The 47,064-nt window shown below is 65.2% G+C and carries 41 protein-coding genes and 3 tRNA genes; 15 read left to right on the forward strand and 29 right to left on the reverse strand.

Annotated elements, in window-relative coordinates; all coding sequences use genetic code 11:
* A partial coding sequence (gene rnr / locus VK98_RS21235) for a ribonuclease R (protein ID WP_156188010.1) occupies window positions 1-2,395 on the reverse strand: 2,395 nt, incomplete at its 3' end.
* 73 nt (window positions 2,396-2,468) lie between these two features.
* Between rnr and VK98_RS21240 the strand changes: the two genes are divergently transcribed.
* The 3 genes from VK98_RS21240 to VK98_RS21250 all read left to right on the forward strand — a co-directional run bounded on the left by VK98_RS21240 (window position 2,469) and on the right by VK98_RS21250 (window position 2,848).
* Window positions 2,469-2,555, forward strand: a tRNA-Leu gene (locus tag VK98_RS21240).
* A gap of 55 nt (window positions 2,556-2,610) precedes the next feature.
* Window positions 2,611-2,697: transfer RNA gene (locus VK98_RS21245), tRNA-Leu, on the forward strand.
* 64 nt (window positions 2,698-2,761) lie between these two features.
* A tRNA-Leu gene (locus VK98_RS21250) sits at window positions 2,762-2,848 on the forward strand.
* Between the two features lie 56 nt (window positions 2,849-2,904).
* Here VK98_RS21250 and VK98_RS21255 read toward each other — a convergent pair.
* The 17 genes from VK98_RS21255 to ndk all read right to left on the reverse strand — a co-directional run bounded on the left by VK98_RS21255 (window position 2,905) and on the right by ndk (window position 20,980).
* Window positions 2,905-4,296 carry an MFS transporter gene (locus VK98_RS21255; RefSeq protein ID WP_048415945.1) on the reverse strand — a complete coding sequence of 464 codons (1,392 nt, stop codon included), beginning with the start codon at window positions 4,294-4,296 and terminating at the stop codon, window positions 2,905-2,907.
* A gap of 118 nt (window positions 4,297-4,414) precedes the next feature.
* Window positions 4,415-5,464: an oxidoreductase gene (locus tag VK98_RS21260; protein ID WP_048415946.1), complete on the reverse strand. Its 1,050-nt coding sequence runs from the start codon at window positions 5,462-5,464 to the stop codon at window positions 4,415-4,417.
* 101 nt (window positions 5,465-5,565) lie between these two features.
* On the reverse strand, window positions 5,566-6,861 hold the full coding sequence (locus VK98_RS21265) for an adenylosuccinate synthase (protein WP_048415947.1): 1,296 nt from the start codon (window positions 6,859-6,861) through the stop codon (window positions 5,566-5,568).
* Between the two features lie 34 nt (window positions 6,862-6,895).
* Window positions 6,896-8,047: an ATP phosphoribosyltransferase regulatory subunit gene (locus tag VK98_RS21270; RefSeq protein WP_048415948.1), complete on the reverse strand. Its 1,152-nt coding sequence runs from the start codon at window positions 8,045-8,047 to the stop codon at window positions 6,896-6,898.
* Window positions 8,048-8,173: 126 nt separating this feature from the next.
* Window positions 8,174-9,055 carry a protease modulator HflC gene (gene hflC, locus VK98_RS21275; RefSeq protein WP_048415949.1) on the reverse strand — a complete coding sequence of 294 codons (882 nt, stop codon included), beginning with the start codon at window positions 9,053-9,055 and terminating at the stop codon, window positions 8,174-8,176.
* Between the two features lie 3 nt (window positions 9,056-9,058).
* Window positions 9,059-10,273, reverse strand: coding sequence for an FtsH protease activity modulator HflK (hflK, locus tag VK98_RS21280; protein ID WP_048415950.1), 1,215 nt, complete (start codon window positions 10,271-10,273; stop codon window positions 9,059-9,061).
* On the reverse strand, window positions 10,260-11,390 hold the full coding sequence (gene hflX / locus VK98_RS21285; RefSeq protein WP_048415951.1) for a ribosome rescue GTPase HflX: 1,131 nt from the start codon (window positions 11,388-11,390) through the stop codon (window positions 10,260-10,262). Before hflX ends, hflK begins: the two co-directional genes overlap by 14 nt.
* 97 nt (window positions 11,391-11,487) lie before the next feature.
* Window positions 11,488-11,745, reverse strand: a complete 258-nt coding sequence (gene hfq, locus VK98_RS21290) for an RNA chaperone Hfq (RefSeq protein ID WP_039756760.1) — start codon at window positions 11,743-11,745, stop codon at window positions 11,488-11,490.
* Window positions 11,746-11,834: 89 nt separating this feature from the next.
* Complete coding sequence (gene der, locus VK98_RS21295) at window positions 11,835-13,262, reverse strand: ribosome biogenesis GTPase Der (RefSeq protein ID WP_048415952.1); 1,428 nt, start codon at window positions 13,260-13,262, stop codon at window positions 11,835-11,837.
* Between the two features lie 13 nt (window positions 13,263-13,275).
* Window positions 13,276-14,415 carry an outer membrane protein assembly factor BamB gene (bamB, locus tag VK98_RS21300; RefSeq protein ID WP_048415953.1) on the reverse strand — a complete coding sequence of 380 codons (1,140 nt, stop codon included), beginning with the start codon at window positions 14,413-14,415 and terminating at the stop codon, window positions 13,276-13,278.
* A 4-nt stretch (window positions 14,416-14,419) separates the two neighbouring features.
* A complete protein-coding gene (locus tag VK98_RS21305) occupies window positions 14,420-15,049 on the reverse strand; it encodes a tetratricopeptide repeat protein (protein ID WP_048415954.1) in 630 nt (209 codons plus the stop codon).
* A 14-nt stretch (window positions 15,050-15,063) separates the two neighbouring features.
* The gene (gene hisS / locus VK98_RS21310; protein WP_048415955.1) at window positions 15,064-16,335 is read right to left on the reverse strand and encodes a histidine--tRNA ligase; all 1,272 of its coding nucleotides are present in this window, start codon (window positions 16,333-16,335) and stop codon (window positions 15,064-15,066) included.
* A gap of 56 nt (window positions 16,336-16,391) precedes the next feature.
* Window positions 16,392-17,675 carry a flavodoxin-dependent (E)-4-hydroxy-3-methylbut-2-enyl-diphosphate synthase gene (ispG, locus tag VK98_RS21315; protein WP_048415956.1) on the reverse strand — a complete coding sequence of 428 codons (1,284 nt, stop codon included), beginning with the start codon at window positions 17,673-17,675 and terminating at the stop codon, window positions 16,392-16,394.
* 13 nt (window positions 17,676-17,688) lie between these two features.
* Window positions 17,689-18,618 carry a RodZ domain-containing protein gene (locus tag VK98_RS21320; RefSeq protein WP_048415957.1) on the reverse strand — a complete coding sequence of 310 codons (930 nt, stop codon included), beginning with the start codon at window positions 18,616-18,618 and terminating at the stop codon, window positions 17,689-17,691.
* A gap of 2 nt (window positions 18,619-18,620) precedes the next feature.
* Window positions 18,621-19,325: a type IV pilus biogenesis/stability protein PilW gene (gene pilW, locus VK98_RS21325; protein WP_048415958.1), complete on the reverse strand. Its 705-nt coding sequence runs from the start codon at window positions 19,323-19,325 to the stop codon at window positions 18,621-18,623.
* Between the two features lie 35 nt (window positions 19,326-19,360).
* The gene (rlmN, locus tag VK98_RS21330) at window positions 19,361-20,455 is read right to left on the reverse strand and encodes a 23S rRNA (adenine(2503)-C(2))-methyltransferase RlmN (protein ID WP_019104100.1); all 1,095 of its coding nucleotides are present in this window, start codon (window positions 20,453-20,455) and stop codon (window positions 19,361-19,363) included.
* A 99-nt stretch (window positions 20,456-20,554) separates the two neighbouring features.
* Entirely contained in the window at window positions 20,555-20,980 is a 426-nt protein-coding gene (ndk, locus tag VK98_RS21335) for a nucleoside-diphosphate kinase (protein WP_048409044.1), read from the reverse strand.
* A 137-nt stretch (window positions 20,981-21,117) separates the two neighbouring features.
* On the opposite strand from ndk, the gene VK98_RS21340 reads away from it, so the two are divergent.
* On the forward strand, window positions 21,118-21,912 hold the full coding sequence (locus tag VK98_RS21340; RefSeq protein ID WP_048415959.1) for an SPOR domain-containing protein: 795 nt from the start codon (window positions 21,118-21,120) through the stop codon (window positions 21,910-21,912).
* 409 nt (window positions 21,913-22,321) lie between these two features.
* On the opposite strand, the gene tdh is transcribed toward VK98_RS21340, so the two are convergent.
* The 3 genes from tdh to VK98_RS21355 form a co-directional block, all read right to left on the reverse strand.
* Window positions 22,322-23,347 (reverse strand): L-threonine 3-dehydrogenase, encoded by a 1,026-nt coding sequence (tdh, locus tag VK98_RS21345; protein ID WP_197083130.1) that lies wholly within the window; start codon window positions 23,345-23,347, stop codon window positions 22,322-22,324.
* Between the two features lie 50 nt (window positions 23,348-23,397).
* Window positions 23,398-24,597, reverse strand: a complete 1,200-nt coding sequence (locus tag VK98_RS21350) for a glycine C-acetyltransferase (protein WP_048415961.1) — start codon at window positions 24,595-24,597, stop codon at window positions 23,398-23,400.
* Window positions 24,598-24,795: 198 nt separating this feature from the next.
* Window positions 24,796-25,518 (reverse strand): ABC transporter substrate-binding protein, encoded by a 723-nt coding sequence (locus VK98_RS21355; protein ID WP_082159169.1) that lies wholly within the window; start codon window positions 25,516-25,518, stop codon window positions 24,796-24,798.
* 120 nt (window positions 25,519-25,638) lie between these two features.
* On the opposite strand from VK98_RS21355, the gene VK98_RS21360 reads away from it, so the two are divergent.
* From VK98_RS21360 to VK98_RS21375, 4 genes are all read left to right on the forward strand, one after another.
* On the forward strand, window positions 25,639-26,346 hold the full coding sequence (locus tag VK98_RS21360; protein ID WP_048415963.1) for a peptidoglycan DD-metalloendopeptidase family protein: 708 nt from the start codon (window positions 25,639-25,641) through the stop codon (window positions 26,344-26,346).
* Window positions 26,347-26,481: 135 nt separating this feature from the next.
* On the forward strand, window positions 26,482-27,216 hold the full coding sequence (locus VK98_RS21365) for an ABC transporter substrate-binding protein (RefSeq protein ID WP_048415964.1): 735 nt from the start codon (window positions 26,482-26,484) through the stop codon (window positions 27,214-27,216).
* A gap of 67 nt (window positions 27,217-27,283) precedes the next feature.
* Entirely contained in the window at window positions 27,284-28,495 is a 1,212-nt protein-coding gene (locus VK98_RS21370; RefSeq protein ID WP_048415965.1) for a DUF1615 domain-containing protein, read from the forward strand.
* A gap of 125 nt (window positions 28,496-28,620) precedes the next feature.
* Window positions 28,621-29,655, forward strand: coding sequence for a DUF475 domain-containing protein (locus tag VK98_RS21375; RefSeq protein WP_048415966.1), 1,035 nt, complete (start codon window positions 28,621-28,623; stop codon window positions 29,653-29,655).
* Window positions 29,656-29,721: 66 nt separating this feature from the next.
* Here VK98_RS21375 and coq7 read toward each other — a convergent pair whose 3' ends face one another.
* On the reverse strand, window positions 29,722-30,342 hold the full coding sequence (coq7, locus tag VK98_RS21380) for a 2-polyprenyl-3-methyl-6-methoxy-1,4-benzoquinone monooxygenase (protein WP_048415967.1): 621 nt from the start codon (window positions 30,340-30,342) through the stop codon (window positions 29,722-29,724).
* A 132-nt stretch (window positions 30,343-30,474) separates the two neighbouring features.
* Here coq7 and ppa point away from each other — a divergent pair, with 132 nt between their 5' ends.
* Together ppa and VK98_RS21390 are read left to right on the forward strand one after the other, a co-directional pair.
* Window positions 30,475-31,002 carry an inorganic diphosphatase gene (gene ppa, locus VK98_RS21385; RefSeq protein ID WP_048415968.1) on the forward strand — a complete coding sequence of 176 codons (528 nt, stop codon included), beginning with the start codon at window positions 30,475-30,477 and terminating at the stop codon, window positions 31,000-31,002.
* A gap of 334 nt (window positions 31,003-31,336) precedes the next feature.
* Entirely contained in the window at window positions 31,337-32,065 is a 729-nt protein-coding gene (locus tag VK98_RS21390; protein ID WP_156188011.1) for a hypothetical protein, read from the forward strand.
* Window positions 32,066-32,110: 45 nt separating this feature from the next.
* Here the strand turns inward: VK98_RS21390 and VK98_RS21395 are convergent, their stop codons facing one another.
* Window positions 32,111-32,677 carry a phasin family protein gene (locus VK98_RS21395; RefSeq protein ID WP_048415970.1) on the reverse strand — a complete coding sequence of 189 codons (567 nt, stop codon included), beginning with the start codon at window positions 32,675-32,677 and terminating at the stop codon, window positions 32,111-32,113.
* A 381-nt stretch (window positions 32,678-33,058) separates the two neighbouring features.
* On the opposite strand from VK98_RS21395, the gene minC reads away from it, so the two are divergent.
* The 5 genes from minC (at window position 33,059) to VK98_RS21420 (ending at window position 36,265) form a co-directional block, all read left to right on the forward strand.
* Window positions 33,059-33,775 carry a septum site-determining protein MinC gene (gene minC, locus VK98_RS21400; protein WP_048415971.1) on the forward strand — a complete coding sequence of 239 codons (717 nt, stop codon included), beginning with the start codon at window positions 33,059-33,061 and terminating at the stop codon, window positions 33,773-33,775.
* A 26-nt stretch (window positions 33,776-33,801) separates the two neighbouring features.
* Window positions 33,802-34,614, forward strand: coding sequence for a septum site-determining protein MinD (gene minD, locus VK98_RS21405; RefSeq protein WP_019104115.1), 813 nt, complete (start codon window positions 33,802-33,804; stop codon window positions 34,612-34,614).
* A gap of 3 nt (window positions 34,615-34,617) precedes the next feature.
* Entirely contained in the window at window positions 34,618-34,875 is a 258-nt protein-coding gene (minE, locus tag VK98_RS21410; RefSeq protein WP_019104116.1) for a cell division topological specificity factor MinE, read from the forward strand.
* A gap of 3 nt (window positions 34,876-34,878) precedes the next feature.
* Window positions 34,879-35,817 (forward strand): LysR substrate-binding domain-containing protein, encoded by a 939-nt coding sequence (locus VK98_RS21415; protein ID WP_048415972.1) that lies wholly within the window; start codon window positions 34,879-34,881, stop codon window positions 35,815-35,817.
* An 82-nt stretch (window positions 35,818-35,899) separates the two neighbouring features.
* Window positions 35,900-36,265: a VOC family protein gene (locus VK98_RS21420; RefSeq protein ID WP_048415973.1), complete on the forward strand. Its 366-nt coding sequence runs from the start codon at window positions 35,900-35,902 to the stop codon at window positions 36,263-36,265.
* A 161-nt stretch (window positions 36,266-36,426) separates the two neighbouring features.
* On the opposite strand, the gene VK98_RS23520 is transcribed toward VK98_RS21420, so the two are convergent.
* Genes VK98_RS23520 through VK98_RS21450 form a run of 6 tightly spaced genes read right to left on the reverse strand, consistent with a single transcriptional unit; the run spans window position 36,427 to window position 46,947 of the window.
* Window positions 36,427-37,191, reverse strand: coding sequence for a thioesterase II family protein (locus VK98_RS23520; protein WP_197083131.1), 765 nt, complete (start codon window positions 37,189-37,191; stop codon window positions 36,427-36,429).
* The gene (locus VK98_RS21430; RefSeq protein WP_048415974.1) at window positions 37,188-38,102 is read right to left on the reverse strand and encodes an alpha/beta hydrolase; all 915 of its coding nucleotides are present in this window, start codon (window positions 38,100-38,102) and stop codon (window positions 37,188-37,190) included. The genes VK98_RS23520 and VK98_RS21430 overlap by 4 nt, the downstream gene beginning before the upstream one ends.
* Before the next feature lie 46 nt (window positions 38,103-38,148).
* Complete coding sequence (locus VK98_RS21435) at window positions 38,149-39,054, reverse strand: NAD(P)/FAD-dependent oxidoreductase (protein WP_048415975.1); 906 nt, start codon at window positions 39,052-39,054, stop codon at window positions 38,149-38,151.
* Between the two features lie 50 nt (window positions 39,055-39,104).
* Window positions 39,105-40,070 carry a phosphotransferase family protein gene (locus tag VK98_RS21440; protein WP_048415976.1) on the reverse strand — a complete coding sequence of 322 codons (966 nt, stop codon included), beginning with the start codon at window positions 40,068-40,070 and terminating at the stop codon, window positions 39,105-39,107.
* Window positions 40,067-41,239, reverse strand: a complete 1,173-nt coding sequence (locus VK98_RS21445; RefSeq protein WP_048415977.1) for an acyl-CoA dehydrogenase family protein — start codon at window positions 41,237-41,239, stop codon at window positions 40,067-40,069. The genes VK98_RS21440 and VK98_RS21445 overlap by 4 nt, the downstream gene beginning before the upstream one ends.
* On the reverse strand, window positions 41,236-46,947 hold the full coding sequence (locus VK98_RS21450; RefSeq protein WP_197083132.1) for an amino acid adenylation domain-containing protein: 5,712 nt from the start codon (window positions 46,945-46,947) through the stop codon (window positions 41,236-41,238). The genes VK98_RS21445 and VK98_RS21450 overlap by 4 nt, the downstream gene beginning before the upstream one ends.
* Between the last annotated feature and the right edge of the window lie 117 nt (window positions 46,948-47,064).

Raw genomic sequence — 47,064 nt, forward strand, 5'->3', positions numbered from 1 at the left:
TGCTTGCTGTCGGCTTGCTTGCTGCCGGCTGGGTAGCCACAGGCTTGTTGGCCGCGGGCTTCGGTGCCGGCGCTTGAGCCGCCCCTCTGCTGCGCCCCCTGGGCGCCGTCGGCAATGCGGCAGGTTTCACCTCTGCAGGCTTGGACTCGGCAGGTCGCCTCGAACCACCCTGTCTCGGGCCGGCGCTGCGCGCGGGCACCGGCCGGGCGATAGGCAGGTCGCCCTCTTTAACCAGGGCGAAGTCGACTTGGGCGCTCTCCAGATTTGCGCTCATCACCTTCACCGTCAGCGTACCGCCCAAGCGGTATTGCATGCCGCTCTTCTCGCCGACAATCGCCTGAACGTCCTTCTTGAAGTGGAAGTAGTCCTTGCCCAGCTCGGAGATGTGCACCAGACCCTCGACGTACACGTCGTCCAACAACACGAAGACGCCGAAGCTGGTCACCGCGCAAATCTTGCCCTTGAAGATCTCGCCGACCTTGTCCCTCATATAGTAGGTTTTCAGCCAGGACTCGACGTCGCGACTGGCATCGTCCGCGCGACGCTCGGTCATCGAGCAATGCACGCCCAGTTGCGCCCACTTGCCGGGTTTGTATTTGCCGCCTTTGAGCACCGCCTTGATCGAGCGATGCACCAGCAGGTCCGGGTAACGGCGGATCGGCGAGGTGAAGTGCGCATAAGCCTCGTAAGCCAGACCGAAGTGGCCGTTGTTGTCCGGCGTGTAAACCGCCTGCTGCATCGAACGCAATAGCATGGTCTGCAACACCGGCGCGTCCGGCCGGCCATGTATCTGTTCGGCCAGCTTGGCGTAGTCCTTGGCGGTGGGCTTTTCGCCGCCGCCCAGACTCAGGCCGACCAGGCGCAGGTAGTTGCGCAGATTTTCCAGTTTCTCTTCAGTCGGCCCTTCATGCACCCGATACAAGGCCTTGTGTCCGTTCTGCTCCAGGAAATCTGCCGCGCAGACGTTGGCCGCCAGCATGCACTCCTCAATCAGGCGGTGCGCGTCGTTGCGCACGACCGGCACGATGCGCTCGATCTTGCCCGCGTCGTTGAAGATCATCTGGGTTTCCACCGAGTCAAACTCGATCGCCCCGCGCTGACTGCGCGCGGCCAGCAGCACTTTGAACAAGGAGTACAGCGTCTGTATCTGCGGCAGCAGCGGGCTGTCGCTTCCCTTCTGGATCCAGTCCCAAACCTGGGTGTAGGTCAGCCTCGCCTTGGACAGCATCACCGCGGGATAGAACTGGTAGCGCTTGACCGCGCCCTTGGCGTTGATCTGCATATCGCAGACCATGCACATCCGCTCCACATCCGGATTCAGCGAGCAAATGCCGTTGGACAAGGCTTCCGGCAGCATGGGAATGACCCGGCGCGGGAAATAAACCGAAGTGCCGCGATTGAGCGCCTCCTGATCCAAGGCGTCGCCAGGCTCCACATAGAAGCTGACGTCGGCGATAGCCACCACCAGACGGAAACCCTTGCCCTGCTTCTCGGCGTACACGGCGTCGTCGAAGTCGCGCGCGGTTTCGCCGTCTATTGTCACCAAGGGCAGGTCGCGCAGATCGACGCGGTCCTTGGTCCAGTCTTTCTTGCGCACCTTCTTCGGCGTCGCCTTGGCCTGGGCCAGCACCGCCTCCGGGAATTGATGAGGCAGGTCATGCTTGCGCAGCGCGATCTCGATCTCCATGCCGGGATCGGCGTAATTGCCCAGCACTTCCACCACCTGGCCGACAGGCTGGCGGTAGGCGTCCGGGTGCTGCAAGATTTCCACCATCACCACCTGGCCGTCCTTGGCGCCCGCCTCGCCGCCCGGCTCAATCAGAATGTCGTGGTTGATGCGGCGGTCTTCCGCCGTCACCACCCACACACCCCGGACCCGGTTGATGCGGCCAACCAGCCGCGTTACCACATGGTCCAGCACCTCAACGATCTTGCCTTCCTGGCGGCCTCGACGATCGACGCCGGACGGACGGACCATTACTCGATCGCCATGCATCGCTTTCTTCATTTCCCGCTCGGGCAGGAAAATATCGCCGCCCTGGCCTTCGCCTTCGTCCGGAATGGCGAAACCGTAGCCGTCGCGATGACCGGACACTTTGCACTTGATCAGGTCCAGCTTTTGAGCGACGCAGACCGCGCCTTTGCGATTGATGATGATTTCGCCGTCACGTTCCATCGCCCGCAAGCGACGTTCGAAATAAATAGATTCGGCCCGCGCAATCGATAACATGCGCGCCAATTCGTCAGGAAACAGCGGCACCCCCTGCTCGGCCAAAATTTTTAAAACGAACTCTCGGCTCGGCAAGGGATTGGAATATTTAAGTTTTTCCCGTTCCAGGAAGGGGTCCTGTTCGCGGAGGGACAGGGTCTTTTGTTTTTTTTGTGTTCTAGCCATTGACACCCTCAAGAATATGTCTATAATTCGCATCTCGTTGCAGAGATGCAGCGAAATAATACAGCAAAGCGAAGCCCAGGTGGCGGAATTGGTAGACGCACTAGGTTCAGGTCCTAGCGCCCGCAAGGGTGTGGAAGTTCGAGTCTTCTCTTGGGCACCACTGATTTACTCTATTGTAATCGTGATGTTCGCTCTGTATAGTAACAATCTGGTTGGCCCAGGTGGCGGAATTGGTAGACGCACTAGGTTCAGGTCCTAGCGCCCGCAAGGGTGTGGAAGTTCGAGTCTTCTCTTGGGCACCAACAGTTTTAACGGCTTCGATGGTGTTTATATCGTAGTCTAGCGGTAAGACAATTTAAGTTTTATGCCCAGGTGGCGGAATTGGTAGACGCACTAGGTTCAGGTCCTAGCGCCCGCAAGGGTGTGGAAGTTCGAGTCTTCTCTTGGGCACCAATAAAACCCCGTTGATTTATGATCAACGGGGTTTTTGCATTCCTCCCCCGCCCGCATTAGCGCGAGGCCAACTCATCGCCGGCGCGAGGGTCCAAACTGGCGAACATCAGGCCGGACAGCATGGTCAAGACGCCCATGATGGCGAAAGCCCAGGCAAAGTCGACCACGGTCAAATGCGTGTGTCCGTGCAACAGGCTCACCCCCTGCACGACGAAAGCCCCCACCGTCACCCCGAACCCCGCAGCCAGCTGCTGCGCCACGCCGGAAAGGCTGGTGGCGTGGCTCATGCCGGCCGGCTCGACCTCGGCAAAAGAGATCGCGTTCAGACTGGTGAACTGCAAGGAGCGGAGACAGCCGCCCAACACAAAGACCAGCAACATCCAGACATAGCTCGGTGCTTCGTAGAACAAGGCGTACGCGGCGATGGAAATCCCTGCAAGCACGCTATTAGCCATCAATACCCGGCGGAAACCATAGCGTCGCAGTATGCGCATCACCAGCGTCTTCATGAAAATGGCGCCCACCGCGGTAGAACACGTCAGCAAGCCCGAGACAAAAGGATTGAGACCCAATCCCAGCTGCAGCATCAGCGGCAGCAAAAAAGGCGTGGAGCCGATGCCGACGCGGAACATGAAGCCCCCCACCACGCCGGCATGAAAGGTGGGCAAGCGCAGCAAGGACAAGTCCAGCAAGGGATGCGCCGCGCGGCGGTAATGCAGCAGGTAAAGCCACAACAAGCCGGCACCCACCGCGGCCAGCAGGACGGACCATTGCGCCGAGATCAAATGTTTGCCCTCGGAAGCCAGGCCCAGCATCAACAAGGACAGGCCGACGCCGCTCAGGGCAAAGCCCAGCCAGTCCAGCGGCGGCAGCTTCTCGTGCTTCAAGTCTTCGATGTGGCGCCTGGCCAGCACCCAACCCAACACGCCGATCGGGATATTGATCAAGAATATCCAGCGCCAATGCAGATAGGTGCTGATGAAACCGCCCAAGGGCGGTCCAATGACCGGCCCCAGCAAGGCGGGAACCGTCAGATAGCTGAGCGCCCGCACCAGGTCCGCTTTCGCGGTGGTGCGCAAAATCACCAAACGCCCCACCGGCACCATCATCGCGCCGCCAATGCCCTGCACAAAACGCGCCAGCACGAAACCGCCCAGCGTATTGCTGAGCGCGCACAACACGGACCCCAATACGAAGACGGCGATGGCGGCGCGGAAAATGCGCCGCGAACCGAAACGGTCCGCCATCCAGCCGCTGATGGGGATAAACACGGCCAAGCTAACCAAATAGGACGTCAACGCCAATTTCAAGCCGATCGGATCCACCAACAGGTCGCGCGCGATGGCCGGCAAGGAGGTGGATATCACGGTGGCGTCCATGTTCTCCATGAACAAGGCGGTGGCCACGATCAACGGGGTCACCATGCCGGCGGCGAGCTTGAGCTGCATGACGATCAAACTTCAGGGGACGGAAACGCCAGTGTAGCACCCGACCCCGCAAGAACGATGGCACCGGCGTCGCAAATGATGTCGAAACGTAAAGCGAGACGCGCGCCCTCGATCGCACTCAAGCAAGCGGGAGACAGAACAGACGCCGGCCTTCCCGGGCGCTCCTCTCCCCCAGCTCCAGCAAGGCCATCACCCGCCACGCCTCCCGCGCCGTCACTGGATTGGCTCCCAAGCCTCGCGCTGCGCGCGCCGCCGCGCGATAGTATTCGCGATAGTCGCCCAAGGGCGCCGGCCGGGATTCGCGGAGCTCCTCGTCGTCCCGCTGACGGTACAAAACGCCCGGCGCAAGGTCCACGCCCCATCCCTCTTCGCCGGGGCGGCCGCCACGCTTCAAATAGTCTTCCTGACCATCCAGGCCGAACTTGACGTAACTGGCGAGCGAGCCGTGCAGACTAAAGCGCGGAGCGCCGCCGCTGACCAGGCAGGAGGCGTGCAACACCGCCTGATGCCCCGCATAAGCCAACTGCACGTGAAAGTAATCCGCAGCCTGCGCGCCGACCCTCTGCTTGGACAAACTCGCATAAACCGTCTGCGGCCAACCCAACAACTGCAAGGCCTGATCGATCAGATGCGGCCCCAGGTCGTACCACAACCCGGCACCCGGCTGATCCAGCTCGCGCCAACGCGCGCGCACTTGCGGCCGATAGCGATCGAAATGAGACTCGAAGTGGCTGAGCGCCCCCAGCTCGCCGCTGCCCAGCAAGTCTTTAAGCGCCAGAAAGTCCGCATCCCAGCGCCGGTTATGGAACACAGACAGCAGCGGACTGCCCGGCCGCTCCGCCATCCGGCACAGCTCCCGCGCCTCCGCCTGCGTCACCGTGAACGGCTTGTCCACCACCACGTGCTTGCCGGCGAGCAAGCTCGCGCGCGCCTGCGGATAATGCAGCGAGTTGGGGCTGGCGATGACGACCATATCGATCGCCGGATCGGCCAAAGCCTGCTCCAGACCGGCCAGCACCGATGCTTGCGGCCAATCGGCCCGCACTGCGTCCGGACGGCTGCTGACGACGGCGGCCAGCCTCAACTCGGGCGTCGCGGCGATCAAGGGCGCATGAAAAGTCTTGCCGGCATAGCCGTAACCCACCAAGGCGACATTCAATGGCTGCATTTGTTTCGCTTTCGAAAACCAGACCCAGGCAGTCTACGCCGGCCGCGGACATGAAAAAACCCGCCTGGTAGGCGGGTTTCCGACTAAGGGTCGAATCGGACTTACAGACCGTAGGGATGACGCATCACGATGGTTTCTTCGCGATCCGGACCCGTGGAGATGATGTCCACCGGCGCGCCGCAAACTTCGGCGATGCGGGTCAGGTAGGCCTGGGCATTGGCCGGCAGGTCTTCCCAGCGCTTGGCGCCGAAGGTGCTTTCGCTCCAGCCGGGCATGGTTTCGTAAACCGGCACGCACTTGCTGACCGCGTCGGAACCAAACGGCAGAATGTCCACTTTCTCGCCGTCCAGGGTGTAACCCACGCACAGCTTGATCTCTTCCAGGCCGTCCATCACGTCCAGCTTGGTCACGCACAGGCCTGACACGCCGTTGATCTGGATGGAACGCTTGAGTGCGGCGGCGTCGAACCAGCCACAACGACGCGGACGACCGGTCACCGAGCCGAACTCGTTGCCGCGCTTGGCCAGGAACATGCCGATATCGTTTTCCTGTTCGGTCGGGAACGGACCGGAACCCACGCGGGTGGTGTAGCCCTTGACGATGCCCAGCACGTAGTTGAGCATCTGCGGAGCCACGCCGGCGCCCGGCGCGGCAGCGCCGGCCACGCAGTTGGACGAGGTCACGTACGGATAGGTGCCGTGGTCGATATCCAGCAGGGTGCCTTGCGCGCCTTCGAACAGCAGCGGAATGTCCGCCTGGTTCATGTCGTACAGGGTGCGGGACACGTCGGCCACCATCGGCTTGATGCGCTCGGCCAGCTTCAGGGTGTCGGCCAGGATGACGTCGAAACTCACCGGCTCTGCCTGGAACAGCTTGGTCAGCATGAAGTTGTAGTATTCGACGTTCTCTTTCAGCTTCTCGGCAAAACGGGCGGTATCGAACAGGTCGATCACCTTCAGCGCGCGGCGCGCCACCTTGTCTTCATAGCAGGGGCCGATGCCGCGGCCGGTGGTGCCGATCTTGCCGGCGCCCTTGGCGGCTTCGCGCGCCTGGTCCAAAGCGACGTGGTACGGCAGGATCAGCGGGCAGCCTTCGGAAATCTTCAGGCGCGCGGCGACGTTCACGCCGGCGGTTTCCAGTTCGTCGATCTCCTTGAGCAAGGCTTCCGGAGACAACACCACGCCATTGCCGATGAAGCACTCGACATCGTCGCGCAGAATGCCGGACGGAATCAGGCGCAGCACGGTTTTCTTGCCGCCCACCACCAGAGTGTGGCCCGCGTTGTGACCGCCCTGGAAGCGGACCACGGCGCGCGCGTGGTCGGTCAGCCAGTCAACGATCTTGCCCTTGCCCTCATCACCCCACTGGGTACCGATCACGACAACGTTCTTGGACATTGGAAAAAACCTCTTCTTCAGTCAGATTCAAAAATCAGTTAAATGAAACCACATGCCAATCCGAGCCGTCCTGAGTCAGCTCGCGATCGCAATTCAAGGCCTGGGCGGACTCGCCCAGATAATCAATCACCACCATTTCGCCCGCCGCGCGCAGGCGGGCCACTTCAGCCCGCGCCTGCGGCCAGTGCTTGGCGGCCAGGCGGATGCCCCGGACCGAGCCTTGCTCCGGCAGGATGCGGATCAGATCGCGCAAATCCAGGCTGAAGCCGGTGGCCGGACGGGCGCGGCCAAAACGGCGGCCGACATTGTCGTAACGTCCGCCGCGCGCCAGTTCCTCGGCCCAGCCCTCAGCATAGGCCGCGAACAGCAAGCCATTGTGATACTGGGTGCCGCGCAATTCGGTCAGGTCGAAACTCAAGGCCACCCGGCCCTCCAAGGCCTTGGCCACCGCGGACAGCTGCATCAGGCCAAGCTCCACCTCGGGCAAGGACGGCAGACGCGAACGCGCCCGGTCCAGCTCTTCGATAGGACCGTACAGCTCCGGCAAGGCCAGGAAGGCGCTGCGATACGGCTCGGCGACATCGCTGACCAATTCGCGAATGCTGGCCACGTCCTTGCTCTGCAGCTTGGCGAACAGCGCCCGGCTGGTTTCCGCCGACAAACCGGCGGCGGCGGCGATGCCGCGGTAAATCGCCATATGGCCGAAGTCCAGCCGCAGGCCGGACACGCCGGCGCGCTCCAAGGTGCCCAGCATCAATTCAATGATTTCCAGGTCGGCCTCGATGCCGGCGTAGCCGTACAGCTCCGCCCCCACCTGCAGCGGCTCGCGAGAGCCGGCCAGGCCGTCCGGCCGGGTATGCACCACGCTGCCGGCGTAACACAGCCGGGTCACGCCGGTGCGCTCGCCCAGCAGGTGCGCGTCGATGCGCGACACCTGCGGCGTGATGTCCGCGCGCAAGCCCATCTGCCGGCCGGACAACTGATCGTCCAGCTTGAAGGTCTTGAGCTCGAGCGAAGCATCTTCCTCGCCGATCAGCGAATCGATGTATTCGATCAGCGGCGGCAGCACCAACTCGTAGCCCGCCACGCGAAAGCCTTCCAGCATCGCCGCCTTGGCGGACTCCACCTGGCGCGCGGTGGCGGGCAGAATATCCGCGATGTATTCCGGTAACAGCCAATTACGCATGATTCTTTTCAACAGAATAAAAGGCGGGAAGCGTCCCGCCTTGTTATCAGCAAACTGGCCAGGTCGCCCCGGCCAGTGTTCCATACTCGATTGTTTTGCGCGGCGCAAACCGCCCGCCTTGGCCGCTTACTTGGCCTTGGCCGCTCCGGACTGCGGGTTCTTGAAGTACTTGAAGAACTCGCTGCTCGGTTCCAGCACCAAGACGTCGCTCTTGTTCTTGAATGACTCCTTGTACGCGTCCATGCTGCGCCAGAAGGCGTAGAAGTCCGGGTTCTTGCCGTAAGCCTCGGCATAGATCGCCGCCGCCTTGGCGTCGCCCTTGCCCTTCAAGTCCTGAGCCTGGCGATACGCTTCGGCCAGCACCACCTCGCGCTGCTTGTCCGCCTCGGCGCGGATGCGCTCGGCGTCCGCGGCGCCCTCGCTGCGCAACTGGCTGGCGACGGTGCGGCGCTCGGACTGCATGCGATCGAAGACCGAACTGCTTATTTTATCCGGAAAATCGACTCGTTTTAAGCGCACGTCGAGAATTTGTACGCCTATTTTACGCGCATCCGCGTCCGCGCGCTTGCGAACCGTGTCCATCACCTGGTCGCGCTTGCCGGAAATGACGTCGGCAACCATTTTTTGGCCGAATTCGGCTCGCAGGCCGTCGTTGATGGTCTGTTTCAATCGCGCCACAGCGGCGGCTTCGGAACCCACGCTCTTGTAGAACTGCTCAACGTCCACCACCCGCCATTTGACGAAACTGTCCACCAGCACGTTCTTTTTCTCGCGGGTGTTGAACAATTCCGGCGCTTCCGCGTCGATGGTCTGCACGCGGCGGTCGAAATAACGCACGTTCTGCAGCAGCGGCACCTTGAACTGGATGCCCGGCTCCTTGATGATGCGCACCACTTCGCCAAACTGGAAAACCAGCGCGTATTGGCGCTGATCCACGGTGAACAGCGACAGGCTGGCAACAAATAGCACACCGGCTATGGCAACTACAGTCGGAATCAGTCTATCCATTGCTTATCGCTCCGCCCCAAAAAAATCACGCCCGCGGGTCACGTCCCGCCCCCCTTTGGCATTGCCGGCCTGAGCGGCCGGCGGCGTCTGTTCCGCCGGCTGCGGCGCCGCGCTGGCGGCGGGCGCCGCCGCGCCGGAGGCGCCTGGGCTGCTCTGCTGGATCAGCTTGTCCAAGGGCAGGTACAACAGGTTGTTGCCGCCCTTCTGGTCCACCACCACCTTGGTGGTGCTGCTCATGATCTGCTGCATCATGTCCAGATACAGGCGATCGCGCATCACCTTGGGCGCTTTGTTGTATTCAGACAACACTTGCTTGAAGCGCGACGCGTCGCCCTCCGCGCGGGAGACGACTTTCTGCTCGTAGGCTTCGGCCTCCTGCTGCAGACGCGCGGCCAGGCCCTGGGCCTTGGGCAGCACCTCGTTGGCGTAGGCCAGGCCCTCGTTGCGCAATTTGTCCTTGTCCTGGCCGGCCTTCACCGCGTCGTCGAACGCCGCCAGCACCTGCTCGGGCGGCTGTACCGCGTTGATGTTGACCTTGGCGATGCGCACGCCCAGCGAATAACGATCCAGCACTTCCTGGATCAGTTTCTGGGTTTCGACCGCGATCTGGGTCCGCCCTTCGTTCAGCACGAAATCGACCTTGTTGCGGCCCACTACTTCGCGGATCGCGGTTTCGGTCGCCTGCTTGACGATGTCCTTGGCGTCGCGCTCGCGCGAGGCGTTGTTGAACAGGAAGGCGCGCGCGTCCTTGATGTCGTATTGCACCGACAACTGGACGTCGATGATGTTCTGGTCCGAAGTCAGCATCAGCGACTCTTCCGCCACCCGCGTTTGGGCGGTGTTGCGGTAGCCCACTTCCACGCTGCGCACTTCGGTCAGGTTGACGATTTCCACCTTCTCAATCGGGAACGGCGCGTGCCATTGCAGGCCCGGCTCGGTCACTCGGTTGAAGCTGCCCAGGCGCAGCACCACGCCTTGCTCGCGCGCGTCCACCACGTAGAAACCGCTGGCCAGCCACAGCGCGGCCAATACGCCGACCACGGCGATGGCGCCGCCCTTGAACGGCGGTTTGACGCCGGACGCGGGACTGCCGCCGGCGCCGCTGCCTTTGGCGCCCAGCAGCCGCGACAGCTTCTGATTTAGGTTGCGGAACACTTCATCGAGGTCCGGCGGCCCTTCATTGCCTCGGCGGCCTCGGTTAGGGTCATTCTGCGACATGCTCGTAATAGTCTTTATGGTTGTTTTGGGAAGGATGCACGCATTCGGCAACCGCCGCGCGCAAGAGTTCCAGGCCGGCTCCGGTCAGGGCAGAAACCCGCACCGAAACCGGACGGCCCGCCGCGTCGCGCTCGATCTCCGGCTCCATCTCGCGCAGATCGCATTTGTTCCAGACCAGCAATTGCGGAATGCCGTCCGCGCCGATCTCGGCCAACACCTTGTTGACCTCCTCGATCTGCACATCGCGCATATCGCTGGAGCAATCCACCACATGCAGCAGAAGATCCGCGCGCACGGTTTCCTCCAGGGTAGCGCGAAACGCGGCCACCAGGGTGTGCGGCAGATCGCGGATAAAGCCCACAGTATCGGAAATCACAATGGATGTCTGGTGATTGAGGAACAGCTTGCGGCTGGTGGTGTCCAGCGTGGCGAACAATTGGTCCGCCGCGTAGATGCGCGCCTTGGTCAAGGCGTTGAACAAGGTGGACTTGCCGGCGTTGGTGTAGCCGACGATGGACACCGAGGCGATGCCGGCGCGCCCGCGCCCCTTGCGCTGGGTGTTGCGTTGCTTTTGCACCTGGGCCAGCCGCTCTTTCAGCGCCTTGACGCGGATGCCGAGCAGACGGCGGTCGGTTTCTAGCTGGGTTTCGCCGGGGCCGCGCAAGCCTATGCCGCCCTTCTGCCGCTCCAAGTGGGTCCAGCCGCGCACTAGGCGGGTGGACATATGCGACAGTTGGGCCAGTTCGACTTGCAGCTTGCCCTCGTGGCTGCGCGCGCGCTGGGCGAAGATGTCCAGGATCAGGCTGTTGCGGTCGATGACTCGACACTGCAGCGCCCGCTCCAGATTGCGCTCTTGGCCAGGCGCCAAGGCGTGGTTGAATATCACTACATTGGCATCGGTGGCGCGCACCAGCAGGCCGATTTCCTCGACCTTGCCCTTGCCCGCGAACAGCGCGGCGTCCGGGCGCTGCCGCTTGCCCTGCACCACGCCCATCACCTCCACGCCGGCGCTCCTGACCAGCTCGGCGCACTCGGCGATGTTTTCCTGGTAATCGGCATCTCCAAAATCCAGGCAGACCAGAACCGCCTGGTCGCCTAAGTCGGGACGATCAAACACTATTCGGAAACCATAGTTGGGGCGCAAAAGACAAAAGGCCGACAAGCCGCGCCGGATCGGCGCGGCCCATCGGCCCGGTCACAAGCACAGCAACGCTTTAGGCGTCTTGCTGCTCCTGTTTTTGCACCGGGTGTTCATGGGGAAGATTAACCGGACGGGCGGGCACTACGGTGGAAATGGCGTGTTTGTACACCATTTGGGTCACCGTGTTTTTCAACAGCACCACGTACTGGTCAAAGGATTCTACCTGACCCTGAAGTTTAATGCCGTTCACCAGGTAGATGGACACCGGCACATGTTCCTTACGCAGGATGTTCAGGAACGGGTCTTGTAACATTTGCCCTTTAGAGCTCATTCGTTATTCTCCGAATCGTTGATTGTTGTATTAACTGAACCTTACAGCCCGGTTGTCTGCTTATTATTAGCAGAAAACATCCCGGCGTACTATTTTTTACTGCTGCTGCCCTTGCCGTTCTTGCCGTAACGCACTTCTTTTTCGCGTCCGCGCATCTTGGACATCGGCTTGGGCTTGGCTCGGGACTTCTCCTTGCCGTCGTCGGTGTCGAACGGATTGTCCGAAGATTTGTACTGCACGCGCAGCGGCGTGCCCTGCAGCTTGAACACTTTCCGGAAAGTATGTTCCAGATAGCGGGTATAACTGTTCGGCACCGCGTCCAAGGCATTGCCGTGCACCACGATGATGGGCGGGTTCTGCCCCCCCTGGTGCGCGTAGCGCATTTTCGGGCGGATCAGGCCGGAGCGCGGCGGCTGCTGGCGTTCCAGCGCCACTTGCAGCACCCGGGTCAGCTTGGGCGTGGCCAGCTTGGCCATCGCCGCCTTGTACGCCTCGTCGATGGACTTGAACAAGTCTGCCACGCCGCGGCCTTCAATGGCGGAGATGTAATGGAACTTTGCAAAATCCAGGAAGTTCAGTTTGCGCGCGATCTCGCGGCGCACCGTTTCCTTTTGCTCCCCGTCCAGGTTGTCCCATTTGTTCACCGCCACCACCAGCGCCCGACCCGCTTCCAGCGCGAAACCGGCGATGGTGGCGTCCTGCTCGGAAATGTCCAGTTGAGCGTCCAGCACCAGCACCGCCACGTTGGCGTCTTCGATCGCCTTCATGGTCTTGATCACCGAGAATTTCTCAAGCATCTCGCTGACCTTGGCCCGGCGACGCACGCCCGCGGTGTCGATGATGGTGTAGGTATGGCCATCTCGCTCAAAATCAATATATATGCTGTCGCGAGTAGTGCCGGCCTGGTCGAAGGCGATCACGCGCTCCTCGCCCAGAATGGCGTTCACCAGGGTGGACTTGCCGACATTGGGCCGGCCGATCACCGCGAACTTGGGATGGCGCGAGGCTTCTTCCTCGACTTCCTCCGGGAAGTCCGCCAGCACCAGTTCCATCAATTCGCGCACGCCGTCGCCATGGGCGGCGGAAATCACCAGCGGCTCGCCCAGCGCGAGTTCATGGAACTCGGCGCCGGCGATGGCGTGGCGCATGCCCTCGGCCTTGTTGACGGCGAGGAAGACCGGACGCTGCAGCTGGCGCAGGCGGTTGGCGATGATTTTGTCTTGCGGCGTCAGGCCGTTGCGGCCGTCCACCAGGAACACCACGGCATCGGCCTCGTCCACGGCCTGCAGCGTCTGCTTGGCCATTTCGAACAGAATGCCTTCGTCCACCACCGGCTCGAAGCCGCCGGTGTCCACGACCAGATACGGCTTTTCGCCCACGCGGCCATGGCCATAGTGGCGATCGCGCGTCAGGCCGGGCTGGTCGGCGACCAGGGCGTCGCGGCTGCGGGTCAGCCGGTTGAATAAGGTCGACTTGCCCACATTGGGGCGGCCGACCAGAGCTACGGTAGGTTTCATGAATACTGCTTTATTATCCCAAAGTCAGCATCGCCAGGCGGCCGTCCTTGCCTTGCATCAAGGCGGACGAACCCAGCGACACCGGTTGATTGGCCAGGGCGGACCCGACCTTGACTCGGCCCACGATGCTGCCGCTCTCATTGGATAGCAGATGGGCGTAACCTTCGCCATCGCCAACCAGCACGAAGCGGCCCAGCAGCGCGGGACCGGTGACGTCCCGATATTTCAGGTCGTCGGTTTTCCAGATATTGCGGCCGGTGCCGCGGTCGAACGCCCACACCGAGCCGTCTTCCGCGGTCACGTAGACATTGCGGCCATCCACGGCGAGGCCGCGGCTGGACGAGATTTCACGCGCCCACAACAGATTGCCGGAACGCGCCTCGAAGCAGGCCACCCGTCCCTGATAGGCCACCGCGCACACCTGGCCGGCGTCGAACACCGGCCGCGACGTCACGTCGGTCATCCGTTCCAGTTCGGTGGCGCCGCGCGGGTTGGCCACCGCGCCCTGCCACAAGGCGTTGCCGGTTTGCGGGTTGACGATGTCCAGGCGGCCGCCGGCCTGCCCCACCATCACCGCTTCCTTGCCCACCGCCTGCATCGAGCCGTTGTTGCGCACGGTCAGTTGCGGCAACACATTGCCGCTGGACCACAGCTGCTTGCCGCCGTCGGTCAGGGAGAAGCCGGTCAGGCGCGCGTCGTTGGTGCGCACCAACACCATGTCGCCGGCCACTTGCGGCGCCTCCAGCATCAGGCTGGTCAGCGGTTGCTGCCACAGCACTTTGCCGTTGGCGCGTTCCACCGCCAGCAGCTTGGCGTCCTGAGTGCCCACCAGCACCATGTCGCCGGCCATGGCCACGCCGGCGCTGAGCTTGCGCTTCAGATCCACGTCCGCGCTGACGCGGCCGCTGAGCGCGTCGATGCTGCGCACATGGCCGTCGGCGTCGGCGCTCACCACCAGGCCGTTGACGTAGACCGGCAGGAAGCCGGCGGCCGGCGCGGCCTGGCCCGCCGTCCATTTGACGTCCAGCCCCTGCAAGGGCTTGATCGCGGCCAGCGGGGTGGGCTTGAACTGGGTATTGCCTTCGAACCAGCTGGCGCAGCCGGCCAGCAGCGAAGAGGACAGCACAGCGGTCAGCAACAATTGGCGGCGCATGCGGTCAGCCTCCCAGCGCGTCGAGTTTGGTCTGGATGAACTGGCGGTTCGGCGAATCGCCCACCAATTTGGCCAAAGCGGATTTATAGGCGTCGCGCGCGGCGGCGGCGTCGCCCTTGGCGACCAGCACATCGCCCTTCAGATCCAGGAACAGCGCGTCGAAACCGGCCGGGTGTTCCTTGTTCAGTTCGGCGATCGCCGCGTCGTAAGTCTTCTGGTCCAGCAGCAAGGAGGCCAGGCGCAGGCGGGCGATGGCGCTTGCCGATTCGTCCTTGCTATTGGCCAGCACCCATTCCAGCTGGCTCTTGGCCAAGGCGAGATCGCTCTTGTCGAAAGCGGCCTTGGCCAGAATCAGCGAGCCGCGGGTAGCGTAGGCCGAAGAACCGAAATCGTTCTGCAGCAGCGTCACCGCGGACTTCAGCTTGGCGATGTCCTTGCCCGCCACCGCCGCGTCGATGTTCTCGTAAGCGGCCGCGGCCTTCTGCGCTTGCTGCTCCTGATAGTAGCGATAGCCCTTGAACCCCAGGTAGGCAATCGCGGACGCCGCCAGCACGCCGGCGATCAGCTTGCCCCACTGTTGCCAGAAGGCCTTGATCGAATCAATCTGTTCCTGTTCCTGCAAGTCGAACGCCATTGCGCCCCTCTCCCTTAAGCTTTCAGTGAGATCAGCGTGGCGGCCACCGCTTCCGCCGCCACGGTTTGCTGGTCCATCTCGGCGCGCAGCGCCTTGATCACCGCCTGACCCGTCTTGATTTCATCTTCGCCGACGATGACGGCGAACTGCGCGCCGCAGCCGTCGGCTTTTTTCATTTGCGACTTGAAGCTGCCTTCGCCCAAGTGCTGCACCACCGACAGGCCGGCGGCGCGCAGGCTCTGCGCCAGCTTCATCGCGTACAGCCCCGCGCCTTCGCCCTGGTTCACCAGGTAGACGTCGACGCTGCGTTGCGCCGGCAGCAATTGCTTGTCCTGCAGCAACAGCACCACGCGCTCCAGGCCCATGCCGAAGCCGATGCCGGCCGCCGGCTTGCCGCCCAGTTGTTCGATCAGGCCGTCGTAACGGCCGCCGGCGCAAACCGTGCCTTGCGCGCCCAGCTCATTGGTCACCCATTCGAACACCGACTGGTTGTAGTAGTCGAGTCCGCGCACCAGCCGCGGGTTTTCCACGAAGTCGACGCCCAGTTCGCGGATCATCGCCTTCCAGCCTTCGTAATGCGCGCGGGACGCTTCGCCCAGATAGTCGGACAGCTTGGGCGCCTCGTCGGCCATCTTCTGCAAGGCCGGGTTCTTGGTGTCCAGCACGCGCAGCGGATTGCTGTACATGCGGCGCTTGCCGTCTTCGTCCAGGATGTCCACGTGCCGTTCCAGATAGGCGATCAGCGCCTGACGGTGAGCGGCGCGCTCCTCCTGGTTGCCCAGCGAATTGATTTCCAGACGCACATACTGGGACAGGCCCAGCCGGCGCCACAGGTCCGCGGTCATCGCGATGATTTCGGCGTCGATGTCCGGGCCGCCAAAACCCAGCGCCTCCACCCCCATCTGGTGGAACTGGCGATAGCGGCCCTTTTGCGGGCGCTCGTGACGGAACATCGGCCCCATATACCACAGCTTCTGGGTGGCATTGTACAGAAGGTTGTGCTCGACCACCGCGCGCAGGGTGCCGGCGGTGCCTTCGGGGCGCAGCGTCAGGCTGTCGCCGTTCAGGCTGTCGATGAAGGTGTACATCTCCTTCTCCACCACGTCGGTGACTTCGCCGATGGCGCGAACGAACAGCGGCGTGGTTTCGACGATGGGGGTGCGGATGTTCTGGTAGCCGTAATCGGCCAGCAACTCGCGCAGCTTGCCTTCAAAGAACTCCCACTGGTAGGACTCGGCCGGCAGCACGTCATTCATGCCTTTGACCGCTTGATATTTTTGAGCCATTGCTTGTTTTCTTGTATATCGCTTGAATCAGTGCCCGGTCATTGCGCCAAACGCGCTCAAACGCCTACCGGACGAATCGGGATGGTGCGGCTGCCGCCCTCGCGGCGCTTGGCGCCGCCTTCGCCGTAACGGCTTTGCACATAGCGATCAACCAAGGCGGTGAACTCGGCGGCGATGTTGTCGCCCTTGAGGGTAACATCCTTTTGGCCATCGACGTAAACCGGCGCCACCGGCACTTCGCCGGTGCCGGGCAGCGAGATGCCGATATCGGCCAGTTTGCTCTCCCCCGGGCCGTTGACCACGCAGCCCATCACCGCCACCTTCATGTCCTCTACGCCCGGGTATTGCAAACGCCACACCGGCATTTGCGTGCGCAGATACGTCTGAATCTGGTCCGCCAGCTCCTGGAAAAAGGTGCTGGTGGTGCGGCCGCAGCCCGGACAAGCGGTCACCAGCGGGGTGAAGCTGCGCAGGCCCATGGTTTGCAGCAGCTCCTGCGCCACCACCACTTCCTTGGTGCGCGCCTCGCCCGGCTGCGGCGTCAGCGAAATGCGGATGGTGTCGCCTATGCCTTGCTGCAGCAGGATCGCCAGCGCCGCGCTGGACGCGACGATGCCCTTGGAGCCCATGCCGGCTTCGGTCAGACCCAGGTGCAGCGGGAAATTGCAGCGGCTGCCCAGGTCGCGGTACACGGTGATCAGGTCCTGCACATTGCTGACCTTGCAGGACAGCAGAATCTGCTCGGCCGGCAGGCCCAGCTCCATCGCCTTGTCGGCGGACTCCAGCGCGGAGACGATCAAGGCCTCGCGCATCAGCTGCTCCAAGGGCAGCGGCCGGGCGACGCGGTTGTTGGCGTCCATCATCCGCGCCAGCAAGGCCTGGTCCAGGCTGCCCCAGTTGACGCCGATGCGCACCGGCTTGCCGTGCTCGATGGCGGTGCGAATCATGAAGGCGAACTTGTCGTCGCCCTTGGCGCCCTTGCCCACATTGCCCGGATTGATCCGGTATTTGGCCAGCGCGCGCGCGCAGTCCGGGTACTCCCTCAGCAGGCGATCGCCGTTGAAATGGAAATCGCCGACCAAGGGAACGGCACAGCCGGCGTCGTCCAGCCGTTGACGGATTTCCGCCACCTTGGCCGCCGCCTCCGGCGAGTTGACGGTGATGCGCACCAGCTCCGATCCGGCTTCCGCCAGCTCCAGCACTTGCTGCACCGTGGCCGCCGCGTCCGCGGTGTCGGTGTTGGTCATGGACTGCACCACCACCGGAGCGTCCGATCCTACAATGACATGCCCCACCCTAGCCTGCAGGGTGGGGCGTCGCGCGATGTTCACGCTATCCATTCGCTACCTTGAATTACTTGAGTTCCAGCTTTGCCGTGGTGCCGCGGATCTTGTCCGAGAGGTCCACCGCTTGGCCATTGAAATTCACCGCCACTTGCGAGGCGTTGCCGATCACCAGCTTGAACGGCGGGGTGCCGACCGCTTCCTGGGTGCTGCCCGGCTGCAAGGTCTGGAACACCAGCTTCTTGCCGGTGGCGTCCACCACCGACACCCAGGCTTCCGCCTCCTTGACCGTCAACACCAGCTTGCCGCTGGCCGCCGCAACGGCGGCGCTGGCCTGAGGCTTGGCCGCCGGCGCCGCCGTTTGGACCGGCGCGCTGGCCACGTTGGCCGCCTTGACCGGCTGCGGCGCGGAAGCCGGAACGGGCGCGACGGCGACGGCCGGCGCGGAAGCCGGCGTCTCCGCGGCAAACGCCGCGGGAGCGGAGGCTTCGCCCGCCGGCGCCGAAGACAGTTCGGTCGCGATGGCCGAGGAGGCTTCCGCGGCCGGTCGGCTGTCGCCGCCATGATTGCTGGCCAGCCAGGCGACGCCGCCGCCCAGGGCCGCGATCACCAACAGGCCTACAATCCATTTGCCTGAAGAGCCGCCTTCGTCCGATGCGGCCGGCTCGCCGACATGCCCCGGAACCTCGTGCGCGCCGTCGCGCACCAGATTGGCGACGTCGTTGACGGCGGAAGGAAACTGCCTGTCCAGCGCGTGCATCAATGGTTCGGGATCAATCTGCAAAAAGCGGGCGTAATTGCGCACGAAGCCGCGCACGAAGGTCGCGCCCGGCAAGATCGTAAAATCGTCGCGCTCTATCGCCTCCAACTGCCGCATCGACAGTTTCAGCCTATCCGCGACTTCCCCCAAACCCATGCCGGCCGCTTCGCGAGCGGCTTTCAGCCGGGCACCGACGCTGGAACCGGTCGGCTGTCCCTGTTGTTCGAATTGTTGCTCCATCCTCAGCTTCCACTCAACAGCAGTTGTGTTTCTTTGGAATCCGGATAACGGTTCTTGAGCGCGGCGGAACATTCGCTTTCCAACGCCCTGTTGCCGCTCTTGCGCGCGATCTGCACGCCCAGCCACAGGTCGTCGGCTTGCAGCGCCGCGCCCTTGCCCATCCGTTCGAAATAGAAAGCAGCCAATTTGGCATTACCCAGCCCAAGATGCAACTGTGCTAATTCCCGCAGCGCGGGCGCGAAATTGGGCGCGGCGCGCAGCGCCGCCAGCAAGTAATCGTTGGCCTGCTCGTTATTGCCGGCCTTGGCGCTGCAATGCCCCAGGTTCAAATAAGCCGTCTGAGGCGAATCATACAGCGGGTTGGCCAGCGCTTTCTGAAAATAGGACAAAGAATCCTGCAACCGGTTTCGGTCGCACAGAAACAAACCGTAATTATTGTTCGCCTCCGGGTTGCTTGGATCCAGTTGCAGGGCTTTGCGGTAATTGGCCTCGGCGGGCCCTTCTTCGCGCAACTGGGTCAAAACATAGGCTCGGGACACATAGGCCGGGACGTAGGCCGGGTCCGCGGCGACGGCCAGATCCGCCGTTTCCAGCGCCACTTTGTAATTGCCGATCTTGGCGTATTCGATCGCCAGCTGGCTGCGTATCGTCGCCAGCTCGCGCGACACCTCGGCATCGGCGGCAAATGCGGTTGAACTCACAGCCATCCATAAGCAGGCCATCAACCCCATTTGCCGTATCGTCATTGCTTATTGTCCTCTACGAGCTGCATCCATTTGGCTTGACGGCGGGTTTTGTCCATGACTTGGCCGGCCAGCTGGCCACAGGCGGCATCGATGTCGTCGCCGCGCGTTTTCCGCACCGTCACCACATAACCGCGCTCCTGCAGAATTTCGCGGAACGCGCGAATCGCATTATTGCTGGAACGCTCATAACCCGAGTTCGGGAACGGATTGAACGGTATCAGATTGAACTTGCACGGCACGTCCCGCACCAGCTCCAGCAATTGGCGAGCATGTTCCGGCCTATCGTTGACACCGTCAAGCATCACGTACTCGAAAGTAATGAAGTCGCGCGGCGCCTTTTCCAGATAGCGCTGACAGGCCGCCATCAGCTGCGCCAACGGGTATTTCTTGTTTATAGGCACAATCACGTCGCGAATCGCGTCGTTGGGCGCGTGCAGCGACACCGCCAGCGCCACCGGGCACTCTTCGCGCAGCCGGTCCATCTGCGGCACCAGGCCGGAGGTGGACAGGGTCACTCGCCGGCGCGACAGGCCGTAGCCGTGGTCGTCCAGCATGATCTGCATCGCGCTGACCACATTGTCGAAATTGGCCAGCGGCTCGCCCATGCCCATCATCACCACATTGGACACCACGCGCTCGTTCTTGGGCGTGACGCCCATCGCCTTGTTGGCCCACCACAGCTGGCCGATGATCTCCGCAGTGGACAGATTGCGGTTGAAGCCCTGGCGGCCGGTGGAGCAGAACGTGCATTCCAGCGCGCAGCCCACCTGGGATGACACGCACAAGGTGCCGCGTTCATCCTCGGGGATGAAGACGGTTTCGACGCCGTTGCCGGTGCCGACGTCGAGCAGCCACTTGCGGGTGCCATCACTGGACGCCTGCCCGGTCATCAGCGAGGGAACCTTCACTTCCGCGCGTTCATGCAGCTTGGCGCGCAGGCTTTTGGCCAGGTCGGTCATCGCGTCGAAATCGGCTTCCGCCATCTGGTGCATCCAGCGCATCACTTGCTTGGCGCGAAACGGCTTCTCGCCCATTTCGGCGAAATGCCGGGTCAGCTGGTCCAGGTTGAAGTCGAGCAGGTTGGTTTTCATGCATTCCTCGGGATAAAGCAAAGGCGGTGTGGACGACCGCCTTTTCGACGGAGCCCATCCATGAGACGGGCTCCGCAAACAACGGAGTACTATTTGAGATTAGCGGGCGCTGATCTCGGATGCAGCAAAGAAATAAGCCACTTCGATCGCGGCGTTTTCCACGCTGTCGGAACCATGGACGGCGTTGGCGTCGATGGAATCGGCGAAATCGGCGCGAATGGTGCCGGCTTCAGCTTTCTTCGGATCGGTCGCGCCCATCAGTTCGCGGTTTTTCAGCACGGCGTTTTCGCCTTCCAGCGCCTGGATCATCACCGGGCCGGACACCATGAAGTCAACCAGGTCCTTGAAGAACGGACGTTCTTTGTGCACGGCGTAGAAGCCTTCGGCTTCAGCGCGGGACAGTTGCTTCATCTTGGCGGCCACGATTTTCAGGCCGGCGGATTCGAAACGGTCGTAAATTTTGCCGATGACGTTTTTACCAACGGCGTCCGGCTTAACGATGGACAAGGTGCGTTCAATTGCCATATAAATTCTCCCAAACATCAAGACAAGTGGCTAAACTTGAGTATTATGCAGCCACTCGGGTTACCCAATTTTGACGAACCCGATATTTTAGCAGTGTTTTCAACCATGTGCTGCACATTTCTCAAGTCTCACGGACCATGCGCGAACAAAATCAACAAGACCCCGACAAGACCGGCGGCGAAGCCGACCTCAACAGCAAGCTGAAAAAGCGATTGCTGATCGCCGGCGGCCTGGTCGCCGTGGCGCTGGCCGCCATTCCGCTGACCGACAGCTTCAACAAACCCAAGGTGGAAATGACCGCCAGCAGCCAGAGCCCCAGTTCCGGCAAGATCATCAAGCCCGCTTCCGCCCCGGCGGAAGCACCGCCGGCCCCCACCCCCGCCAGCGCGCCGACAGCGGAAAGCAGCGCGCCCGCGACCGAAGCCGCCGGCGCGCCGCAAGCGCCCAGCGCCGCAAGCCCGGCCAGCCCCGACCTGGACAAGACCCCGGCCGTGGTCAACAACCGTCCGCCCGCGCACGCGGCGGCGCCAGCTCCGGCTCCGGCGCATGAGCGCGCGACGGCGAAAGCGCCCGCCGCGGCGACTCCGCCGCAAGCGGCGGGCGGCAAGAGCGCGCCGGCCGAGCCCGTCAAAGCAGCCCCTCCCGTCGCAGCCCCCGTCGCCGCGGACAAACCCGCGGCACCGGCCAAGGAGGCCGCGGTCAAGGCCAAGCCGGCCGGCAGCTCCATCGGCTACCAAGTCCAGCTGGGCCTGTTCTCCAGCATCGGCAACGCCGAAAAACTGGTGAAGGAGCTGAAACAGCACGGCATCCCGGCCCATACCGTCACCCGCGTGCAGGTCGGCCCGTTCAAGAGCCGCGCCGAAGCCGACGAAACCATGGAGAAGTTGCGCGGCCTGGGCTATGCGCCGCTGCTGGCGCCGGCCGGGCAATAAGGCGAAATAAAAAAGCCCCCTCCGCAAGGCGGAGAGGGCAAGCTCTGAACTCACTCAAACAATTGGACCGGGACAAACACCGCGCGAGCGGCCTGAAAACCTGTTCAAAGTCTCTCAAGCCAGAACGAGGCCAGGCGGAAACCAGCGAAAAAGCGGCATGCGCGAGTAGCGCATGGGCATTTCCAGCTGGCTTGCATGGCCCTTGTCCGAAGCGCAGCGAACAGTGAACAGGGTCCGAGCCGCGGGGCCCGTCCTTGGCCCCCTTCGCCCCATCCCTTTTGCCAGCCCATTCTCGCCGCCCCGCTGGCGACGCTCAAACATTCTCAAAGCAGGTTCAAGCCGCGGCCATGCGCGTAAAAAAACCCTCTTCGCCGGCGAAGAGGGTTTTTCGTCAGGCCGTCGCCTACCTTCAGCTCCAGTCCAGAATCACCTTGCCGCTTTGTCCCGACAGCATGGCTTCGAAGCCCTGCTGGAAGTCATCCACCGGAAAATGGTGGGTGATGATGGGAGTGATGTCCAAACCGGACTGGATCAGCGCCACCATCTTGTACCAGGTCTCGAACATCTCGCGCCCGTAGATGCCCTTGATTTCCAGGCCTTTGAAGATGACGTGGTTCCAGTCGATGGCGGTGTCCGCCGGAGGAATGCCCAGCAGCGCCACTTTGCCGCCGTGGTTCATGGTGTCCAACATCTGGCGGAAGGCCTGCGGGTTGCCGGACATTTCCAGGCCGACGTCGAAGCCCTCGGTCATATGCAGTTCGGCCATCACTTGCTTGAGCTCCTGCTTGGCCACGTTCACCGCGCGGGTCGCACCCATTTTGCGCGCCAGCTCCAGCCGGTACTCGTTGACGTCGGTGATCACCACATGGCGCGCGCCGACGTGGCGAGCGATCGCCACCGCCATGATGCCGATAGGGCCCGCGCCGGTGATCAGCACGTCCTCGCCCACCAGGTTGAAGCTGAGCGCGGTGTGCACCGCGTTGCCGAAGGGGTCGAAGATGGACGCCAGGTCGTCGGAGATGTCGTCCGGAATCGGGAAGGCGTTGAAGGCCGGAATCACCAGATATTCGGCGAAGGCGCCTTCGCGGTTGACGCCCACGCCGAAGGTGTTGCGGCACAGGTGACGGCGGCCGGCGCGACAGTTGCGGCAATGGCCACAGGTGATGTGCCCTTCGCCCGACACGCGCTGGCCGACGCTGAAGCCCTGCACTTCCGAGCCTATCGCCTCGACCACGCCGACATACTCATGGCCGACGTGCATGGGCACCGGGATGGTTTTCTGCGCCCAGTCGTCCCAGTTCCAGATATGGATGTCGGTGCCGCAGATCGCGGTCTTGCGAATCCGGATCAACAAATCGTTATGGCCGATTTCCGGCTTGGCCACATCGGTCATCCACAGGCCGCGCTCGGCCTTCAGTTTGGATAATGCTTTCATTTCTATTCCTATCCGCCGCGGCGCCCTCCACGGGCGCGCGGCGCAACGCCTCAGATCACGCCGAGTTCGCGGCCCACTTTGATGAAAGCCGCCACCGCCAGGCGAACCTGTTCTTCGCTGTGGCGCGCCGACATCTGGGTGCGGATGCGCGCTTTGCCCTTGGGCACCACCGGGAAGGAGAAGCCGATCACGTACACGCCCTCTTCCAGCAGCTTGGCCGCCATCTCGCCCGCCAGCTTAGCATCGCCCAGCATCACCGGGACGATGGGGTGCTGGCCGGGCACCAGAGTGAAGCCCGCCGCGCTCATTTCCTGGCGGAACAGCTCGGCGTTGCGGCGTACTTTGGCGCGCAGCTCGGCACCCTCGCCGCCCTTGAGGATGTTCAGCACTTCCAGGCTGGCGGCGGCGATGGCCGGGGCCAGGGTGTTGGAGAACAGATACGGACGCGAGCGCTGACGCAGCAGATCGATGATCGCCTTGCGGCCGGACACATAGCCGCCGGACGCGCCGCCCAGGGCCTTGCCCAGGGTGCCGGTGTAGATGTCGACGCGATCGGCGACTCCGCACAGTTCCGGCGTGCCGGCGCCGCTGTCGCCGATGAAGCCGACGGCGTGGGAATCGTCCACCATCACCAGCGCGCCGTGGCGCTCGGCCACTTCGCACAGGGTTTTCAGATCGGCGATGATGCCGTCCATGGAGAATACGCCGTCGGTGACGATCAGCTTGAAGCGCGCGCCGGCCTGTTCGGCGGCGACCAGTTGCGCCTCCAGATCGGCCATGTCGTTGTTCTTGTAACGGAAGCGCTTGGCCTTGGACAGGCGCACGCCGTCGATGATGGAGGCGTGGTTGAGCTCGTCGGAAATCACCGCGTCTTCTTCGCCCAGCAGCGTTTCGAACACGCCGCCGTTGGCGTCGAAGCAGCTGGAGTACAGGATGGTGTCGTCGGTGCCCAAAAAGCCCGAAATCGCCTGTTCCAGCTCCTTGTGCACTTGCTGGGTGCCGCAGATGAAGCGGACCGAGGCGCAGCCGTAACCGAAGTCGTCCATGCCCTTCTTCGCCGCCTCGATCAGGCGCGGGTCGTCGGCCAGGCCCAGGTAGTTGTTGGCGCAGAAGTTCAGCACATTGCTGCCGTTGCTCAAGGCGATGTCCGCGCGCTGAGGCGTGGCGATCACGCGCTCGGGTTTTTCAAAACCGTCGGCGCGAATCTGCGCCAGCGTGGCTTCAAGATGGGCTAAGTAGGTTCGGTTCATGACTGTCCTTGTCCAGGGATGACAAAAGAATCACCATTGCGCCGCCGGATTCTTGGCGGCTCAAAAACTGGCACCATTCTAGCCCAGCCATTTCACAGCCATCAGTGACAGTTCAATGTGTTTTTCCAAGATACTGTAACCTTGAAAAATTGATACGAATCGACACTGTCACCATAAAACACCACGCGCCAACTATCGTCACTTCAAATATTTGGCGATGATTTTTTCCAGCTTGCCGCTTTCGCGCAGCTGCTGAAACGCCCTGCTCAGCTTCAAGGCGGTCGCGTCCGGCATTTTCAGGCTGCAGGCCAGATAGATGCTGGTGGTTTGCACTTGCAAGGCCTCGCGGATGCTGTCCGCCGGCGTTCCCACCTGCTTGATGGTGTAGTTGGCCACCACGTCATGCACCGCCCACACATCCGCCACCCCCGCCGCCAGCTCGCGCTCGGCCTCCTCCGGCGTGGGCCGGACGGAATAGGCGATATTGTTCTTTTTCAGGTAGTCCGCCATCGACGAACCCAGCAACACCACCACGCGCTTGCCCTTGGCGTCGTCCAGCGAACTCAAGGCCACCGGATGATGGGTATTGATGAACAGGGATTGATTGCTCTCCATCACCACCCCCACCCAGCGATACAGTTTTTCCCTCTCCGGGGAGCGCGTAAAAGGCGTCAGACAGCTGTCCGCGTCTTGCTGCACCTGCATTTGGGCGCGCTTCCAGGGGATCTCCGGCACGCGCATGCTCAGGCCGGCCAGTTGCGCCGCCTGAGCCACCACCTCCGCGGCGATGCCGCTCAGCTTGCCGTTCTCGCCTTTAAACACCAGCGGCGGATACTCCACGGTGTAGATGGAAAGCGTCGACGGCTCCGCCGCCAGCGCCGCCACGCTCCACAAGCCGCACATCAACCATCCCAGTTTCATCCCGTCACCTCCGCCCTATGCCCGCGCCCGTCACAGTCCTTAACATGATTTTTAGTCCAGCCGCCGGCGTTTGCGCACAGAAAGCGCGCAGCCGTCGGCGGCGATGCTAGAATCTGCGCCATGTCCTTGTCCGTCCGCCTCGTTTCCAGTTCCCTGTCCCTGCTGCTTGTCGCCTGCGCCAGCACCTCGCAACCCGCCGCGGTGGAGTCCGCCGGCTTTTACCGCGTCAAACCGGGAGACACCCTGTTCCGCATCGCCCAGAGCCATCGGGTCAGCGTGGCGAACCTGGTGCGCTGGAACGGACTGAAAGACCCGAGCAGCATCAATGCCGGCCAATTGCTGCGCGTGTCGCCGCCCACCGGCGCCGCGCCTGCGCCCGCCAAGCCCAAGCGTCCGCAGCCCAGCCGGCCCGCGGCCAAGCCCTCCGCCTCCGAGCCCAGCAAGCCCGCGGCTCGTCCAGCGGCCAACATCAAGCTGGTCTGGCCGGCCAAGGGTCCGATCATCGCCAAGTTCAACGGCCAGGGCAGCAAGGGCATAGACATCGCCGGCGAGGCGGGCGCCCCGGTCCGAGCGGCGGCCAGCGGCAGGGTCACCTACTCCGGCAAAGGCATCCGCAGCTACGGCAATCTGTTGATCATCCAGCATGACAACGCCCACCTCACCGTCTATGCTCACAATCAGTCCTTGCTGGTCAAGGAAGGGCAGACGGTCAAGGCCGGCGACACCATCGCCACCATGGGCAGTTCCGGCACCACCCGGGTCAAGCTGCACTTTGAACTGCGCGTCCGCTCCTCGGCGGTCGATCCCATGCCTTATCTGGCGGACTGAGCCGCGAGGCCGCTTGTCAGCGCCGGCGACGAACGCGCAAAATGCATGTCGCGCCCGATGCGCAACCCTATCGCCCGGACAGCACGGCTTCCACTGCGCGGGCCAGAAGCGAGGAAGTCAAATTAAGGCAGGCCAATGGGGAGATTACTGTTGCTTGGCAGCTTGCTGCTTGCCCTCGGCGCCAACGCCCATGCGCACAAGACCGTCAAGGTGGCGTTTGGGGAGTCGCTGGAGCCCTATGTGATGGAGGGCGGCAAGAGCGGGCTGGAACTGGAGATCGTGCGCGCGGCGCTGCAGGAACGCGGCTACCGGATAGAGCCGGTCTTCTTTTCCCAACCCCGGCTGCCGATGGCCTTGAAGAACAAGGACATCGACGCGGTGGCCACCGTGGGCGAGCAGGCCGGATTGCAGGCCGAGTATTCCGACGTCTACATCAGCTACGAGGATGTGGCGATCACGCTCAGCAGCCGCCGCATCCAGCTGCGCCAGGCCAAGGAGCTGGGCGCCTACCGGGTGCTGGCCTTCTCCCTGGCCCGGCAATACCTGGGCGAAGCCTTCAAGGACATGGCCAAGACCAATCCCAATTACGCCGAAACCGCCAATCAGGTGGATCAAAACCGGCTGCTGTTCCGCGGCTCAGTGGACGTGGTGGTGGCCGACCGCAACATCTTCGCCTGGATGAACCACAAGCTCGTCACCCAGTTCAAGGAAAAAACCGCGCCGGTGGACATCCACCGTCTATTCGCCCCCACCGTGTACCGGATGGCCTTCCGCAGCGCTCCGCTGAAGGACGAATTCAATCTGGGCCTGCGCGCGATACAGAAAAGCGGCGTCTACAAGCAAATCGTGAATCGTTACCAGAACCTCTGAGCGCGATTGCCGATGACAGCAAGATAGCCTAACCTTCACGGTTTGATTCCGCACCGTCCCGCGCACCGTGAAACCATCCCGTTTGCTGTTTGCCCTATTGCCCGCGCTGCTGAGCGCCTGCGCCAACGTCAGCCCGCCGGCCCCCGTCGCCGCGCCCGTCGTCGTCGCCCCGGTTCCAAGCGAGCCGGAGGCCCCCGCGCCGGCGGTCGAAGCGCCGCCGTCGCCTCCTCCGGTGAGCGCGCCGCCGCTCAGGCCGGCCTACAACGACCCGCAGGCCGGACGCCTGCTGCTCAATCGCCTGCTGCCCGCCAAGATTCGCGACCGCCAGGGCTGGAGCAACGATATGCTCGCGGCCTTCACTCACCTGAAGATTCCCTATACCGCGGAGAATTTCTGCGCGCTGGCGGCGGTGATCGAGCAGGAATCCAGCTGGCAGGCGGACCCCACCGTGCCCAATCTGCCCGCCATCGTCTGGGACAAGATCGCCGAACGGGCCCACGGCTATCTGATCCCGCTGCCGGTGGTCAAGGCCGCTCTGATGAAGACTTCGCCCAACGGCAAAAGCTACAAGGCGCGCATCGACAGCCTGCGCACCGAACGGGAAATGAACGATCTGTTCGAGGACATGGCGCGCGAGGCCAGCAAGCTGGGCCTGCCGATGAGCATGAAGAACCCGATCCGCACCGGCGGGCCGATGCAGGTCAGCGTCGAATTCGCCGAAGGGCACGTCAAAGTCTGGCCCTACCCCTACCCGCGCAGCGGCGGCATCCGCCAGGAAGTGTTCACTCGCCGCGGCGGCGTCTACTTCGGCGCGGCCATCCTGCTGCAATACCCGGCGCCTTACAGCCAGATGCTGTACCGCTTCGCCGACTTCAACGCCGGCCGCTACAGCAGCCGCAACGCGGCCTTCCAAGCCGTGATGGAGAAACTCAGCGGCAAGGATCTGACGCTGGACGGCGACCTGCTCAGCTACAAGGACGGCAAGGTCTACCCCAGCACCACCCAGAGCGCGGTGATCAGCCAGGGCGGCAAGCTGGGCATGGGCCAGGGCGAGATTCTGCGAGACCTGAAGCTGGAGAAAAGCGCGGCCTTCGGCCAAAGCGAGCTCTACCGCAAGACCTACGCGCTGGCTGACCAGCGCTTCGGCAAGCCCGCGCCGCGCGAACAGCTGCCGCAAATCGACCTGAAAAGCCCCAAGATCACCCGCAAGCTGACCACCGAATGGTTCGCCAAACGCGTCGACGGCCGCTACCAAAGCTGCCTGGCCCGCGCGCGTTGATCCAAAGCCACGCGCTTCGCCGAAGCGCCGCGATTATAATCCCACGTCATCACCCGCCCGCGCCGCTTGCGGCGCGAAGCGGCGGGCGGCTTGAATCCGCCCGGCACAACAAGGCGAATCCATTCATGCGCACCACGCTCTCCTATTTCACCGGCTCGCTGCTGTTCAGCGTCGTCGTGCTGGCCGCCGCCGGCTGGTACGGCTTCCAGCTGGGCGGCCCGACCATGGCCGGCTCCTTCCTGGTCACCGCCCTGGTGCTGGCCATCCTGGAAACCAGCGTTTCCTTCGACAACGCGGTCGTCAACGCCAGCGTGCTGCAGGCGATGAGCCCGCTGTGGCGCAAGCTCTTCATGACGGTGGGCATCGCCGTCGCGGTGTTCGGCATGCGCATCCTGTTCCCGCTGCTCATCGTCGCCGTCGCCGGCGACACGCCCTTGCTCGAGGCTTTCTCCATCGCCACCCGCGAACCGCTGCGCTACCAGCAGATCATGCATGACTCCCACCTGATGATCATGGGCTTCGGCGCCACCTTCCTGTTGATGGTGGTGGTGGAGTACTTCGTCAAAAAGGAAAAGGACGAACACTGGCTGCCGGCCGTCGAACCGCTGCTGGCGCGGCTGGGCTCGGTTGAGAACGCCCAGTCGCTGATCGCCATCCTGCTGATCGCGCTGGTGGCCGCCGCCATTCCCGCCGGCCAGAAGATGGAGTTTCTCAGCAGCTGCTTCTGGGGTTACGTGGTGTTCATGGCCTTGCATGTGTTCAAGCAGCTGTTCGGCGGCATGGATATCCAGACCGCCGCCGCCAAGAACGGCCTGATCGGCTTCGTCTACCTGGAAACGCTGGACGCCAGCTTCTCCATGGACGGCGTGATCGCCGCCTTCGCCATCACCAACAACTTCTGGCTGATCGCCGCCGGGCTGGGCATAGGCGCGATGTTCGTGCGCTCGATGACCATCCTGCTGGTGGAGCGCAACATCATCGGCCAGTTCAAATACCTGGAGACTTCGGCGTTCTGGGCCATCGGCGCCCTGGTGGCCATCATGTTCGCCGCCGCGCTCCATGTCGAGCTGGGCGAAGTGACCACAGGGCTGATCAGCGTCGCCATCATCGGGCTGGGCATCGTCACCAGCCTGCCGGGGCGCAAACGCCACCGCGACTGAAACGCCCGCGCCGCAATGCGAACAGGCCTGGAATCCAGGCCTGTTTTCTTTTAAGGAAGCACGCAGTCAAAGCCGGTAGCTGGCGCCCGTCATCAGCTTGGCCGACAGCTTCATCGCGCCCTTGACCGGGGCCGGCAATTGGGCCGCGCCCAACTCATGGGCCATGTCCGCATGCTTGAGCTCATCGTCGCGCATCTGCTCGACGATGGCGCGGCTCTTGACGTCCGCCGCCGGCAAACGGCTCAGATGGCTGTCCAGATGCGCGCCCACCTGCTGCTCGGTTTCCTCCAGGAAGCCCAGATTCCACTTGTCGCCCAGCACCCCGGCGGCCACGCCTATCGCCAGCGAGCCGGTGTACCACAGCGGGTTGAACACGCTGGGCCGGCCGCCCAGTTCGCGGATGCGCCGCTCGGTCCAGGCCAGGTGCTCCACCTCCTCTTGCGCCGCCTGGCGCAAGGCTTCGCGCGCCTGCGGCGTGCGCGCCGTCAGCGCCTGCCCCTGGTACAAAGCCTGGGCGCACACCTCGCCGCAGTGGTTGACCCGCATCAGCCCCAGCGCGTGTTTCTTTTCCTCAGCCGCCAGCTCCGCCTCGTCCAGCGCCGCGTCCGGATGCGGCCTCAGGCTTTGCGCGGAAGCAAACAGGGTGCGCAACCCCTTGTCGAACTCGACGATCCATTTGTCCAGCATCAATCCGCTCTTTCTCGCGCTAACACAATCGCCGGCGATTATACCCGCCCGATACGCGGCGCGGCAGCTACTGCTATAATCGCGCAGTTTATCGAAACATTGTGTTCAACACGTTCAACAAGGATTCCCCTGATGGATCTCGCTAGCATCGGCCCGGGCAAAGACATGCCGGGCGACTTCAACGTCGTCATCGAAATCTCCGCCAACGCCGCCCCGATCAAATACGAATTCGACAAAGACTGGAACGCGCTGGTGGTTGACCGCTTCATGGGCACTTCCATGATGTATCCGGCCAACTACGGTTTCGTGCCGCAAACCCTGGCCGGCGACGGCGATCCGGTTGACGTGCTGGTGGTCACCCCGTTCCCGCTGCCGCCGGGCGTGGTGGTGCGCTGTCGCGCGCTGGGCCTGATCAAGATGGAAGACGAGTCCGGCGTTGACGCCAAGCTGGTGGCCGTGCCGGTGGAAAAACTGTGCCCGATGTACAAGTCCATCCAGAAGCTGGAAGACCTGCAGGAACTGCTGCGCAACCAGATGGTTCACTTCTTCGAGCACTACAAAGACCTGGAACCGGGCAAGTGGGTCAAGGTTCAAGGCTGGGGCACTCTGGAAGACGCCAAGGCCGAGCTGGTCGACGGCATCGCCCGCTTCGAAAAATAAGCGCGCGGCGCTTGCCCTGACAAACAACCGGCGCGGGTCGCCGGTTTTTTCATGCCCGCGGCCGACGCCGCACATTCGCCAACGCTGATATTGCAACGCAATATGCCATCAATATTTGCTACAATCGCAGCTGTCTGGGCGCCGTCGCCGCGCCCAGTTAGAAAAGCAAGTGATTGTTACTAAATACCATAAATAATACTTTTACCCGTCGCCGCATTGCAGGTATCGTTCCATTAGGAGCGCCGGGGCGCGCCCAGGACAGCGATGCCGGACGCGCGCGCCAAATGCCCCGCCGCCCGTCGCCATAGCGTCGGGCAGCCCAACCGGAACCACCGTGACCCATATCGCCCAAGGCTCAGCACCGCAACTCCACTGGCTCCAGCAGCGCCTGGCCAGCCGGGGTTTGCCCGCGTCCGCGGGCGCAAGCGGGCTGCCGTCTTGGCTGCCTCGCGACTGGCAAGGGTTTTACCTGCCCTCCGGCTGCTGGATCAATGTCGACCCCCTGCATCAAGCCTCCCTGCCTCCCCGACTGCGGCTCTGTCTAGAACAAGGCATCCCCTTGCTGGAGCTGGACGGCGCCTGGCAGGCGCTGGGCGCGGACTTCGGCTTCATGCTGTTGCTGGGCGCCGAAAGCGCGCCGCCGCCCGACGCCCTGGCCTTGCTGGACGCGCTGGCGCCGCTGCCGGCCGCCTGGCTGCGCTGCGGCCCCGCGGGCAGCGCGCGCTATACCCGCCAGGTCTGGGAGGCCTTGCTGTTCATGCTGAGACGGCAGCCGCCGCCCTGCCCGTCCACGCCGACCGCGCCGGACTGGGAAACCGCGCTGCGCGAGCAGTGGCGGCTGTGGGAACAACTGGTGCGCTTGTCCCAACGCTACCTACGGGAACGCATGCTGCCCGAGGACAATCCGACGGCGCGGCGGGACTTCGCCGAAGCCCCCCGGCAACAAGAGCACTACGCCGCCAGCCTGGCCGGGCTGATCGTGCAGGCGGACGGCTGCCAGCAAGCCTGGCGGCAGCTGTGGGACGATTTCGCCGCCCAAACGCCGCTGCGCCCCAAAAACTGAAAAAGCCCGCATGAATGCGGGCTTTTTTCACGACTAGGGCCGAAGTCAGACGGCGCTGCTCGCCTTCTTGCCGCGGGCGACAGCGGCGCTGGCGGCCTTGGCGGAGTTGGTGGCGGCTTCAACGCTCGCTTCGGCAATTTCCGCGCTGACTTTCTTGGCGGTCTTGGACACGCTTTCGAAAGCGGCGTTGGAAGTGTTCACCAGGCTTTTCAGCGCCGACACCGCGGCGTCGGAACCGGCCGGCGCGTTCTTGGACAGACGGTCCAGATTGCTCAGCAGGGTCTGATTGCCTTCGGCGATCTGCTCTTCGACAAAAGCGGCCAGTTCGTTCTGGGTGGCCAACGCGGCGTCGTAGACATTGCGCGCCACGGAGAAGGCTTGATCGATGGACGGCTGGGCCAGGTTGCTCTGCACCTCGGCGAAAGCCTTGGGATCCTTGGCTTCGCTCAAGGCCTTGATCGCCTGGGCGTTGTCGGCCAGCAGCTTGCGCGACAGATCCAGTTGCAGCGCGGCCAGACGCTCGGCGCCGGCCAGCACGATGGAGGAGAAACGCACGGCCTTGTCGAACTGCGACTGGCCGAGAGCGGAGAATTCTTGAGTAGTGGTAAACATGACGACTCCTAAAAATATCCAAAATTGACAGCTCAGCAACGACAGCGAACTTAACCTGCGCTCATGATGTTGCATCGCAACAATTGCCATTGTGGCGGGTCGCTTTTCTCGAGTCAAGAAAATGTTGCAACGCACAAGCCGCTAAACCACTATTTTTCATGAATTTTTGTAACACAAACATTCCAAAGACATTACAACGACGCCCTTACCTTTCTCATTGCGCGGCGATTCCCGCAATTGCAACACTTGCCAGCGCCCAAGCCCGTTGCGCCGGCCGATTTCGGCCTTTTGGCCCCAAGCCGAGCAACGCCATTGAAAGCCCGTCAGCAACCCAGTACACTCGCCCCATAGAATAAATCTATCTACATGAAGCCAAGTACAATGAGCCCTGCGGCCAACGCATTCGACATAAAATCCGCCAGCCTGGACCTGCTGGCGCTCTTGCTGCGCACCGACGATCTGGACGAACTGAGCCAGGCGCTGGACGCGCGCTTCGGCACCGGCCACGACGCGCCGGTCGAAGCCTTCGTTCTCGACGTGGAGGCCCTGCCCGCCCCGACGGAACTGGACTACGGCCGCCTGCTGCCCATGCTCAGCCGCCGCGGCATCCGCGCGGTGGCCCTGCGCCACCCCAGCACCGCGCTGGCCGGCGTCGCCAGCCAGTTCGGCCTCGCCTACACCAGCAGCGCCACGCCGCCGCGCTCGGCGCAGAACGCGCCGGAACCCGCCGACAAGCCCGCGGCGCCCGAGCCGGCCCCGGCCAGCGGCGCGATGATCGTCGACCGCCCGGTGCGCGCCGGTCAGCAAATCTACGCCAAGGGCTGCGACCTGATCGTGCTGGCCATGGTCAGCGCTGGCGCGGAAGTCATCGCCGACGGCAACATCCACATCTACGCGCCCCTGCGCGGCCGCGCCCTCGCCGGCGCGCGCGGCAACGCCGGCGCCCGCATTTTCGCCCGCAGCATGGAGGCCGAACTGGTGTCCATCGCCGGGGTCTATCGAACTATCGAACAAGCCTTGCCCGAGAGCATTCTGGGCAAGCCGACTCAAATCTATCTTGAGAACGAGCGCCTGGTCATGACCGCGCTCGGCGAGTAACAAGCCATTATTCAAAGGGATCGACTGTGGCAAAAATCATCGTTGTGACGTCCGGCAAGGGTGGCGTCGGTAAAACCACTACCAGTGCCAGCTTCTCCTCCGGCCTGGCGTTGCGCGGTCACAAAACCGTCGTCATCGACTTCGACGTCGGCCTGCGCAACCTGGACCTGATCATGGGTTGCGAACGCCGCGTGGTCTATGACCTGATCAATGTCGTCAACGGCGAAGCCAGCCTGAACCAGGCGCTGATCAAGGACAAGAACTGCGACAACCTCTACATCATCCCCGCCTCGCAAACCCGCGACAAAGACGCCTTGACGCTGGACGGCGTGGAGAAGGTGTTGAAGGACCTGGCCGAAGCCGGCTTCGAATACATCGTCTGCGACTCGCCGGCCGGCATTGAGAAAGGCGCGCTGATGGCGCTGTACTTCGCCGACGAAGCGCTGATCGTCACCAATCCGGAAGTCTCCTCGGTGCGCGATTCCGACCGCATCCTGGGCATTCTGTCCTCCAAGTCCAAGCGCGCGGAAGAAAGCCGCGAGCCGGTCAAGGAGCACCTGCTGATCACCCGCTACTCCGCCGGCCGCGTCGACAAGGGCGAAATGCTGTCGGTGGACGACGTGAAGGAGATTCTGCGCGTGCCGCTGCTGGGCGTGATTCCGGAGTCGCAGACCGTTCTGCAAGCCTCCAACTCCGGCACCCCGGCCATCCACCTGAAAGGCTCGGACGTTGCCGACGCCTATTCCGACGTGGTGGCGCGTTTCCTGGGCGAAGAGCGCCCGATGCGTTTCCTCGACGCCCCCAAAGTGGGCATCCTGAAACGCCTCTTTGGAGGTTAAGTCATGTCCCTGATCGAAATGATCTTTGGCAAGCGCCAGAAAACCGCGGCCATTGCCAGAGAACGTCTGCAAATCATCCTGGCCCACGAACGCAACGGCCGCAGCGCGCCGGACTATCTGCCGGCGCTGCAGCGCGAATTGATGGAAGTGATCTCCAAATACGTGGCGGTCAATCTGGACGACATCAAGGTGCAAGTGGAGCGCCAGGACGACTTCGAAGTGCTGGAAGTCAATATCGTGTTGCCGGAGCACCAGCGCTGAGCCATGACGCTGACCGAACTTCGCTATATCGTCGCGGTGGCGCGGGAGCGCCACTTCGGCCGCGCCGCGCAAAGCTGCTTCGTCAGCCAGCCGACGCTGTCCATCGCCATCAAGAAGCTGGAGGACGAACTGGGCGTCACGCTGTTTGAGCGCGGCGGCCAGGAAGTCAGCGTCACCGAGATCGGCGAGCGCATCATCGAGCAGTCGCAACGCGTGCTGGAGGAGGCCGAGACCGTCAAGCGGCTGGCCGGCGAGCACCAGAACGAACTGGTCGGCCCGCTGAAGCTGGGGGTGATTTTCACCATCAGCCCCTATCTGCTGCCGCGGCTGATCCCGGCGCTGCGCATCCTGGCGCCGGACATGCCGCTGATCCTGGAGGAGAACTACACCTCCCGGCTGTCGGAAATGCTCAAGCGCGGCGAGGTGGACGCCATCATCGTCGCCGACCCCTTCGATGAGGCCGGCACCGTGGCCAGCCCCTTGTACGACGAACCCTTCGTCGTCGCCACGCCCAAGGGCCATCCCTGGGAAAAGCTGGGCGCGATCGCCGCCAATCAGCTGGCCGACGAAAGCGTCTTGCTGCTGACCCAGGGCAATTGCTTCCGCGATCAGGTGCTGCAGGCCTGCAGCGATCTGGCCAGCCGCCAGAGCCACGGCGGCACGCTGGCGGCCAATCTGCAAGGCAGCTCGCTCAACACCATACGCCATATGGTGGCCAGCGGCATGGGCGTCACCGTGATGCCGTCCACCTCGATAGGCCCCACCGACGAGTCCCTGCTGTCGGTGGTGCCGTTCAAGACGCCGGCGCCGCAGCGCCGCGTGCTGCTGGTGACGCGCAAGCAGTTCTTCCGCAAGAAGGCGATCGACACCCTGCAGCAAGCGGTGTTCCGCTCCGGGCTGGAAGGCGTTTCCATGCTGGAAGGCGAAACGCCGGCGCAATAAGCCGGCCCTCAAACCCAAGCAACCGCTGCGCGCCTCCGCCACAGCGGTTTTTTTCCGACCATCCGCCGCAAGGAGTTCCGCCGTGTCCCAATTGCGCAGCATTGAAATCAAAGTCTTCGTGCCCGCCCGCGACTACGCGCTGTCGCAGCGCTTTTACGCCGATCTGGGCTTCGAGCAAAAATCGGACGGCCACGGCGTCAGCTACTTCGTCCACGGCCAGTGCAGCTTCCTGCTGCAAGACTTCTATCACCCTCAGCTGGCGGAAAACCTGGTGTTGCACCTGCTGGTGGACGATGTCGACGCCTGGCACCGCCAATGGCTGGAACAGGGCATCGCCGAGCGCTATCCGGCCAAGATCGGCCCGCTTGTGGACCAGCCCTGGGGCATGCGCGACTTCTGCCTGCACGATCCTTCCGGCGTGCTGTGGCGCGTCGGCCAGAACCTATAAGAACCTGTTTACGATCTGCTGCGCGTCGGCGATACGGCGTTGAAACCGGCTTCGAAATGCTCATGTACCACTCGTACATTCCGCTTTCTCAGCCGTTTTCGCCTTGTCTCGCCTTAGCTCGCGAGATCGTAAACACGTTCTAACACTCCGCGGGCCGGCCCTCACAAAGCGCGGCCAAGCTCCTCGTTCAGCAGCGCGAACAGGCTCTCGGGCCTGCCGTTCAGGAAGAAGTGGTCGCCGGGCATCATTTCGCCGCGAAAGCCGCAGGTGCTGTAGCCGCGCCATGACGCCGTCGCCTCGGCGCTGCCCTCTTCCTCGCTACCGCCGAGAGCGACGATGCGGCAGTTCAACGGCGGACGCGGTTCGGGACGATAGCTTTCTATCGCCTCGAAATCGGCGCGCAGCACCGGCAGCATCAGCTTGACCAGCTCGGGGTGCTCCAGCACCTCGGGCGGCGTGCCGTTCATTCTCATCACTTCGTCCAGGAACAACTCGTCCGGCAAAGCGTGGATAGGCTTATCCCTCGCCGGCAGATGCGGAGCCGCGCGTCCCGAAACGATCAGGCACGCCGGCGCCGGCAGGCCTCGCGCCTGCGCCCGCTGGGCCACCTCGAACGCCAGGCTCGCGCCCATGCTGTGGCCGAACAAGGCGTAAGGCCGGTCCAGCAGCGGCGCGAGCGCGTCCGTCGCCTCGTCGGCCAGCTGATCCAGACAATAGCGCAGCGCATCATGAAACCGCTTCCCCCGCCCCGGCGGATGCATGGGCCGGACATCGACCGCGGCCGGCAGCCGCTCCGCCCAGCCCCGGAACACCGCCGCGCCGCCGCCCGCGTACGGAAAGCAGAACAGGCGCAGCGCCGCCTGCCGGCCCGCCGGCGCGGCGTCCACCCAGGCGCCGCCCGGCGCCGGCGTCCACGCGCGGCTCACGACGCCACCTTGCGGACGAAGCCGCCGGCTTCTCTGATCGCCGCTCGCGCCTCCGGCAACATCGGCGCCAAGGTCGCCCATGCGTGCGGCAGCCGCTGCCACACCTTGAAGTCCACCGCGACGCCGGCCGCGCTCGCCTTGCGGGCCACGCGCGCGGCGTCGTCCAGCAACACCTCGCTGTCGCTGGCCTGGATGAACAGATCGGGCAGGCCAGCGTACTCGCCGTAGAGCGGCGAGGCGATCGGATGGTCGGCCGCGGCGTCGCCGAGGTAATAACGCGAGAAATTCCTCACCGCGACGGCCGACAGCATCACGTCGGACGCGTCGTTCGCCTCCAGCGACGCCCCGGTCGCCGCCAGGTCCGTCCACGGCGAGAACAAGACCGCGCCGGCCGGCAACGGCGCGCCCGCATCGCGCAGCGACAGCAGCAGCGCGAGCGCCAGCCCGCCCCCGGACGAATCGCCGGCGACCACGATGCGGCCGGGCGCCACGCCCTCGTCCAACAGCGCCTGATACGCCGCCAGCGCGTCGTCGACGGCGGCAGGGAAGGGATGTTCCGGCGCCAGCCGATAGTCGAGCGAAAACGCGCGCGCGTCCGCCTCCACCGCCAGCGCGGCGGCCACGCCGCGGTGGGTCAGCGGGGAGCAGAAGCAATAGCCGCCGCCGTGCAGATACAGGATGACCCGGCCGGCCGCCTCGCGCCGCGCGGCGGACTCCGGCTCTATCCACTCGCCGCGCAGCGCCCGCGCGTCCAGCTTGCGCACCCGCCATCCGCGCGGCGGTTTAACCTCGCCGCGCGCCCATTTCGCGCTGCGCGTCCGCATTTCCTCGGCGGTCAGGCCTGGTTTGCGGGTCAGGGATTTGGCCGTTCTGCGCAACAGCCACGAGAAACATACGTTTTGCCAGCTCATTGATCGATTTCCGGTGAATAGAAAGGAAGGCGCGCCGCCGCGCGCCTCAGGCGAACACCAGCTTGCGATGCGCGGCGATGCCCGCCAACGCGCCGTTGCCGATGGCCAGCGCCACGGTGCCGCCGCGGTGCGTGATGTCGCCGCAGGCGAACACGCCGGGCGTCGAAGTCTCCATCGCGTCGTCGGTCCGCACATAAGGCCCCAGCGGCCCCTCCTCGATCGCGCAGCCCAGCTGCTCCGCGACGGGGCTGGACAGCCGGATGCGGTTCATCGTGAACAGGCCGTCGAACTCAAGCCGGCGCCCGTCGGCGAGTTCGACGGTGGCGCGGTCGACGACGCGCGCGATCCGCTCGCGCACGATCTCGACGCCCCGCCGCGCCAGCGCCTCTCGCTGCTCCTCGTCCGGTTCGAAGCCGCCGTCGGTCAGGAACACGGTCGGCCCCCATTCCGGCATCAGCATCGCCGACAGATAGGACAAGGCGTCACCGCCGAGCACGCCGATGCGGCCGCGGTCCAGTTCGTAGCCGTGGCAGTAAGGGCAGTGGAACACGCTCAGCCCCCAGCGCTCGCTGAGGCCTTCCAGTTCCGGCAGTTCGTCCACCACACCGAAGGCCAGCACCAGCTGGCGCGCGCCGTAGTCTTGTCCGGAGGCGCAGCGGAGCGCGAAGCCGGCGTCGGTCCGCTGCGCCCGGACCACGGCGTCCGCCCGCCATTGCGCGTTGGGATAGGCGAGCAGCTGCGCCTTGCCGTCCGCGGCGATCGCGTCGGGCGAGCGTCCGTCCTGGCCGATCACGCCGTGAGATTGGGCGGCGAAGCGGTTGCGGCGCGCGCCGGCGTCTATCACCAGCACGCGGCGGCGCGCGCGCGCGATCTGCAGCGCGGCGGATTGTCCGGCGTGACTGCCGCCGATCACGACGACGTCGAAGAAGCTTGGGGAAGTATCGGAATGCATGACTTGGGTGTCCTTGGTCTCAAATGGGTGGGACGGCGCGCGGGCGACGGTCACAGCCGGCCGCCGCCGCAGGCTTCCGCCGCGCGGTCCAGCAGCCAGCGCACGATCAGCTTGGCGCGCGGCACGCGCAGCCCTTCGTCGCGGCGCCGCAGCGCCAGTTGCTGAGTGATCACGGCGAGCCGCAGCAGGCCGTAGGCGTACCAGTAGGCGGGAGACGGCACTTCGCGCCCGGCCGCGGCCGCGTACAGGTCCACCAGCGCCGCGCGCGTCGGCGCGCCCGGCGCGCAGCTTGGCCCCGGCGCGTCCAGCCGCAGCAGCGAAGAATCCCGGCCCTCTATCCAGTAAGCGAGCGCGGCGCCGAGGTCGGCCAGCGGATGGCCGACGGCGGCCAGCTCCCAATCGACGACGCCCACCACGCGCGCGGGATCGCCCGGATCGACGAGGATGTTGTCCAGCTTGTAGTCGTTGTGCAGCCAGGCGGCGGGCTCGGTCTCGGGCAGCAGCGCCGTCAGCCAGTCGGCCGCCGCGCGAAAATCCGCGTCCAGCGCCTCGCCCGCCTCCTCCGCGTTCCAGCGCCGCCGCCACTCGCCCAGGATGCGGCGCAGATAGTCGGAGGGCCGGTCGGCCGGCGCGACCGCCAGCGCATGCAGGCTCGCCAGCGTCGCGATGAAGTTTTCCGCGAGCCGGCGCACGGTGTCCGGCGCGAGCTGCCCGCAGGCGGCAGGCGCGACGCCGTCCAGCTTTTCGACCAGCAACAGGGCGGCGTCTTCGCCGTCGTCGACCGCCAGCGGCCTGGGCGCCAGCCGGAACTGGCCGGCCAGGCGCTCAAGCAGCGCGAAGCGGCGCCTCGCCTCGCGCGCGCCGCCCTCAGGCAGCCAGTAAGCGATGAGCTCGCGGTCGCCTCCCTGCACCAGAAACACTTCGCTGGCCCGGCCGCCGCCGACGCGCGTCGCGCGCGCGCCGGCCCCGGAGCGGCCCAGCGCCGCCATCGCGCGCTCCGCGATCCGCGCGCTCACGCCAGCTCCCGGCGGAAGCCGGCCAGCGCATGGCGCGCCACCAGGCTCTTGTGGACTTCGTCCGGGCCGTCGTAGATCCGCCCCGCGCGTTCGTGCCGCCACAGCACGTTGAGAATCGTGTCGCCGCTGACGCCCAGCGCGCCCTGCACTTGCAGCGCGTGGTCGAGCACGGTCTGCGTCGCGCCGGCCACGAAGAATTTAGCGATGGAAATGTCGATCTGCGCGCGTTCGTGGCGGTTCTGCAGCCGCGTGGCCGCCTGGTTCACCAGCAGCCGCGCGGCGTCTATAGACGCGCGGCTCTCGGCGATCCAGTTCTGCACGGTCTGGCGCGAGGACAGCAGCTCGCCCGCCGCCAGCTCCCGGCGGCAAGCGCGCCGGCACATGATGGCGAAGGCGCGCTCGCACACGCCTATCCAGCGCGCGCAATGATGCAGCCGCCCGGTGGCGAGCCGGGACTGCAGCACGACGAAGCCTTCGCCGGGCTTGCCCAGCATCGCGTCTTCGCCCACCCGGCAATCGTCCAGCACCAGTTCGCCGTGGCTGGCCCAGCCGCAGCCCTCGTCGCCCATCACCCGCAGATTGCGGACGCGGCGGAAGCCGGGCGCGTCGGTCGGCACGATGAAGGTGCTGGTGCGCGCGTGCAGCGGCGCGGCCTCGTCGGTGACGGCCAGCACGATGGCGAAGCCCGAGCCGTCGGCGCCGGAGGCGAACCATTTGCGGCCGCTCAAACGCCAGGCGCCGTCCTTGAACACCGCCGTGGTTTTCAGCGAGGAGGGATTCGATCCGGCGGACTCCGGCTCCGTCGCCGCGAAGCAGCTGCGCAGCTCGCCGCGCAACAGCGGCTCCAGCCAGCGCCGGCGCTGCGCCGGGGTCGCGTATTCAAGCAGCACGTCGATGTTGCCGGCGTCCGGCGCCTGGTAGTTGACCGCGTAATGGCCGAGCGGCGAGGCGCCCAGCAGCTCGCCCACCTCGACCAGCTCCAGCAGGCTCAGACCCAGGCCGCCGTCGGCGCGCGGCACCTGCGGCAGCCAGAGGCCCTTCATTCGGTTGGCCTCGCGGACGCCGCTCATCAGCCGCTCCACGGCTTCGAAATCGCCGTTGGCGAGCGCCGCCTCAGGTTCCGCCAGCGCCGCCTCGACGGCGGAGAATGCCTTCACTCGTGTATTCATTGTTCTTCCTCGGTTTCCTTCACTGAAACGGCGCGGCGCGCGGCGGCTTCGGCGGCGCGCAAGGCGGCGGCCGGCCCGCTGACGAACGGATGCCGCATGATGCCGATGTGGTCGCCCGGCAGGCGGATCGCCGCCGCGGCCGGCGCCGCCCGGCGCCAGCCGTCGATGAGCGCGTCGCCGCCGGCCGCGTCGCCGTCCTGATCGGCGGCGACCATCAGGTGCAGCGCGCCCGCATAAGGCGTCTCCGGCGCGTAGTCGGTCTGCGAATGCGCGATGAAGGCGCGCACGCGCGCCGCGAATTCGGCCAGGCCCAGTTCCTCCGGCACCGCGCCCGCCGCTATCAGCCGCTCGCGCAAACGCTCCACCCGCCGCGCCTCGTCCAGCGCGTCGAATTCCTCCTCTGCGAACGCCAGCCCGACGTCGGCCAGGCGCGCGAAGCTGTTGCCGATTTCCGCGATCCAGCGGCCGTCGGTCCAGTCTTCCCTGCGCGCCGCCGCCGCGGGCCCGGGCGGCAGGCTGTCGACCACCGCGACCCAATCCACCGCCTCGCCCTGCCCGGCCAATTGCCGCGCGATCTCGAAGGCGACCCAACCGCCGAAGGAATGGCCGCCCAGCCGGTACGGGCCGTAGGGCTGCACCCGCCGGATGTCGGCGATCAGCGCCGTCGCGATGGCTTCGACGCCGCCCGCGCCGTCGTCGTCGGGTCCGGGCAGCGTCATGCCCCAGACCGAGAAGGCGTTGGGCAGCTCCGCCGCCAGCGCGCGCAGATACGGCGCATGCCCGCCCGCGCCGGGCGCGAAGAACAGCGGCGGCGCGTCGCCGGCCGCGGACAGCGCGACCAGCGCGCCGACCCGGGCGCCGTCTTCGCCCGCGCCGTCGGTTTCTATGATCCGGGCCTGCTCGGCCACCGTCTGCGCCGTCAGCAGGCGGGCCACCACCCGCGCGTCCAGCCCGAAAGCCCGGCCGGCGCGGGAGCAAATCCTCAGCATCAGCAGCGAATCGCCGCCCAGCGCGACGAAGTCGCTGTCGTCGGACGGCGGGTCGCGCTTGAGCACCGCCGCCCACAGCGCGCCCAGCTCGCGCCGCAGCGCCGCGCCGCGGGGCCGCGACGCGGCGGACGGTTTGACCGCGGACGGCGTCGCCGCCGCCGAGGCCTCGCTCCTGCGCTCGCCGCCGTCCGCCTTGTTCTCGGCCAAGATTTCCGCGCCCGGTTCCGCCGGCGCGGATTCGCCGAGCAGCGCGCGCAGCGCGTCCGCGTAGCAAGCGACGAAGCGGCCGACGGTCGCCGCCGAGAAATGCCCGCGCGACGGCACCAAGCTGATCCGCAACACGCCTCGCCGGCCGTCGAAGCTGCTTTGCACCACCAGCGGCACATTCGTCGTGTCGCTGGCGTAGCCGTCGGAAACGTCGATGTCGCGCACCGCCTCCTCCAGCGCGCGGAAATGCGTGAAGTTGAACAGCGCGTCGAACACCGTGCCGGCCTGCCTATGCAGCTCGATCAGGGGATAGCGCCGGCGGCTGAAGACCTCCAGCTCGGCCGCCTGCACCGCGCGCACCAGCGCGGCGGGGTCGCCGACGCCGGCCGAGAAATCGAAGCCTAGCGGCAGGCTGTTCAGGAACAGGCCCAGCGCGCGGTCGCCGTCTACGCCCTCGCTGCGGCCGTTGAACACCACGCCGCTCGTCACCGCCGGCGCGCCGGCGATGCGCGACAAGGCGAGCAGATGCGCCGTCAGCAGCACGCTTTTCACCGAGGCGCCCGCGCTCGCGGCGAGCGCTTGCAGGCGCGCCGACTGCGCGGCCGAGATCGGCACCTCCGCCGGCGCCGCGTCGCCGTCCGGCTCGCGCGCCAGCCGCGTGGCCGGCAAGGCTTGAAGCCGCGCGCGCCACCAATCGCGCAGCGTGTCCGAACGCGCCGCCTCGCGCTCCCGCTCGACGAACTCTCGGAACCGGCTCGCCGGCGCCGCAAGCGCCGGCGGCCGCCCGGCCAGCCGCGCCGAGTAGTCGGAAATCAGCTCGGAGAGCAGCAGGTTGAAGCTCCAGCCGTCCAGAATCGCGTGATGCTTGGTCACGCCGATATGCAGCTCGTCCTCGCTCAGGCGATGCACGGCGAAGCGGATCAACGGCGGACGCTCGACGTCGAAGCGCCGGCGCCGCTCGGCCTCGCGCCAATCGAGAATTCGCGCGTCCTGCCGCGCCGGCTCCAGGCCTCGCCAGTCGCTGACCGCCAGCGGCAAGGGCACCCGGCGATGGACATACTGCAGCGGCTCCTCCTCGGCGGCCAGGTCGAAGGCGGTGCGCAGCGCCGGATGGCGTTCGAAGGCGCCGCGCAGCGCCGCCTCCAGAGCGGCCGCGTCGAAGCGCAGGGCCAGACGCTGATCGTTGACGTTGTGATAGGCGGAGTCCTGGCCGTGCCGCATCTCGTTGGCGAGCATCGCCATCTGCATCGCGCTCAGCGGATACGCGTCCTCGTACGCGGGGTCCAGCGGCGGCGGCGCGCTCGCGGCGGCCGGCGCCGAGCCCGCCTGGCGGACGCGCGGCGCGAGCCGCTCTATGGTCAGCGCGCTCATCAGATCCTCCAGCGAAAAATCGATGTCCACCTTGTGCGCGGCCGACAGGATCTGGATGCTCAGGATGGAATCGCCGCCCAGCTCGAAGAAGTTGTCGGTGACGCCGACCGGCGAGCGCTTGAGCACGGACTCGAACACGCCGACCAGCGCCTGCTCCACCGCGTTGCGCGGCGCGACGTGCGGACGCGCCGCTGCGCCGTCCGCCGCCAGCGCGTCGGCCAGCCGGCGGCGATCGAGCTTGCCGTTGTTGGTCAGCGGAATCGCGTCCATCTCGATCAGCCGCGCCGGAATCGCGTGCGGCGGCAGGCGCTGCGCGAGCCAGTCCCGCAAGGCGACGCCGGAGACGCGCGCCGGCTCGCGCGCGACCACAAAGCCCGCCAATTGGGCGTGGCCGTCCAGGGTCGCGTCGTCGACCATCACCGCCGCGGCGGCGACGTCCGGATGCCGGGCCAGCGCCGCCTCCACCTCGCCCAGTTCGATGCGGAAGCCGCGGATCTTGACCTGGTCGTCGATGCGGCCCAGGTAGTCGAGTTCGCCGCGCGCGTCCCAGCGCCCGAGGTCCCCGCTGCGGTAAAGCCGCGCGCCGAGCAGGTACGGGTCCGCGATGAAGCGCTCGCGGTCAAGCTCGGCACGGTTGTGATAGCCGCGCGCCACGCCCTCTCCTCCCACGTAGATTTCGCCCGGCACGCCGGGCGGCACCGGGTGGCCGGCGGCGTCGAGCAGGTAGACGCGGTAGCCGGGCAAGGGCCGGCCCACCGGGCTGCGCGAGGACTGCGCGTCGCCCGGGCCCAGCACGCGCTCGGTCACGTGCACCGTGGTCTCGGTGATGCCGTAGAGATTGACGAGCGCGACGCCGTCCGCATCGCGCAGGCAGGCGGCGAACTGGCTGGGTATCGTCGCCTCGCCGCCGAAGAACACGTGGCGCAAGCCGGCCGGCAAGGGCCGCCGCGCCTCGTCCAGCGCGCGCAGCAGTTGCTTGAAGGCGCTGGGGGTCTGGCTCAGCATCGTGACGCCCGCGCGCTCCAGCAGCGCGAGAAATTCGTCCGGCGCGCGCGAACAGCGGTAAGGCACGATTTCCAGCCGCCCGCCGTGCAGCAGGGCGCCCCAGATTTCCCACACCGAAAAATCGAAGGCGTAGGAGTGGAACAGGGTCCACACGTCCGACGGCCCGATGCCGTAGCGCCGGCGCGTGGACGCGAACAGGTGGTCCGCATTGCGGTGCTCGACGCACACGCCCTTGGGCTGACCGGTCGAGCCCGAGGTGTAGATCACATAGCAAAGATCCGTCGGCGAGGTCTCGCGCGGCGGCGGCGCGTCCTCGCCTTCGCCCGACGCCTGCGCCTCATCCATCCCGATACGCTCGCCGCCGAAACCGCCGAAGCGCTCGCCCGCCTCGGCGCCGCAGATCAGCGCGACGGCGCCGATGTCGTCCAGTATCCACTCTAGGCGTTCCGGCGGATGGTCGAGATCGAGCGGCACATAGCAGGCGCCCGCCTTCAGCACCGCCAAGATCGCGACGACGCTGTCCACGCCGCGCCCGAACGCCAGCGCCACCGGCGCGTTGCCGCGCACTCCGGCCGCGTCCAGCCGCCACGCCAGCCGGTTCGCGCGGCGATCCAGCTCGGCGTAAGTCAGCGTCTCGCCGTCGCAGCTCAGCGCGACGGCGTCCGGCCGCGCGCGCGCCTGCGCCTCGAAGCGGCGATGCAGGCACTGGCGCTCCGCATCGTCCGCGCGTCGGGCCTCCGCGTTCCACCGCGCGGCCAGCGCGCGGCCCGCCTCGTCGCCGAGCAGCGAGGCTCGCGCGACGCTCAGCGCCGGGCCGCCGCGTTCGAACTGGCCCAGCACTTCCGCCAGCATTTCGACGATACGCTCCGCCGACGCCTGCGTGAGCCGCTGGCGGTCGAAATGCAGGCGCAGGCGCAGGCGCTCGCCGGGAATCGCGACCACGGTCAGCGGATAATTGGTCTGTTCCACCACCTCGACGTCGCTGACGCCCAGTTGCTCGCGGTAGCGCGTCGCGTCCGCGCGCGCCGGGTAGTTCTCAAACACCACCAGGCTCTCGAACAAGGGCGCGCCGGGGGCGACGCCGCTCCAGGCCGGAATCGCGTGCAGCGGCGTATACGCGTAGGCTTCGGCGTCGACGTGCCGGCGATGCAGCTGTCTCAGCCAGTCGCCCAGCGTCAGCGCCGCGTCGACGGAGGCGCGCGTCGGCAGCGCGTTGACGAAGAGCCCCACCATCTGCTCGACGCCGCGCAGCCCGGCCGGCCGGCCGGACACGGTGGTGCCGAACACCACGTCGTCGCGGCCGCTCGCCCGCGCCAGCAACAGCGCCCAGGCGGCCTGGATCACCGTGCTCTGGGTCAGCTCGCACTCACGCGCCAGCCGCTGCAGTCCCTCGCTCGTCCGCGGGTCGAGTTCGCGTTCGATCAGGCCGTGGCCGGGCGCGCGGTCCGGGCTCGCCTCGTCGGCGAACGGCAAGGGCGTGGCCGAGCGCACATCGCCCAGCCGCGCGCGCCAGAAGGCTTCGGCCGCGGCGCCGTCCTGCTCGTCCAGCCAGTGCAGAAAGGCGCTGTACGGCTGGGGCGGCGGCAGCGCCGGCGCCGCGCCGCGCCGGAGCGCGTCGTAGAAGGCGAGCGCTTCGCCCAGCACGATCTGCACCGACCAGCCGTCCAGCAACAGATGGTGATAGCTCCACACGAACTCGTAGCGCTGCTCGCCGGTGCGGAACAAGGCGCAGCGCATCAGCGGCGCGCGGCTCAGGTGAAAGCCGGGACGTCGGTCCGCGTCGCGGTAGGCGGCGAGGCGGCGCTGCTGTTCCTCGGGGTCGAACTGTCGCCAGTCCTCCTCCACCCACGGCAGCTCGACGTCGCGGAAGACCACCTGCACCGGCTTGGACGGCCCGTCCCACAGAAAGCCGGTGCGCAGCACGCCGTGGCGCGCGATCACCGCTTCCAGCGCGCGCCGGTAATCGGCGGCGTCTAGCGCGGCGTGGAAGGCGCAGGCGACCTGTTCGTAATAGACGCCGGAATCCGGCGACTTCAGCGTATGGAACAGCAGGCCCTGCTGCGTCGGCGTCAACGGCAGCATGGTCTCGACTTTCGAGCGGGCTTGCTGTGCGGCATTCGATAATGTTTGGTTCATGACTGTTCGTTCAGTAGCTGTAACACTTCGTCGATATCGTCCTGGTCCAGATGGGCGAGCGGCAGGTCCGACGGCGTCAGGCCGCCCGACTGTGGCGACAGGCAATGCGCCAGCACC

Source organism: Chromobacterium sp. LK11 (genome assembly GCF_001043705.1).
GTDB lineage: Bacteria > Pseudomonadota > Gammaproteobacteria > Burkholderiales > Chromobacteriaceae > Chromobacterium > Chromobacterium alkanivorans.

What these genes read in the sequence shown, in the direction of transcription:
- VK98_RS21255 (WP_048415945.1), bottom strand. Translation starts at nt 4,296, where the DNA reads ATGCAGCTCAAGCTCGCCGCCGGCATGGTGACCCCGTTGATCGTGGCC.
- VK98_RS21260 (WP_048415946.1), bottom strand. Translation starts at nt 5,464, where the DNA reads ATGCAGCCATTGAATGTCGCCTTGGTGGGTTACGGCTATGCCGGCAAG.
- VK98_RS21265 (WP_048415947.1), bottom strand. Translation starts at nt 6,861, where the DNA reads ATGTCCAAGAACGTTGTCGTGATCGGTACCCAGTGGGGTGATGAGGGC.
- VK98_RS21270 (WP_048415948.1), bottom strand. Translation starts at nt 8,047, where the DNA reads ATGCGTAATTGGCTGTTACCGGAATACATCGCGGATATTCTGCCCGCC.
- hflC (WP_048415949.1), bottom strand. Translation starts at nt 9,055, where the DNA reads ATGGATAGACTGATTCCGACTGTAGTTGCCATAGCCGGTGTGCTATTT.
- hflK (WP_048415950.1), bottom strand. Translation starts at nt 10,273, where the DNA reads ATGTCGCAGAATGACCCTAACCGAGGCCGCCGAGGCAATGAAGGGCCG.
- hfq (WP_039756760.1), bottom strand. Translation starts at nt 11,745, where the DNA reads ATGAGCTCTAAAGGGCAAATGTTACAAGACCCGTTCCTGAACATCCTG.
- der (WP_048415952.1), bottom strand. Translation starts at nt 13,262, where the DNA reads ATGAAACCTACCGTAGCTCTGGTCGGCCGCCCCAATGTGGGCAAGTCG.
- bamB (WP_048415953.1), bottom strand. Translation starts at nt 14,415, where the DNA reads ATGCGCCGCCAATTGTTGCTGACCGCTGTGCTGTCCTCTTCGCTGCTG.
- VK98_RS21305 (WP_048415954.1), bottom strand. Translation starts at nt 15,049, where the DNA reads ATGGCGTTCGACTTGCAGGAACAGGAACAGATTGATTCGATCAAGGCC.
- hisS (WP_048415955.1), bottom strand. Translation starts at nt 16,335, where the DNA reads ATGGCTCAAAAATATCAAGCGGTCAAAGGCATGAATGACGTGCTGCCG.
- ispG (WP_048415956.1), bottom strand. Translation starts at nt 17,675, where the DNA reads ATGGATAGCGTGAACATCGCGCGACGCCCCACCCTGCAGGCTAGGGTG.
- VK98_RS21320 (WP_048415957.1), bottom strand. Translation starts at nt 18,618, where the DNA reads ATGGAGCAACAATTCGAACAACAGGGACAGCCGACCGGTTCCAGCGTC.
- pilW (WP_048415958.1), bottom strand. Translation starts at nt 19,325, where the DNA reads ATGGCTGTGAGTTCAACCGCATTTGCCGCCGATGCCGAGGTGTCGCGC.
- rlmN (WP_019104100.1), bottom strand. Translation starts at nt 20,455, where the DNA reads ATGAAAACCAACCTGCTCGACTTCAACCTGGACCAGCTGACCCGGCAT.
- ndk (WP_048409044.1), bottom strand. Translation starts at nt 20,980, where the DNA reads ATGGCAATTGAACGCACCTTGTCCATCGTTAAGCCGGACGCCGTTGGT.
- VK98_RS21340 (WP_048415959.1), top strand. Translation starts at nt 21,118, where the DNA reads ATGCGCGAACAAAATCAACAAGACCCCGACAAGACCGGCGGCGAAGCC.
- tdh (WP_197083130.1), bottom strand. Translation starts at nt 23,347, where the DNA reads ATGAAAGCATTATCCAAACTGAAGGCCGAGCGCGGCCTGTGGATGACC.
- VK98_RS21350 (WP_048415961.1), bottom strand. Translation starts at nt 24,597, where the DNA reads ATGAACCGAACCTACTTAGCCCATCTTGAAGCCACGCTGGCGCAGATT.
- VK98_RS21355 (WP_082159169.1), bottom strand. Translation starts at nt 25,518, where the DNA reads ATGAAACTGGGATGGTTGATGTGCGGCTTGTGGAGCGTGGCGGCGCTG.
- VK98_RS21360 (WP_048415963.1), top strand. Translation starts at nt 25,639, where the DNA reads ATGTCCTTGTCCGTCCGCCTCGTTTCCAGTTCCCTGTCCCTGCTGCTT.
- VK98_RS21365 (WP_048415964.1), top strand. Translation starts at nt 26,482, where the DNA reads ATGGGGAGATTACTGTTGCTTGGCAGCTTGCTGCTTGCCCTCGGCGCC.
- VK98_RS21375 (WP_048415966.1), top strand. Translation starts at nt 28,621, where the DNA reads ATGCGCACCACGCTCTCCTATTTCACCGGCTCGCTGCTGTTCAGCGTC.
- coq7 (WP_048415967.1), bottom strand. Translation starts at nt 30,342, where the DNA reads ATGCTGGACAAATGGATCGTCGAGTTCGACAAGGGGTTGCGCACCCTG.
- ppa (WP_048415968.1), top strand. Translation starts at nt 30,475, where the DNA reads ATGGATCTCGCTAGCATCGGCCCGGGCAAAGACATGCCGGGCGACTTC.
- VK98_RS21395 (WP_048415970.1), bottom strand. Translation starts at nt 32,677, where the DNA reads ATGTTTACCACTACTCAAGAATTCTCCGCTCTCGGCCAGTCGCAGTTC.
- minC (WP_048415971.1), top strand. Translation starts at nt 33,059, where the DNA reads ATGAGCCCTGCGGCCAACGCATTCGACATAAAATCCGCCAGCCTGGAC.
- minE (WP_019104116.1), top strand. Translation starts at nt 34,618, where the DNA reads ATGTCCCTGATCGAAATGATCTTTGGCAAGCGCCAGAAAACCGCGGCC.
- VK98_RS21415 (WP_048415972.1), top strand. Translation starts at nt 34,879, where the DNA reads ATGACGCTGACCGAACTTCGCTATATCGTCGCGGTGGCGCGGGAGCGC.
- VK98_RS21430 (WP_048415974.1), bottom strand. Translation starts at nt 38,102, where the DNA reads ATGAGCTGGCAAAACGTATGTTTCTCGTGGCTGTTGCGCAGAACGGCC.
- VK98_RS21435 (WP_048415975.1), bottom strand. Translation starts at nt 39,054, where the DNA reads ATGCATTCCGATACTTCCCCAAGCTTCTTCGACGTCGTCGTGATCGGC.
- VK98_RS21445 (WP_048415977.1), bottom strand. Translation starts at nt 41,239, where the DNA reads ATGAATACACGAGTGAAGGCATTCTCCGCCGTCGAGGCGGCGCTGGCG.
- VK98_RS21450 (WP_197083132.1), bottom strand. Translation starts at nt 46,947, where the DNA reads ATGAACCAAACATTATCGAATGCCGCACAGCAAGCCCGCTCGAAAGTC.